This window comes from Flavobacterium sp., from assembly GCF_043780635.1.
In the GTDB taxonomy this organism is placed as follows: Bacteria; Bacteroidota; Bacteroidia; order Flavobacteriales; family Flavobacteriaceae; genus Flavobacterium.
Map to the genome: position 1 here is coordinate 1 of NZ_JAYWCK010000044.1, position 57671 is coordinate 57671.

The following is a 57671-nucleotide window of genomic DNA, read 5'->3' on the forward strand; positions in this document are numbered from 1 at the left end:
AAAAGTGCTTGTAACAGGATTTTAAAATCCTGTTACAAGTACTTTTTTATTGTCTGAAAACAACGCTAATCAAAATAAGCAATGTTTTTCAGTGCCCTCATAAAGTTTGCGGGGCTTTTTTCGTTTAATATTACATTCTTATTCAATTTTTAAAAAAACCAAGTCGCCACAAAAATAGCTGTAATTACACAAATTAAATCAACCAAAAGCATTGTTCCAAGTGCGTAACGTGTGTTTTTTATATTAACTGAACCAAAGTAAACTGCAATCACATAAAAAGTACTTTCGGCACTGCATTGAAAAATACTACTTAATCTTCCCGTTAAGGAATCGGCACCAAAAGTATTCATTGAATCTATCAAAAACCCTCGCGAACCTGCAGAACTAAAAGGTCTTAGCAATGCTACAGGTAAAGCATCGGTGATTTCTTTACTTACTCCCATATTAGAAAAAGCAAAAGCAATCCAGTTACTGATAATTTCAAATAAACCACTGTTCCTGAACAAAGAAATAGCCACTAACATTCCCAAAACATAAGGGAAAATGGTGACGCCGGTTTTAACTCCATTATTAGCTCCTGTCACAAAAGTTTCATAAACTGTAGTATTGGCTTCTGTAAATTTCTTCTCTTTAACAAAGGAAAAGATCAAAGTAAAAATAATAATTCCTACCAATATTAACGCTGAAAGATTTGATGTGAAATAGTTTTTACCAATTAAATCCAAATGGTTTACATACATTAACAAACCAACAATTGCTGCAATTAACACCATTAATGTCGCTACCAAAGAAGCGCTTTTGAAATTAATTTTTTGTTTAATTCCAACGATAAGAAAAGCAGCAATTGTACCAATAAAAGAGGTGATAATACAAGGTAACATAACATCGGCTGGATTGCTGGCATTGGCTGCAGCACGGTAACCAATTATAGAAGTTGCTATTAAAGTTAGTCCCGAAGCATGTAAACACAGAAACATAATTTGTGCATCACTTGCTCGATCTTTATCGGGATTCAGTTCCTGCAAACTCTCCATCGCCTTTAACCCAAATGGTGTAGCAGCTGAATCCAATCCCAAGAAATTTGCAGAAAAGTTTAAGGTCATATAGGAAATCGACGGGTGATTTTTGGGAATACTTGGGAACACTTTCACAAACACCGGACTCAATACTTTAGCAAGTTTTTCAGATGCTCCAGAAATGATTAAAAGTTCCATCAAGCCACAGAAAAAAGCCAAATAAGCTATAAGAGGCAAAATCAAATCAACTAATGTGCTTTTGCAAGTTGGCAATAAACCATCTGATTTTTGAACGCCACTAAAAATTTTTACTGTTTTATTTTTATAAACATAAGTAGTATCAGCGTTTAACGTATCTCTATTAATAACAAAGGTTTTTTCATCTGATTTATTAATGCTGTCTTTTATAAAAACAGGAATCTGATCCATATACTTTTCAGAAATCAAAATAGGATCGTCTTTTTTCCCGTTTAAAACACTGTCTATCGTATAGCTATTACCAGAAAACAAGCTGAAAATCACAAATGCAATTGAAGATATAAAAATCACCAACCAAAATCTACTCAATACCATAATATCTAATTTTTGTAAATGTAATAATTAATTCATTAATCATAATTAAGTCTTTAATTTTGAATAACCTTCCCGATTAAATATTATCAAGTAATATTAAAATCTACATAAAGTCTTTTATCTTTAAAAAAAGACTTACCTTTGTTTAACTTTTATTAATTTTTATTAAACAATATTATTAGATTAGTTACGGAAATTCAAACACTATTATTTTTTTCCAACAAGAAATGAAAAAACAAAAACCAGACAATATTGTTTTCTCTCAAGAAAAAGGGTATAACGCAAACCTATTACCCTACGCAACGACTGTTGGTGCACCTGTAATAAAAACCGATGATGTTGTTGCTTGGAAAACAAGAGGAATCCACCAAGTAAACAAAGAATTTGAAGGAAAATTTAATGAACTCAAAGATCAATATAAAAAATTAATGGAAGAGTATGAATGGAACGATTTGGTGTATAATGCCAAGTTTTCATTCGAACCAGTTGTAGGCGAAATCTATCATTTGTATAATTCAAATGATGGAATTCAATTCTTATCCTTAATTGGCCCCAATGAATGGAGCAAAGAGCACATTGCATCATTCAAGCTCAATAGTGATAAAAAATGGATCAAACTAGATTTGTCTTCTGTGGTTTTTTCTGCTTACTGATGCTTTTCGTTTAAAAACATCTTGCCTCTACTCGATACGATGCTACTAATCCGTAATTTGACATTACAGGAATAATTCCTGAATACAAAAACAATTTTGAACCAACGCTTACGAAGGAAAACAATTTCAAATTAGGCGTTGAATTCAAAGAAAAAACAGAAATCAAAAACACAAAACTTGACAGACCGAGATCTACACCATCAGATTTAGTTCTAACCTCAATGGCTTCAAATTGAATAAGAAAACAGTAAATATTGTATGGTTCAAACGTGATTTACGACTTGTAGATCATGAGCCTCTATTTATGGCTCATCAAGATAATCTACCCATACTATTAGTATACTTTTTTGAACCTTCGGTTATGTCTTATGATGATTCAGATGTTCGCCATTGGCGTTTTATTTATGAATCTTTGAATTATTTGCAATCTAAATTGTCAACTATTTCTGCTGAAATCTATGTTTTTCATAATGAAGTAGAAACTGTATTTGAGAAATTGGTTCAAAATTATGATATCCACGCGGTTTATTCGCACCAAGAAATTGGCAATAAAATCACCTACAATAGAGATATTGAAATGCAACAATTCTTTGCTAAACGCAACATTAAATGGAAAGAATCACAGATGCATGGTGTTATTAGAAAATTAAAATCACGAAAAAACTGGGACAAATGTTGGGAGAACATAATGCGTGATAACCCAAAAATAATTGATATTGAAAATTTTACCATTGAAAATTTAGATCCACTCTTCTACAAAAATTTAAAAGGCAAACCATTTTCAAAAGAAATAACAATTCACAACAAAAATTTCCAACAAGGGGGCGAAAATTTGGCTTGGCGATACCTCGATAGTTTTGTTAAAGAACGCTATGTAAACTATAGCAAACACATTTCGAAACCAGCTTTGAGTCGCAAAGGCTGTAGTCGTTTGTCCCCGTATTTAACCTACGGTAACATTAGTATGCGAATGATTTATCAATACGCAAATCAGCATTATGAAGAGTCTAAAAACAAAAGAGCTATTCTTAATTTTGTTTCTCGTTTACATTGGCATTGCCATTTTATTCAAAAATTTGAAGACGAATGTCGAATGGAATTTGAAAATGTAAATCGTGCTTATGACTCTTTAATAAAGCCAAAAAACGAAGTCTATATCAAAGCGTGGCAAGAAGGCAAAACAGGAGTTCCTATTGTGGATGCGTGCATGCGATGCGTAGTTGCGACAGGTTATTTGAACTTTAGAATGCGGGCAATGATTGTTTCCTTTTTCACTTTCAATTTATGGCAAGATTGGCGAGAATTGCATTTTCTAGCTCGGCAGTTTTTAGATTACGAACCCGGAATTCATTATCCGCAATTGCAAATGCAATCAGGAACAACAGGAATTAATACAATACGTATTTACAGCCCAATAAAAAACTCTGAAGAGCACGACTCTGAGGGTGTCTTTATCAAGCAATGGCTACCAGAATTGGCAGAAATTCCCATTTCATTACTTCATGAACCCTGGAAAATGAATGTTTTAGAACAACAATTTTATAATTGTGAAATAGGCAAAGACTATCCGTTTCCAATAGTTGATATTGACGAAACCCGAAAATATGCCAGTGATATTGTATGGAGTTTTCGCAAAAAAGACGAAGTGAAGGAGGAGGGAAAACGTATTTTGAAAAAACATGTCACCAACCCGAATTCTAAAAAAAGAACAACGAAAATTAAAAAAGCAACGAAATAAAATGGCAATATTCTTAAAAGCGAATTGGGAAAACATTATTATGGCAAACTATGAAATTGATCCTAAAATTCTTATTCCGTTTATACCACAAGGAGTAGAATTGGATTTGTTCAACGGAAAAGCTTACATAAGTTTGGTTGGATTTATGTTCAAAAAAACCAAATTATTCAACATTCCAATTCCGTATTTAGGCACTTTTGAAGAAATAAATCTGCGTTTTTATGTGATTCGAAAAGAAGGAAACAAGATAAAACGTGGAGTGGTTTTCATAAACGAAACTATTCCATATCCAATTGTTGCTTGGATGGCTAATAAATTGTACAAAGAACATTATACCGTTGTACCCACCAAACACGAAATAAGCAACGATGACAATATTAAAAAAGCAAATTTCGAATGGCTTTTAAATAAAAAATGGAATCGAATTTATGTAGAAGCCTCTACTGAAACTAAAGAAATGAAAAACGACACTCTAGAGCAATTTATCTACGAACACTATTACGGCTTCACCAAAATTGATGCACATAAAACTGAAGAATACAAATTGCAACACCCAAGCTGGAAAACAAATAAAGTATTCAATTATAAAATTGACTGTGATTTTAAAGCTATGTATGGCAACTCTTTTTCGATATTGAATACTACAGAACCCGAAGCTGTTTTCATAGCCGAAGGTTCGTCTGTAAAAATAGAATGGAAAAGAACCCAATTAAAACTATATAAATGAAAGGTGTAAAAAAGCAAAATCTACCTAACAAAATTTGTGTGGTTTGTCTAAAACCATTTGCTTGGCGCAAAAAATGGGAAAAGGTATGGGACGATGTAAAATATTGTAGCAATAAATGTAGAATGAATAAATAAAAATGCAAAAAACTCTCAGATTAATACTTGGCGATCAACTAAACAGCAATCATTCTTGGTTTGAAACTAATGACGATTCGATTACCTATGTCTTGATGGAAATTCGCACCGAAACGGATTATGCGACACATCACATTCAGAAAATTGTAGGATTCTTTGCGGCAATGCAAACTTTTACTTTAGATTTAAAATCGAAAAAGCACAACGTAATTTATATTCATTTAAACGATAAAACCAACTTACAATCCTTTAATAAAAATCTTGAAGCTATAATTGAGGAACACCATTTCACTCATTTTGAATACCAATTTCCTGATGAATATCGTCTAGATGAAACATTAAAAAACTTTTGTAAAACGCTTTCCATTACAAATTCAGTTCTTGATTCAGAACATTTTTATACCACTAGAAATGAGCTTGGGAATTTCTTTGAAGGTAAAAAAACATTTTTGCTAGAAAGTTTTTATCGTGCTATGCGAAAAAAACATAATGTATTGATGGAAGGCGATAAACCGGTAACTGGACAATGGAATTACGACGGCGAAAACCGTAAAAAATTGTCTAAAGATCACAAACCTACTTCCCCATTGGTTTTTAACAATGATGTTTCAGAAATTTATTCAGAAATTCAAAAAACAAACATAAAAACCATTGGAAACATTGATGCCAAAAATTTTGTTTGGCCAATTAATAGATCACAATCGCTGGAGTTATTAGACTTTTTTGTTGCTGAATGTTTGCCGTTATTTGGTAGTTATCAGGATGCAATGACTCCCAATGAATGGTCGTTATACCATTCTCGTGTTTCGTTTTCGATGAATATTAAAATGATTTCTCCTCAAGAAGTGATTGATAAATGTGTTGACGAATGGCAAAAACGTCCAGCCGAAATTGAATACAACCAACTCGAGGGCTTTGTGCGACAAATTATAGGTTGGCGTGAATATATGCGAGGAATTTATTGGCTAAAAATGCCCGAATATGCCTCGATGAATTATTTTAACCATAAAGAAAAATTACCCAATTGGTTTTGGACTGGAAACACCAAAATTAATTGTTTGAAAGACGCCATCAATCAATCGTTGGATTATGCGTATGCGCATCACATTCAGCGATTAATGATTACAGGTAATTTTGCGCTTTTGGCTGTGGAATTCATCCTGACGAAGTCGATGCTTGGTATTTGGGAATTTATATAGATGCAATCGAATGGGTCGAAATTACAAATACACGCGGAATGAGCCAGTTTGCCGATGGCGGAATTGTAGGAACTAAACCTTATGTGAGTTCAGCAAGTTATATTGATAAAATGAGTCATTATTGTGGAAGTTGTTTTTACAAAAAAGCAATAAAAACAGGTGACAAAGCTTGTCCTTTTAATAGTTTGTATTGGAATTTTTATGACAAAAACGAAGATAAATTGGGCAAAAATCCAAGAATAGGTATGATGTATAATGTGTGGCGAAAAATGCAACCCAAAGCCAAAGCAGAATTACTAGAACAAGCTGATTATTATTTAAAAAACATTAATAATTTATAATGAAAACTTCAGTAGTTTGGTTTAAAACCGATTTGCGACTTCACGATAACGAAACACTAGTAAAAGCCATCGCACAAAGTGATCAAATAATTCCTGTGTATTGCTTTGACGATTCCCATTTTGAAACAACTGATTATGGATTTAAGAAGACTGGCAATTTTAGAGCTCAATTTTTATTAGAATCCTTACAAAATTTAGATAGAAGTTTAAGAGAATTAAATTCTGGATTATTAATTTTAAGAGGGAAACCTGAAGTTGAAATTCCGAAAATAGTAGCAGAATATAAAGCTCAAAAAGTGTTTGCCAAACGTGAAGTAGCCTTCGAAGAAAAACAAATGGAGCTTTTACTACAAACAGAGCTTTTTAAATTAAGATGCGAATTCGAAACCTCAAGTACCAGCACTTTATACCACGCCGAAGATTTACCCTTTTCAATCAAGGATATTCCAGATGTATTTAGCAATTTTAGAAAAAAAATTGAGAAAGACGCCACGGTTAGACCTATTTTCGACAAGCCTTTATTTATAAACTCGCCTAAATTTCCAGAAAGTGTTTTGCCAACTTTAGCCGATTTAGGTTTAGAATATAAAGCCATCGACTGTAGGGCTGCAATACAATTTGAAGGAGGTGAAAATGAGGCGATTAAACGATTGAACCATTATTTTTTTGAAACCAAAAGTATTTCAAATTACAAAGAAACTAGAAACGAAATGATTGGCACAGATTATTCGTCAAAATTCTCAGCTTGGTTGGCTTTGGGTTGCATTTCGCCACGGTTTATTTATCAAGAAATTAAAAAATACGAATCCCAGTTTGGGTCAAACGATTCAACTTATTGGTTGGTTTTCGAATTATTATGGCGTGATTTTTTTAGGTTTATGTTCAAAAAACATCAAACTAAGTTTTTCCTGTATTCTGGAATTAAAACCGATAGAGAAAACTCCAAATCATTGAATGAAAACCTACTGTCACAATGGATTAGCGGAACCACAAATTCTGATTTTATAAACGCTAATATGCTAGAACTAAAGTTAACAGGATTTATGAGCAATCGGGGTCGTCAAAATGTAGCAAGTTATTTTTGTAACGAACTCAATATCGATTGGCGATTAGGCGCTGCTTATTTTGAACAACAACTTATAGATTATGATGTGTGCAGTAATTGGGGAAATTGGGCGTATCTTGCCGGTGTTGGCAATGACCCACGAGGTCATCGTTATTTTAATATCGAAAAACAAGCCAACGATTATGATAAGAAACATATATTTAGAGACTTGTGGTTAAAAAGTTAAAAAAAGGCATATCCATAAAACAGCAATTTATAAAAGTTTACAAATAATTATGAAACATGATGCAATCATTATTGGCGCAGGATTATCAGGACTTTCGGCAGCTATTTATTTACACCGCCAAGGTAGAAAAGTGCTCATTTTAGAAGCTAGTGACCGAGCAGGAGGAAGAGTAAAAACAGATTTATATGATGGTTTTCTTTTAGACAGAGGTTTTCAAGTTTTATTGACAGCCTATCCAGAAGCCATAGATTTATTGAATTACAAAGATTTGCAACTCAAAAAAATGCTGCCAGGAGCAACTGTTCTTTATGATGGTGGTACATTCGAAATTGCTGATCCTTTGAGAAGGCCAACAGCATTGCTCAACACCTTATTTGCGCCAGTTGGAACATTAAGGGATAAAATAAATACGCTTTGGCTCAAAAATAAATTGCAAAAAATGACTGTTGATGAAATTTTTGCACAACCCGAACAAAGTACTCACAAACAATTGTTGGATTATGGATTTAGTCAAAAAATGATTCAACGTTTTTATGCGCCTTTTTTATCGGGTATATTCCTGGAAAACCATTTAACAACTTCAAACCGAATGTTCGATTTTGTGATGAAAATGTTTTCAGATGGGGATGTTGCAATACCAGCCCTTGGGATGGAAGAAATACCGAAACAATTAGTAAGTCTATTACCAAAATCCAGCATTCAATACCATAAAAAAGTTTCAACAATAAAGGATAATACTCTAACTCTAGACGATGGAACTGTTTTTGAAGCTAATCAAATTCTTATAGCCACGAATGCAAATGAATTTAGTAAGGAATTTTATCCTACTCTAAAAACCACAGCCCAAAAAGTTACCAATGTGTATTTTGAATCAAAAAAAGCTCCTTCTAACAAAGCAATTGTCATTTTGAATGCTTCTTCAAATAAAAAATGGGTCAACAATTTGAGCGTTATTTCTAATGTTTCAGTCGCTTATGCACCAATAGGAAAAGTGCTAATATCTGCGTCTTATAATGGATTGGCAAATATTGAAGATAGCGAATTGGCTGAAAATATGAAAAAAGAATTGGAACAATGGTATGGAAAACAAGTACACGATTGGAAATTGATTAAAACCTATCGCATCGATTATGCTTTACCTATTCAGGACAGTGTGAGAAATAATATCCCAACTTCTGAAATAAAAATAAGCGATACCTTATTTATTTGTGGAGATCATTTATTAAACGGATCCATCAATGCTGCTTTTAAAACAGGAAGATTAGCCGCCGAAGCAATGAAGTTATAATTTATAGTTTTCCTAAATGTATAATCAATTGCGATGTAAATCCCAATAAAAAATGCTTAAACGTGAATAATCTCCTCGTCAATCAACAAATCTTCACGTCGAAGGCGAAGGAAAATCTGCGCTACTGCAATGGTGTCTTTCTCGCAATAGGTTACGATTCTGTCAATGTCTTTGTCAACATAAAAAACGTGACCAACTTGACTGCCGTCGATATCGCCTTTTGGAGAAGGTATTCCCAGTACTTTACACATTAATTTCAAGGAAGTAAAATGCTTGTAATCGCCAAATTTCCATAATTCCAAAGTATCTAAATGTGGAATTTCCCAGGGTTTCTTGCCAAATAAATTGAGCTTGTTGGGAATGGCTATGTTGTTAATAATCATTCGGCGGGCGATAAACGGAATATCGAATTCCTTAGCATTATGCCCGCACAAAACGTGTTGCGGCTGATTGAAATGATTGTTCAAAAGATTAATAAAATCGTGTAAAATTTTCTTTTCTTCTCCAAAAAAAGAAGTAACTCTAAAATTCCGAATGTCCCCTTTTATGGTAAAATAACCCACAGAAATACAGATAATTTTTCCAAATTCTGCCCAAATTCCCGCCCGCTCATAAAAGTCCTCCGGTGTAAATTCTTCTTTTCGCTGGTATTGGGTTTTGTGTTCCCAAAGTCCTTTCATTTCGTCATCTAACTCATTGAAATTAGCCACTTCTGGAACGGTTTCGATGTCGAGAAACAGAATATTATTGAGGTTGATTTTTTCTATCATAAATTAAATATTGGGACGCTGATAACGCAGATTTTCATTTGTTACGAATTATACGAATCTACACAAAAAAATTCGATATTTTTGCAAATTGAAAGTAATTGTTTACGAATATAAAGAAATTCGGGCTAATTCATGGTATCCTTTTAGAATAAACTTTGTTGCGTCGTCGGATTTTCGTGTTCTAATAACCATTTTTTTCTCCATAATCCACCGGCATAGCCCGTAAGTGAACCGTCGGTTCCGATGACTCTGTGACAAGGAACTACAATCCAAAGCGGGTTTTTCCCATTGGCCGAAGCCACGGCACGAATAGCTTTGACATCACCTAATTTTTTTGATAATTCCAAATAACTCATCGTCTTCCCGAATGGAATTTCGAGTAATCCTTTCCAAACCTTTTGTTGGAATTCAGTTCCGTATGGGTTTATTTTGAAAGTGAAATCGTTTCTTTTCCCTTCGAAATAATTGTTGAGTTGCAAAACTGCTTCTTTTAAAACTGAAGAGATTTTAGTGGAGACTTCACCTTCGTCCGAAACTGAAATTACCGAAATTCCCTTTTCGTCGCCCATGATTTTGGCGATTCCTAAAGGCGTTTTGATGTAGGCAGTTTCCATATTTATCATTTATTTTCCAGCTCTGTTTTTTAGCATTTCTTTGCTTATAGTCAATATTCTTCCTATTTGAATTTCATTTCGATAGGCCACTACTCGAAATGTAATTTCTTCATTTGGAATTTCAAAAGGAACAGTATATTTTGTAGAATATTTTGCTGGAAAAGAGCCGTCGATAGTATAATACAAATCAACATTAGACAATTCACTCGAAAGGGTACAAATCATTTTTTCATCCACCATTTTGGTAGTAACAATTGGATCGTAAATAGCTTTGCAAATAGGTTTTTCCGCAGCATCAAATCTTTTGAAGTGTTGTTCTACTCTGGCTGAAAAATTTTCCCAATTTTTGTTTTTCGATGGACTCCAAACTGATTCACTAATAGCAAAAGCTCTTGGATAAGCCATATAAAAAGCATGCTGAATTGTCGGCACTTTTTCTGTCCAAAGGTTTCCTTGACCTCCCAAAATAAATTTTGGATCAACACCATCAGGTGCAGGCTCAAATTCATATGCTTTTTTTAAAGATAGTTTGCCGTAAACTGGTACCTCAACCGAAGGATCTCCTTGTACATAATCTAAATAGGCAAATGAGTTTGGAGACATTACGACTTCATGTCCCGATTTAGATGCCTTTATACCTCCTTGAGTGCCTCTCCAACTCATTACTGCAGCTCCATCTGCTAGACCACCATCCAAAATCTCGTCCCAGCCTATTACTTTTTTCCCTTTGGAAGTAATAATTTTAACAACTCTTTTTATGAAATAACTTTGCAATTCTTTGGCATCTTTTAAATTTTCTCTCTTCATCAATGCCTGACAATTTTCATCCTTTTCCCAATAACCATGATAACATTCGTCACCTCCAATGTGAATGTATTGTCCCGGAAATAAAGAAGCTATCTCGCCAAAAATAGTGTCAAGAATCGAATAAACTTTCTCGTCTGAAGGGTTTAAAGAATTTTCAATATACATTGTAAAAGTACCATCACCATGCCATTCTGCAAATTTAGAACCTGGGTTAACCATCTTAGTCTCTTTTAGTGTAGACAATTCAGGATAAGCCGCAAGCAAGGCCATAGAATGTCCTGGCACATCAATTTCGGGTATAATCGTAATTTGTCTCTCCTTAGCATATTTAATAACATCTTTGATTTCCTCTTGAGTATAAAACCCTCCATAAGGTGTTTTTTCGCCTTGATTTGGAGCTTCAACTGTGCCAAATATGCCAAATCGTTCTACACGCCAAGCTCCTATTTCAGTAAGTTTTGGTAATGCTTTGATTTCAATCCTCCAACCATTATCATCTGAGAGATGCCAGTGCAGAACATTGAATTTATATTTAGACATCCAATCAATGTATTCTTTCACTTCGTTTGTCGTAAAAAAATGTCTACTCACATCGAGCATTAGACCTCGCCAACCAAAACGTGGATAATCTTTGATTTTACAAGCAGGAATCTTGATGCTTTCTTTAGAAATTTTTTCAAAAGGCAATACTTGATCGAAAGTTTGTAAACCATAAAATAATCCAGAAATAGTATTCGCTTTTAACACGACTCCTTTTTCTTCAACATCTAAAGTGTACCCTTCTTTTCCAAGACTTTCATCTTGAATTTTGTTTAATTCAATAGCAATATGTTTTGAATTACTAATTGGTTTTTCTAAAGAAATAACAAATCTATTTCCATTTAAAGAACTGAAATGCAAATCAACAATTTGACGTAATTCGGGATTGCTATTTACTAGATAAACTATTGTTTTTGAGTTTAAAACAAAAGTCCCTTGTTGTGAAACATAATTTACAGGAGTTGGGATAATAGAATTTTGGGCTTGAAGACAAAAAATCATTAAAAGAAATAGTACACTTGTGATTTTTAATTTCATCTTTTATTAATATTATATCCAAATATAATGATTTAATAAAAACAAAAAACCATTTCGATCGAAATGGTTTATGTTTTAAATATCTCTCAAACCTCAACAAGCTCTATGAATAAAGGTTATTTTAAATTTGAATAAACATAGGCTTCCAAAGCTTTTAATTCTTCCTCTGAAAAGGTGCTGGTTAATGCAAAATTCACTTTCATCACTGCATATTGCGTTGGGTCAACAATTGGTTCGCCTTCACCTTTAAGAAATGTAACCATATCCCCGTTTTTATCTTTGTAGATTTTGGCAATGTCTTGTAAACTTGGTCCAACGAGTTTTACGTCTGGTTTGTGACAAGTAACACAAGCTCCTTTTCCTTCAAAAATTTCCTTTCCTAAATCTTCAGGTTTTTGAACTTCGGTTGTGTTTTCAGGTTTGCCAAAAGATTCATCTGAACCTCCTTTTTTACAAGATATAAAAGATAATGTAATTGCTAAAACTGTTGCTAATAATACTGTTTTCTTCATTTTATTTATTTAAAAGTCTTGCTGCTTCTTTGGCAAAATAAGTCGAAATAATATTGGCTCCGGCTCTTTTGATGCAGTACAATTGTTCAATCATAATTTGGTCATGGTCAAGCCAACCTCTTTCGGCAGCGGCTTTTACCATTGCATATTCGCCAGAAACTTGATAAACTGCCACTGGAACGTGAACGGCATTTTTAACTTCACGAACGATGTCCAAATAAGCCATTCCTGGTTTTACCATCACAATATCGGCACCTTCAGCTACATCGTCCAATGTTTCACGAATGGCTTCAATGCGATTGGCATAATCCATTTGGTATGTTTTTTTATCTTTAGGAACATTGTTTAAATCTACTGGAGCAGAATCTAGGGCTTCGCGAAACGGACCGTAAAATGCCGAAGCATATTTGGCGCTGTAACTCATTATTCCTACATTGTGATGTCCGTTTTCTTCCAAAGCTTTGCGAATGGCTAGAACGCGACCGTCCATCATATCGCTTGGTGCAACAAAATCTGCACCTGCTTCAGCGTGGCTCAAACTCATTAGAGTTAAAGCTTCAATTGTGGCATCGTTTACAATTTGTCCGTTTCTGATAATTCCGTCGTGACCGTAAATTGAATAAGGATCCAAAGCTACGTCCGGCATTACAATCATTTCAGGAACAGTGTCTTTGATGGCACGAATGGTTTGTTGCATTAATCCGTCTTTGTTCCAAGCTTCGACACCTAAATTGTCTTTCAGGTTTTCACTGACTTTAACGTAAATATTGACTGCTTTAATGCCCAAATCCCAAGCTTCTTTGACTTCTTTGATGGTGTTATCCAATGAATGACGATAGATTCCTGGCATAGATGCAATAGGGATTTTCACGTCCTTTCCTTCGGCAACGAACATAGGAAGCATAAAATCGTTTGGACTTAATGAGGTTTCACGAACTAGGGCACGAATGGATTCGTTGGTTCTTAAACGACGATTTCTTTGTAGTGGAAACATAATATTTTGTTTTAAAGTTAAAGGTTAACGTTTCTGTTAAACCCAATCAACTGGTTTTTCTAATACTTTCAATAATCTTTCTTCTTCGGTTCCTTTTTCAGTATGATGGTCATACACCCATTGTACGTGTGGTGGTAAACTCATCAAGATGCTTTCGATTCGGCCGTTGGTTTTTAAACCAAACAACGTGCCTTTGTCGTGTACCAAATTGAATTCGACATAACGACCTCGACGGATTTCCTGCCAAGTTCTATTGGCATCCGAATATAATAAATTTTTTCTTTTTTCAACAATTGGAACATAAGCTTCCAGAAAACTATTACCGACTTCAGTTACAAAGTTGAACCAATTTTCTATTGACATATCTTCGGTTGCTTTACAATAATCGAAAAATAATCCGCCAATTCCTCGCCCTTCATTTCGATGTGCATTCCAAAAATACCCATCGCATTGTTTTTTATATTTTGGATAAAACTCAAGATTGTGTTTATCGCAAGCGGTTTTACAGGTTAGATGAAAATGTTTTGCATCTTCCTCAAACAAATAATAAGGCGTTAAATCTTGTCCGCCTCCAAACCATTGCTGAATCACGTTTCCATTATCGTCATACATTTCGAAATAGCGCCAGTTAGCATGAACCGTTGGCACCATTGGACTTTTTGGATGCAAAACTAAACTCAATCCACAAGCAAAAAAATCAGCTTCACCCACGTTGAACAATTTTTGCATACTGTCCGGTAATTTTCCATGAACGGCAGAAATATTAACTCCCCCTTTTTCGAAAACTGCTCCGTTTTCTATCACACGTGTTCGTCCGCCACCTCCTTCTGGTCGCTCCCAAATATCCTCACGGAATTTAGTTGTGCCATCAGCATCTTCTAATCCTTTGCAGATTTGGTCTTGAAGGTTTTGTATATATTGGTAAAATTTATTTTTCATTTTGGTAATCTGATTTCAATAATCCGAAATATACAATATCTTCTAAAACTCCTTCGTGGTTTTTGAATTCTTCTCGCAAAATTCCTTCTTGAATAAAATTATGTTTTAATGCAATTTGTTGGCTAGCTTTATTGACTTTTGAAGTGCAAATAAATATTTTATTCATTTTTAATTCCTCAAAACCAAAATCAATGGTTTGAGAAACTGCTTTTGAAATAATGCCTTGTCCTTCAAACGCAGCATCAATAAAATAAGCTAATTCACATTTTAAAATATCTAATTTTATGTTCTTAACACAAACATAGCCAATCAAATTATTCGTTTCATTATTTTTTATATAGTAATAATAATTTTCTTTGTTTTCCTGTTTCTGAATGTTATTATTTATAAAATTTATTGTTTTTTCAATATCCAAACAATTAGAAACTGTAACGGGAAACGTTTTCTCAATATGACTTTTATTTTTAGAAATAAGCTCGAAAAATTCTTCGGGAAGGATTTTATCAATAGTTTCTAATCTCCAATTATTAAATCTCATAAGCTTGTGTATGCATTGAAATAAATCATTCTAATTATAAATTTGCTTTTGCAGCAGCTAACTTATTAAATATTTCAAACGAAAAAGTCTTACTTTCTTGTTGAACATAACCATATATTGCAATGGCTTTTTTAGAAAAATTAAAATGACTTTCTTTCGAAAGAGTAATCAAAAAATCAGCAAATATTTCGAAATGTTTCCATTCAAAATGAAGACGTTCCAAATGGGAAATCAATTGCTTTTCATCGAGATCACGCAGCGTTTCGACATTCATCCCCAAATCTTTTAACTCATTTTCGAGTTGGAAAATATCTTCTAAATTCCAGAATTTCAGCACAAAAGTCAGTGAATGCAATACCTTTAGAATATTATCTATTCGAATGCTTTCCTGGTCGCGTAATCCTTTATTCAGCATTTAAATCCTTATTTCTGCTTGTATTCCTTCACAGCATCAATAAATGCTTTAGCGTGATCCACAGGAATATTTGGTAAAATTCCGTGACCTAAATTGGCTATATATTTGTCTTTTCCGAATTCGTCAATCATTTCGTGAACCATTTTTTTGATGACAGGAATTGGAGAAAGCAATCTTGACGGATCAAAATTTCCTTGCAAAGTGATGTTTCCACCTGACAAATAACGTGCATTTCTTGGCGTACAAGTCCAATCTACTCCCAATGCTGAAGCTCTACTTTTTCCCATTTCGCCAAGCGCGAACCAACATCCTTTTCCGAAAACAATTACTTGTGTTTCGTCTGCCAATGCTTCTACGATTTGGTTAATGTATTTCCATGAGAATTCCTGATAATCCATTGGCGAAAGCATTCCTCCCCAAGAATCAAAAATTTGGATGGCATCGCAACCTGCTTTTACTTTTTCTTTTAAATATAAAATTGTGGTATCGGTGATTTTTTGCAATAAAGTGTGTGCTGCAACTGGGTTTGAGAAACAAAATCCTTTGGCAGTATCAAAACTTTTCGATCCTTTTCCTTCCACTGCATAACAAAAAATTGTCCAAGGCGAACCGGCAAAACCAATTAATGGCACCTCATCGTTCAACATTTCTTTAGTCAATTTCACGGCATCCATTACGTAACCCAACGTTTCTTGAATATTAGGAACATAAACTTGGTTTACTTGTTCCATCGTGCGAATTGGATTTGGGATAATGGGTCCCAAATTGTCTTTTAATTCCACGTGGATTCCCATCGCTCTTGGCACTACCAAAATATCCGAAAACAAAATTGCCACATCCGGTCCAATACTACGAATAGGCATCACGGTGATCTCGGCAGCTAATTCTGGAGTTTCACAACGGGTAAAAAAATCATATTTATCACGCATTGCACGGAATTCAGGCAAAAATCTTCCGGCTTGACGCATCATCCAAACTGGTGGACGTTCTACTGTTTCTCCTCTTAATGCTTTTAAAAATAGGTCGTTCTTTATCATAATTTCTAGCTAGAAAGGCGCTAATTCGCCAAGTTTATTTATATTCTTCGATTACATCCTCAATCACATTTTCAACCGAAGGCAGATCTGCGACTATTATATTTCTTGTTATTGTTTCTAATGAGCTTGCCGTGGTTTCACCAATACAAAAGCAAATTTCGTTTTTTATTTTGTTATCCTTCAAATAACTTTCAACGGCTGACGGACTAAAAAACAGAATTCCATCAATTGCGATTTTTATTTTTTGTGGCGTTAAAGTAGTTTCATACACTTGAATTTCATTGAAATTGACTTTGGCAGCTTTCAACGCTTTTGGCAAAGTTTCTTTCCGCAAATTGCCGCTAAAAAAAGTAAAACTTTCATTGGAATAAATCAAGGTGATGATTTCTGCTAAATCAGAAGCATAATCAACGTAAACATCAACATTAAAACCATTTTCTTCCAATAATGCTTTTGTTTTTATACCCACACAAAACACGTTTTTAGCTTTTAATTCTTCGCTTTTTGGGTGAAGTAATACGCTTTGAGCCGCATTTTGACTAGTAAAAATCAAATTATCATTGATTCCTTTTAAGTCAAAATCCGAGTTTTCTGTTTTGATGAAATTGGCATCGATTACTGAAAAACCGCCATCCAACAAGGCTTGCTTTTGAGAACTCAAAAGTATTTTTGTGGATAGAATGCTGATTTGTTTATTCATTTTTTTGTTTCTTTCATAGCTTTTAACAGTGCTACTTTCCATCCTTTTATGTAATTATCCTTTTCATAATCAGGGTTTTTATCAGTCAAATTTATAAAATAACTTACTAATCCATCCCAAGTATCAAGTTGCCCTTTATCCTGTAATTTCCAACCAATTTCTTCAATTGTCCAATTTGACTTGGCAGAATTACGAATCATAGAAGTTGTAATCCAGTTACTATCATTGTCCTCTCCTCCTCTTGCAACTGGAATCAAATGGTCAATTGTCGGAAATAGATCCCAATAAATCATATGTGTCTCTGACATTTTCCAATTTCGGTGATATTTAAAAACATCCGAAAATTCTAATGTCAATATCTTAATCAATCCTGGAAATATTAGTTTGTCGCCAGAATATCTATCAATAAATCCATCTCTTAAAAAAACTTTACACATTTGATGTTTTGTATATTGTCTTTTCTGAGACAAATTATTAATGAAAGGATAATTTTCATTAGCAAAATCTACACAATCTTGCCTTTTATCATCCAATAATAATCCACATATATTTTTAATTAATACAGCTTTATCCATCTTTGAATCCTGAAAAAGGTTGTTATAAAAATTACTTCTTCAAACTTTCCTTAATCGTTTTCATCAATTTATCTCCACCTTTTTCCAAAATTTCATTGGCACAATTCTTTCCAAAATCAGTCCAATTGTTTAATGAAATGGTTCTCTCGATTTCCAGTTTTTCTTTCCCATCAATGGAGAATAGATTCCCAACAAAATGAATTTCGTTGTTATTTATTTTTGCCAAAGCACCAATTGGTGCAGTACAACCACCTTCAAGCGTTTTTAGAAATTGTCTTTCGATTTGGGTGCAAATTTCGGTTTCATTGTGATTTAATTTGGCAACAGCCTCTTTGCAAAAATCATCATTTTGCATCGCAACAATTACCATTGCGCCTTGTGCAGGAGCAGGAATCATCCAATCTAAATCGATAAAATCCGTTGGTTTTAAGTTGATGCGTTCGAGTCCGGCTGCAGCAAAAACAGCTCCGTTCCAATCGCTATCGTTCAATTTTTGCATTCGAGTATTCACGTTTCCGCGTAAATCGACAACTGTGTGATTTGGGTATTTATGCAACCATTGTGCTTGACGACGCAAACTTCCGGTGGCGATTGTTCCGTTTCCTTGAAGAAAATCAAGATTTCCTTTATGAACTAAAATATCCAAAGTATTAGCTCTTTCGAGAACCGCAGCTTGAATAATCCCAATTGGCAAAGCCGTTGGCACATCTTTCATCGAATGCACAGCAATGTCAACTTGGCCATTTATCATAGCGATGTCGAGGGTTTTTGTAAAAATTCCTGTGATTCCGAGTTCGTAAAGAGGTTTATCGAGAATGATGTCTCCTTGAGATTTTACGGCAATAATTTCGGTTGTATAACCTAAATCGTTTAATTTTTTTTGAACTGTGTGGGCTTGCCAAAGTGCTAATTCGCTGTCGCGCGTTCCAATTCTTATTGTTTTGTTTGAATCCATTAAACCTTTTCTTTTTTATAAACCATAAAGATATTAAGGTTCGTTTAGATTTTTACTATGATAGGGTAATTTTGTACTTTTCTTCGACGATGGAGATTTCTTTTTTTGGAGTTGAAAAACCAATTTGAAATACTTTTTCAATAAACTCGATACTTTCGTCAACCGAAGTATTTTCGTCTTTTAAGTGACTCGCAAAATGATTAGTGATTTTTTGAATAATTCTGGAACCAATTAATTCGGCTTGTTCTTCATCAAAATCAGATAATTTTTTACGTTGAAAAGTTAATTCACCGGCTACAATATCACTCAATTTTGCTTTCAATGCTTGAATTGTTGGCGCAAATTTTCGACCATTCATCCAAATATTAAGCTCTAATTTCATATCCTCGATAATGGCTTCGGCAGCAGGAATATGTTGTTTTCTTCTTTCGAGAGTTTCATCCGTCATTTGAGACAAATGATCCATATGAATTAAAGTTACCTCTTTTAAATCTTGGACATTAAGGTGAACATTTTTTGGAATGGACAAATCCAAAATCAACATTGGTTTTTTTAAATTTAGGATAGCTTTGTCAATCGTAGGATTGTGAGCTCCAGTAGCCACAACTAAAACGTCAGCTTTTTGTAATTCTAAATGTAAATCAGAATAATCTTTTACAACAAGATTAAGTTTTCCGGCCAATATTTCGGCGGTACTTTTAGTTCTGTTTATTAAGGTGATTTTTTCGTTTTTGGTATGTTTTACCAAGTTTTCGCAAGTGTTCCTGCCTATTTCACCAGTTCCAAAAAGCAGAATGTTTTTGTTACCAATGTCCTCAACACTTTTCATTATGTATTGAACCGCTGCAAAGGAAACTGAAGTTGCTCCTGAGCTAATTTCGGTTTCGTTTTTTATTCTTTTGCTGGTTTGAATAACCGTATTAACTAATCTATCTAAAAAAGCATTGACTAAACCCAAAGATCTAGACTCTTCAAAATTCGATTTTATTTGACCTATTATTTCGAAATCTCCAAGAATTTGGCTGTCTAAACCAGTTCCTACACGGAACAAATGATTGATGGCTTCTTGATTTTTATAAACAAATCCAACTCTTTGAAATTCTTCAACTGTACCGTTGCTGTTCTCTAAAATCAATTTTATTAGCTGGAAAGGATGTTCTGCATATCCATAAATTTCGGTGCGGTTGCAGGTAGATATTATGACTAAACTCTCTAATCCACTTTCTTTGGCTTGAAGCAACGCATTAGTTTTTGCTTTGGCATCCAAACTAAATTTTCCTCTAACTTCCGCATCAGCTTTCTTGTAACTCAACCCAATGGAGTAGAAAGTTTTATGTTTTGATAAATTTAGATTTTCCATAAATAATCTTTTTCTGATATGCTTGACAAATTTAGAATTAAGGTTTCTATTAAAGTAACGCTGAAAGTACTATTTGTATCGCTGAATGATTTTTTGTTGATAAATATAATTTCTCTTGTAAAAAACACTATTTTTGTAATGAAATTAGGCTTTTATAAAACAAATGTACTAGTTTCTTATAAACAAAAACCTGATATTTATCATATTTACTAATAAAAAATGTCGCAATGAGTTCTCGAGATATTATAACAATTGAAGATGACTTTACCCTACTCCGTTTCGAAAACAACAGTGATGAAGTCTTTTATACCCAGCGTGAAGTTAAAAGTGGGTTAATCCAATTTCACTTTGGATTGAAAGGAAAAGCCAAATTTATTTTCAACCAAGGGAATTATGCCTTGGACTTAAGGGAGGAAAAATCTTTGTTATTATACAATCCGCAAAAAGAACTACCATTAAACTTAGAAATAGAGCCCAATTCTTGGGTGATTTCAGTTATTATTTCCATCCAAAAATTTCATAATTTATTTTCTACTGAAGCCAATTACATTACTTTTTTGAGCGACGACAACAAGGATAAAAAATATTATAAAGAAGGAGATATCAGTCCTTCGATGGCGATTGTTTTAAGTCAATTGTTTAATTATAATTTACATCCATCAATAAAAAACTTGTATTACAAAGGAAAAGGGTACGAATTATTGAGTCTTTATTTCAATAGAACCGAAGATTCAAATGCAGAACAATGTCCGTTTTTGATTGACGAAGAAAATGTATTGAAAATTAAAAAAGCTAAGGAAATCATTCTTTCCAATATGGCTGAACCACCAGGATTGCAGGAACTTGCCGATGAAGTAGGTCTGAATTTGAAAAAACTAAAAATGGGCTTTAAACAAATTTACGGCGATACCGTTTATGGCTTTCTATTTGATTACAAAATGGATTCAGCTAGAAAATTATTGGACAGTGGGTCTTATAATGTAAACGAAGTTGGTTTGAAAATTGGCTACAGCACCGGAAGCCACTTTATCGCTGCTTTCAAGAAGAAATTTGGAACAACTCCGAAGAAATACTTGATGTCCATTAATCCAAACACCTAGTTACTTTTTTAAAAAGTAAACAAAATCAAAAAAATAGTAAAACGTAAAAAATAAAAAGTAAGTTTAAGTTACTTTTATCCGAAAAAAAACAAAATATGAAAGGAGTATTATTAGTAAATCTTGGTTCCCCTGAAAGTCCAACCGCAAAAGATGTAAAACCGTATTTAGACGAATTTTTAATGGACAAATACGTGATTGACGTTCCGTTTTTATTGCGAGCATTGTTAGTTCGTGGAATAATTCTTCAAACAAGACCTAAAAAATCAGCTGCAGCTTATGCCAAAATTTGGTGGGATGAAGGTTCTCCTCTTGTGGTGATTTCTAAAAGAATGCACGAAAAAGTTAAAAAGTTGGCTAAAATTCCCGTTTCATTGGCTATGCGTTATGGAAAACCATCCCTTTTATCTGGATTACAGGAATTACACGACAAAGGCATAGACGAAGTATTGCTTTTTCCGATGTATCCGCAACACGCTATGGCTTCAACTACGACCATTTTAGAATTAGCGGAAGACTTGCGTAAAAAACATTTCCCGGAAATGAAATTTACAATAGTTCCTGCTTTTTATAACAAGCCCGATTATTTAAAAAATCTTGCAGATTCTATTAAATCCCATCTGGAAGGTTTTGATTATGATCATTTATTATTCTCTTATCACGGAATCCCAGAGCGTCATATTCGCAAAACGGATATCACCAACTCTCATTGCAAAATTGATGGTTCTTGTTGCAACACGCCTTCTCCAGCACACGAATTTTGTTACCGCCACCAATGTTATGAAACTACAAAACAAGTAGTGAAACTTTTAGGAATCCCAGAAGGGAAATACAGCCAAACTTTCCAATCTCGTTTGGCAGGAGACAAATGGCTTACGCCTTACACCGATGTTGAAGTAAACAAAATGCCAGAGAAAGGAATTAAAAACCTAGCAGTTGTTACGCCTGCTTTTGTTTCAGATTGTCTAGAAACATTGGAAGAAATTGCAATGGAAGCCAATCACCAATTCAAGGAACACGGAGGGGAAAATTTTATAGCGATTCCTTGCTTGAACGATGATGATGAATGGTGTAAAACGGTAGCAAATTGGATTGAAGAATGGTCAAACCTCAAATAATAAGAAGAAGCTGAAAATAAATAATTTTTACTTTAATGGCGGTTACTGCTGAAGAATTAGGAACACTTGACATAAAAAAACTCTTGATAAATCAGGCAGTTCCTGCTTCTATTGGAATTTTATTTATGTCAGTGAATGTCTTAATAGATACCATTTTTGTTGGTCAGTGGATTGGCTCAATAGCCATTGCCGCGTTAACTGTAGTTTTACCGATTACTTTTCTGATTTCTTCTTTGGGAATGGCTATTGGAGTTGGAGGAGGTTCTGTTCTCTCCAGAGCTTTGGGAGCAAATAATAGAGAAAAAGCATTATCAACTTTTGGCAATCAAATTATGATGACGTTGCTCTTAGCTGTGTTTTTTGTTTTAGTTGGCCTTTTCTTTAGTGATAAAATGCTGCTGCTTTTTGGCGCAAAAGGAGCTATTATGGAGCCTGCAAAAGAATTTTTTATTCCAATCATTATCAGTGTTCCTTTTTTAGCGCTTTGTATGATGGGAAATAACATCATTCGTGCAGAAGGAAAAGCTAAATTTGCGATGGTGGCAATGATTGTTCCTGCATTTTTTAATATAATCTTTGATATTATTTTTATTAAATATATGAATTTAGGAATCTTTGGGGCAGCATTGGCAACAGCCATTTCCTACTTCATGTGTTTTGTATTTGTCTTGTGGTTTTTTATCTTTAGAAGTGAATTAAATCTCAAAATTCGTTATTTCAAATTTAATTTTCCCATTATAAAAGAAATCACTAAACTGAGCATTGTAACTTTCTCGAGACAAGGAGTGGTCAGCATCTTGGCGATCATTATAAATCACAATTTATATGCTCATGGAGGTGAAAATGCAATTGTTGTGTATGGAATTATCAGCAGAATGTTAATGTTTGCTTTGTTTCCAATTCTGGGAATTACACAAGGTTTTTTGCCGATTGCCGGATTTAATTATGGTGCGGGAAATTACGAACGTGTAAATAAAAGTGTCACAATTTCTATTAAATATGCAGCCATTCTGGCAACACTAACATTTATTTTGATTTTTGTTTTTGCAAAACCAATAGTTACCATTTTCACAACAAACCCAAAAGTAATTGCCGACACACCCGAAGCTTTGCGGTGGGTTTTTGCCGCCTCACCAATTATTGCCATACAATTAATTGGCGCTGCCTATTTTCAGGCTGCGGGAAAAGCAAGAAAAGCATTGTTACTAACTTTAAGCAAACAAGGTTTTTTCTTAATCCCTTTAGTGCTTATTTTACCTAATTTTATGGGCGTCTTCGGCGTATGGATTTCGTTTCCAATTGCTGATGTATTGTCGACCATATTAACGGGGATTTTTTTAAAAAGAGAAATGAATTTGCATTTAATAAATACCAACGATGGAATATTATAATTACCTAAAATCCCTTCACCTCATCTTTGTAATCACTTGGTTTGCCGGACTTTTTTATATTGTTCGCTTGTTTGTTTACCAAATAGAAGCCAACGATAAACCTTCGCCTGAAAAGGAAATTCTGCAAAAACAATTCAAAATAATGACCTATCGTTTGTGGTATATCATCACTTGGCCTAGCGCAGTTTTGGCTAGTATTTTTGCGTTTTGGATGTTGTTTTTTACGGATATTGGTAACGCTTGGTTGCAAATGCCTTGGATGCACGTGAAACTTGGCTTTGTTTTTGCGCTGTATCTATACCATTATAAATGCCATAGAATATTCAGGGAATTGCAAAACGACGAAGTAAAATACTCTACAAATTATATGCGTTTGTGGAACGAAGGGGCTACAATTATTTTATTTGCTGTAGTGTTTTTGGTCATTCTGAAAAATGCCGTAAACTGGATTTATGGAGTTATCGGAATTATGCTTTTTTCGATTTTGATTATGCTTGGCTTTAAGTTTTACAAAAGAATTCGAGAAAAAAACAAATCCTAAATATGTTAAACGGCTTCAAGATATCGATGCTTTCATTACAAATTAGGATTTTCCTTTCGATGATTGTATTGATTATTGTAGCGTCGATATTATTAGCCACAATTTCGATTTTTCAATTCAAAAACGAAGCTAAACAGTACCATCAGGAAAGACTGGATCGCAAGGAAGACGCCATAAAAGAGAATATCAATTATGTGCTTTCAAACACTACTTATCCGCTTACGCCAAATAATCTTTCGTTGATTTTTAAGGATAAAATTCACGAATTATCTGATATTCACAATCTTGAAATAAATATTTACAGCTTGGACGGAAAGCTTTTAAAATCATCGAAATCAAATTTTTCTATTGATCCAGTTGCTCCACCAATTCCAAAATACATCATAAAACTCGTCCAATCTTCTATCGAAAAACGATATGTTGACATCAAAAATATAGACGGAGAAAAAAACCGCTCTTCTTATAGTTTGATAAAAGACGACAAATTTAAGCCATTGGGAATTTTGAATTTACCTTATGTCGAAGATGACAGTTATTATCAAACCGAATTGCAAAATTTCTTGATTCGATTAGCACAAGTTTATTCTTTTATGCTTTTGGTCGCATTTGCTGTTGCTTATTTTCTTTCGTCTTATATTACAAAATCATTGAAGACCATTTCTGATAAATTGAGCGAAACAAGTTTGAACCAAAAAAATGAGAAAATTGTTCTCGAAGCCAGCAGTAAAGAAATCAATCTTTTGATAAAAGCTTACAATGCAATGGTCGATGAATTGGAAGAAAGTGCGCTTAAATTAGCCCAAAGCGAACGGGAAGAAGCCTGGCAGGAAATGGCAAAACAAGTGGCACACGAAATCAAAAATCCGCTTACGCCAATGCGATTGACAGTGCAAAGTTTTCAGAGAAAGTTTGACCCAAACGACCCCAACCTCAAACAGAAAATCAACGATTATTCCGAAACTTTGATACAACAAATTGACACTATGAGTTCAGTAGCTTCAGCATTTTCTAACTTTGCGTCAATGCCAGCACAACAAAATGAAACACTTAATGTGGTTGATGTTGTAGAATTGACAATGGATATTTTTAATGAAGAATACATAGTTTTTAAAGCGGAAGAAGAAGAGATTATTTCGAAAATTGACCGGACGCAACTCATCCGAATCATTACCAATTTGGTCAAAAATGCCATTCAGTCCATTCCGGAAAATCAAGATAATAAAGCAATATCTGTTACTATAAAAAAAGAAAACAACAATGTATTAATCACTGTTGCGGACAACGGAATTGGAATAGCAGAAGAAGATTTCAATCGGATTTTTGAACCAAAATTCACCACAAAAACAAGTGGAATGGGATTGGGTCTTGGCATCATCAAAAACATTATCGAAAATTATAAAGGAACAATTACGTTCGAATCACAAAAAGGAAAAGGAACAACATTTATTGTTTCTCTTCCAATAATAAATACATAAAAACTGAATTATGGCACTAGAAAACATCATCTTGGAACACGAAAAAGGCATTGCAACTATTTTCATCAATCGTCCGGAAAAGTTAAATGCCTTAAACAGAGCAACAATTCAAGAGTTGCACGAAACCTTAAAATTAGTCGATGAAAATCACGATGTTCGAGTAATTATCATAACCGGAAGTGGAGAAAAAGCTTTTGTGGCGGGTGCCGATATTTCTGAATTTGCGCATTTCACATCCATTGAAGGTTCACAATTAGCGGCTCAAGGACAGAAAACATTATTCGACTTTATAGAAAATATGAAAACTCCTGTAATTGCTGCCATTAATGGATTTGCTCTTGGTGGTGGACTAGAATTGGCGATGGCTTGTCATTTCAGGATTGCTTCCGAGAATGCCAAAATGGGTTTGCCAGAAACTTCACTTGGTGTTATTCCGGGTTACGGAGGAACGCAACGCTTGCCTCAAATTATTGGCAAAGGTCGTGCAATGGAAATGATTATGACTGCCGGAATGATTGATGCTGAAACAGCAAAAATATACGGATTAGTCAATCACGTGGTGCCACAAACTGATTTGTTTTCGACTTATATGACAATTGCCACAAGAATTATGAAAAATTCTCCAGTTGCAATTACCAAAGCCATTGAAGCTATAAACGCCAACTATATCTCGGGTGTAAATGGATTTGATGTCGAAATTAACGCTTTTGGCTATTGTTTCGCCACCGAAGATTTCAAGGAAGGAACAACCGCGTTTTTGGAGAAAAGGAAAGCGGAGTTTAAAGGGAAATAATAATTAAATAATCAATAAATAAAGATAACCTTATGCCCTTCCAGCCTGTATTTGCCCAATTCTGGGAAAAAGTAAAAGAAAGCATCGAAAATAAAACTTATGCCAAATTAACTTTGGCAAAAACCATTGGCGACACAGAATTGAAAAATATTTATGTGCGTCCCGTGTTGAATGATGACGTTTTCAGCCTTTCGATTACAGCACGCTATAAAACTGAAGAAGTAGAAAGTTTCCATTCGCTGGAAGAAGCTTTTTTTGTTTTAGCACCGTATATGAATAATCCGTTTCTAACTGCGTTATTGTTTACTACAGAGAATGATATTACTTTTAAACTCAATAAAAAGCGTATAGGAAGCATTATTGAGCAAGCTCCAACTTTTAAAAATGCTTCGGATGTGATTTTAGAAATGAAGGAAAAAGGAATTTGATTGCTAATTTTTGATTAACGATTGCTGATTTTTGATTTTAAAACCAGTACCCAAGAAACATCTGAAATCTAAAATCTTAAATCCTACTTCTCCCCGTCCCATTCCGCATAAAATTGCGAAAGGAAGGTCATCATAAATTGATGTCTATCTTTAGCCATTTGCTTACCAGTTTCAGTATTCATTTTGTCCTTTAAAAGCAATAGTTTTTCGTAGAAATGATTCAATGTTGGTGCTTCACTATTTTTGTATTCTTCTTTGCTCATTCTAAGATTTGGAGCAATTTTCGGATTAAATATGGGCCTGTTTTTGAAACCTCCATAATTGAAAGCTCTTGCTATTCCAATGGCACCAATAGCATCCAAACGATCTGCGTCTTGAACGATATCCAATTCGACAGATGAGAATGTCTTTTCTGAGTTTCCGCCTTTAAAAGAGATGTTTTCTATTATGTTTATGACATGCTGGATTGTGCCTTCGTCAAGATTTTCGCTTTCGAGAAATTCGCGCGCTATTTTGGGTCCAATTGATTCGTCTCCATTATGAAATTTACTATCGGCAATATCGTGAAGCAATGCTCCAAGTTTCACAACAGTAATGTCACAAACTTCGTGGTCAGAGATTGATACTGCGTTTTTAAACACTCTTTCTATATGAAACCAGTCGTGTCCGCCTTCGGCATTTTCCAGTTTTTCCTTTACAAAAAGTATCGTTTTATTGACTATATTTTCGTTACTCATAGCGATTAAGAATTAAAAAATGTTGAATCTTAAAGTTATTCCTCTTCAAAATTCAACATTTAAAATTTGGCAGAATTAAATTCTTGCAGGTTCAACCCATTTAAAAATAAATGATTCTTGAGGTATAACTAATCTCTCTGAAATTCTTGCCATTCTTGCAGGCAATTTCATTAAATAATCCCTTGCTTTTTCTGCTTCATCGGTTAAGCCTGAAATTTTATCGATCTGCCATTTTTCGATTAATTTTTGCATAATGTCAACATAGTCGCTCGCGGTATAAACCCCAATTCGCTGTGCTGAATCTGAAAAATGTTCGAAAGCAGAACTGATTTTTTGTCCTGATTCTCTTAAGAAATGCGCTGGCATCACAATTTTAGCTTTCATCATATATTGAAAAGCAAGCATCATTTCACTTGGGTCAATTTTGAAAATCTGATTGACAAATTCGCTATAAGCTAGGTGATGACGCATCTCGTCGCCCGCAATCATTTTGCACATTTTGGCTAATTTAGTGTCACCATAACTCTTTGCTAATTGCGAAACTCTATTATGAGAAACATAAGTCGCTAATTCCTGAAAACTAGTATACACAAAGTTTTTATAGGGATCTCTTCCGGTTCCAATGTCAAAACCATCGTTTATTAAATGTTGAGTAGTCATTTCTATCTCGCGCATATTTACTCGTCCTGATAAATAAAGATATTTATTGAGTAAATCACCGTGACGATTTTCTTCTCCCGTCCACTGACGAACCCATTTAGCCCAACCGTTTCTTTCCAGGTTATCAACACCTTCCACTTCCATCAACCAGTTTTCGTAGGTTGGTAAAGCTTCTTCGGTTATCATATCTCCAACCATCGCAACCCAAAAGTCATAAGGTAAATCTTTTGAAATTTCCCTTAATTCTTTTACATCTTCAAGAAAATTATCGCTTTCTGAATTGGGCAAAAAATCAGATGGTTGCCAAATTTTTTCAACCGGAATTAGATATTGGTCAACATAACTGCTGACGTTTTTTTCTAGAAGTTGCATTACTTCTAATCGAATATTTTTTATTGACATATTTAATTTATTTCGGATATTGGAGTATTGGATTTGCCCCAAACATACACAATTTATTATTAATTTAAACTTTTATTCCTTGAACAATAGCACTTTCTGTTTTTTCCATTATTTCTTCAAAGGCATAATTCTCGACTGCTAAAGCCTTATGAATAGTAAAAGTAATGTGATTACCTAAACCATACGGGAAACCGCCAAATTTAAAAAACTTCCAGGAATTATTGATACTTATTGGTACAACATAAGCTGAAGGCGCATATTTACACAATATTTTCAAGCCGCTTTGTGCAAATTCCTTCGGTTTTCCTGTTTTACTTCTTGTTCCTTCCGGAAAAATTACCGCCGATCGCTTATACTTTTCTATATATTTAGCCAATTCTTTAATTATTGGAATGGCTGTTTTAGGTTCTTTCCTGTCTATAAGTACAGAGCCACCGTGTCGTAAATTATAGGAAACACTTGGAATGCCTTTCCCTAATTCAACTTTGCTTACAAATTTCGGATGAAATTTTCTCAAAAACCAAATCATTCCAATAATATCATACATTCCTTGATGGTTTGCTACAAAAATGATTGGAACTCCAATTGGAATGCTTTCCCTGCCTTCTATTTTAAAATTATTAAACAAAACGTGTCCAATTCTTAACAAGATGAAGTTCATATAATCAACACTTTTTTTATGGGCTTGGTAACCAAAGACGTTGAAGCAAACCCACTGGATGGGATGAAAAACAATTATTGTTAAAAGGAATAACAGAATTGCAATAAAGGATATGGGGTAAGATATAATTTTTTGCATTATGTAATTTTTGTTTGCAAAAATAGGAAATATATTTTTGTTAGTTGGTGTTTGCAAAAATGCTAATGTATTATTAACACTGCTTTTTCAATTAAAAAATGGTGATTTTATAGAAAATGAGGGATCATTAGGTTCGATAAATTAAACTTTTATTCCTTCTACAATAGCCTTTTCTGTTTTTTCTATTAACTCATCAAAAGAAAAATCACTTACTTTCAATGGTTTATGCACTGTAAAAATAAGATGATGTCCCACACTTAACGGAAAATAACCGTATTGATACACTTTCCAAGAATTGTTAATACTTATAGGAACCACGTAGGCTGATGGCGCATATTTACATAATATTTTTAACCCACTTTGTGCAAACTCGTTTGGTATTCCTGTTTTACTTCTTGTTCCTTCAGGAAAAATAACCGCTGAACGTTTTTCTTTTTCGATATATTCTGCAAGAGATTTAATTTTTGGAATAGCTTGCTTAGGATTACTTCTATCGATAAGCACATATTTGCTGTGACGTAAATTATATGAAATAGCCGGTATTCCTTTTCCCAATTCTTTTTTAGTAACAAAAGCAACATAAAAACGTCTCAAATACCAAATGATTCCAGCTGTATCCAATAGACTTTGATGATTTGACACGAATATAATAGGGACATTTTTGGGAATCAATTCTCTGTTTTCGAAAGTATATCTGATTCCTAAAATATGCGTGCATTTTAAACTAAAGTAAGCCACATAATCAAAGGAAACTTTTAATCCTTGGTCGCCAAAAAGCTTAAAAGCAACCCACTGAATAGGATGAATAGTGCACAAAACCACTAAATAAGCAAAATAGTATAGTAGTGTTATGGGATATAATAAAATTTTTTTCATTTTTTTAAAATTACACACAAAAGTAATAAATAAATATAGCGATCGATTTTAATCCTAAACAATAATGCCATTTAGGGTTTAATTGTACCTTTGCCTTTCAAAAAATTACGGACATCTTCATATAATGAACTTCACTTATCCAAAAAACGAAAAGCTAAAAAGTAAAATCACGATAGATTTGCTTTTTTCCAAAGGCAAATCTGTCTCCAAATATCCTTTGAGACTGGTTTACGTGGAAAGTGATTATGGCATTCCCGAAGATTCAGAACAAAAACTAAAAATAGGCGTTTCAGTTTCCAAGAAATACTTCAAACACGCCGTGGATCGAAATTATTTCAAAAGAGTCCTTCGTGAAACGTATCGATTGAACAAACATTTACTCGTTGATAATCTGGACAAAAAGTATGCGTTTATGTTTTTTTATCAAACCAAAGACCGCTTGACTTATGAAGAAATCAATACCAAGACCATACAATTGTTTGAAAAGTTTGTTCACCAAATAAAAAACGAAGAATAGTATAGGTTTTTTTCATACGAATTTTCATTATTTTTACGTTTCATTATTCTAAACCAAATCCTTATGAAAACCGTTCTCTTATTTTTGATGTTTCTTTTGTCATCGTCTAGTTGCAAAAAAGCTGAAGCTGAAGATATGTCAATATCAGCTATGAAACTTCCTTCGAAAGAAAAGGCTTCGGCAAATGACAATTATGCCGCTCTCGATGCTCCTCAAAAAACTGAAGACAAAAATATTGAACAAAAAATCATTAAAACGGGTAATCTTCGGTTTGAAACCAATGATTTAGAAGCCACATACAGTCAAATTCAATCGGCTGTTAAAAGTCATAATGCTATTATTCAAAATGATACCGAAGGAAAAAATTATGAATCAGTTTTTAAAAACATTACTGTTCGTGTTCCTAGTAAAAACTTCGATTTGTTTTTAAAAGACATTTCAAAAGGTGTCGCTTATTTTGACAACAAAGAAATTTCATCACAAGATGTAACCGAAGAATACATTGATATTGATGCCCGATTAAAAGCAAAAAAAGTATTAGAAGTTCGCTATCTTGAACTTTTGAAAAAAGCAAACAAGGTTACGGAAATGTTGGAAATCGAAAAACAACTTTCTGCCATTCGTGAAGAAATTGAAGCCAAAGAAGGACAATTGCGTTATATGCAAAGCCAGATTTCAATGAGTACGATAACTATTGAATTTTATAAAACTGTTGCCAATGAAGGTGGCGCGACAATTTCATATGGTTCAAAAATTTGGAATGCAATAAAATCTGGATTTAATGGAATTTCAAGTTTCTTCATTGGATTATTAACTATATGGCCTTTTCTGATTATTTTAGCAACAGGATTTTATTTTATTAGAAAAAGATTTAAGAAAAAAACCAAATAGATATGACTTCTCCATTCAAAAAAAAATTCATACTTCCAGCCATAGCTACGGCATTTTTGTTTGTAGGCGTTAGTTTCAAAGACGATTTTTTTGAAATTGCCAAACAAGTAGAAATATTCACAACGCTTTTTAAAGAGCTGAATAAAAACTATGTCGACGAAACAAACCCGGGTGATTTAATGGACAAAGCCATTAAGGGAATGCTGGCCAGCCTTGATCCTTACACGGTATATTTCAATGAGCAAGATGTTGTTAAATTTAAAATTAATAACACTGGCGAATATACAGGTATTGGTGCGCTGATTACTCGAAAAGAGAACAAATTAATCATTAGGGAACCCTATAAAAACTTCCCTGCAGACAAAGCTGGACTTAAAGCCGGCGACGAAATTATTCAAATAGGGGATATACTTTTGTCTGACTTCAAGGATGATGCTTCACAGCTTTTTAGAGGAGCAAAAAACACTAAAGTTGAGGTCAAATACATTCGCCAAGGTAAAACAAACACTACACAAATTGTTCTTGATGAAGTCGCTATAAAATCGGTACCGTTTTTTGGAAAAATTGACGAAAAAACCGGTTATATTGTTTTGTCTCATTTTAACCAAAAAGCCTCGCTAGAAACCAAGGATGCATTGGAGAAATTAAAAAGAGATGGGGCAGAAAGAATTATCCTGGATTTAAGGGGAAATCCCGGAGGGCTTTTGAATGAAGCAGTTAATATTTGCAATTTATTTGTTCCAAAAAACGAAATAATAGTAACCACAAAATCAAAAATTGAGAAGCACAATAATACTTATAAAACCTCGAAAGAACCTTTAGATACTGAAATTCCATTAGTAATTCTTGTCAACGGAAAAAGTGCTTCGGCATCAGAAATTGTTTCAGGAGCTTTACAAGACTTAGATCGTGCGGTAATAATCGGTAGCCGAAGTTTTGGAAAGGGATTGGTACAAAGACCTGTAGATTTGACCTATGGAACCCAATTAAAAGTCACCATTTCTCGTTATTATACTCCTTCAGGAAGATGTATTCAAGCTTTGGATTATGCCCATAAAGACAAAAATGGAGTCGCCATAAAAACTGAAGCCAAGAATTATAACGCCTTCAAAACCCGAAAAGGAAGAACTGTTTATGATGGTGGAGGAATTCAGCCTGACATCGAATTAGAGGAAACGAAAACGAGTCCAATTACGGAAGCCTTGCAAAAAAACGACGGGATTTTTAATTATGTTACCAATTATTATTACAAAAATCCAAATTTAGGAAATCAAATTCCAACGTTCTCCGATGCAGATTTTCAAGATTTCAAACAATTTTTGAAAGCCGAAAAATACACTTTCGACACCGAAACGGAACTCGCTTTAAAAAACACTTTAGCTGTGGCCAAAAAAGAAAAAGTTGACGAAAGCATTAGCTCAGAATATCAACAATTACTATCCAAGCTTCAAAAAAGTGAAGACAACTCTTTGGATAAAAACCAAAAAGAAATTAAAAATTTAATTGTAGACGAAATCATTAAACGCTATCAATATCAAGAAGGATTGTATCAATATTATCTTAAAAATAACTCCGAAATCAAGAAAGCAGTTAGTCTCTTGAACAATAGTTCCGAATATAAAACTATTTTGAAAATGTGATGAAAAGAGGCTTCCTAATTCTACTTTTTTTATCAATTGGCTATCTATCGGCCCAAGAAAAGGCTGTCCAATCCGTATATTTTGAATTTGATAAATTCGCATTAAATAAAACCCAAATAAATTCAATTATTGATATTGTAAACTCAACTGAATTATCACAATATAATGCCATCCAACTCTATGGATATTGCGACGATAGAGGTAGCGAAGAGTATAACAACAAATTGTCCGAAAAAAGAGTGGCTACTGTTCAGAAAATTTTAATTTCCAATAACGTTCCTCTGTATAAAATTTTCATTTGCGAAGGCCGCGGAAGGGTAGTTTTGGACAAAGACACTGTGAAAAATTTGGAGAAAACGCGTTATAAAAACAGGCGAGTCGATTTAGTTTTTATCAAAAATACCGTGTATAATTTCTTTCCCGAAAACCCAAAAGTAGGTGATCTCATTATTCTAGACAAGATTCTGTTTGAGATGGGTTCGAGTGTTCTTTCGTTAAAAGCAAAAAAAGAATTGGATAGAACTGTTGTTATATTAGCAAAACACAAGTCGTTACGATTTGAAATTAAAGGTCACGTTTGTTGCACTTCAAGCAAATATTCTGATGGAATTGACCAAGAAACCCAAAATAGGGACCTTTCTGTAAATAGAGCCAAAAATGTGTTTAGCTATCTTCGATCCAAAGGAATAAGTCCGTATCGAATGGCTTATAAAGGCTATGGGAACCGTTTTCCGCTTGGCAAAGGAGATGACTTTGACAGAAGAGTAGAATTTCTTGTCACTAAATTATAATTACTCCTTTTTCATCTCAATATGCGGGATATCGTCTTCTAAATACATCTCGCTGGTTTGAACAAATCCGTGGCTTTCGTAGAATTTTTTTAAATACAATTGTGCTCCAATTGTGATTTTGCATTCGCCAAAATGAGATTTAATTCCTGCAATCGCTTCTCGCATTAAGTCATGACCCCATTTTCTGTCACGATAGTTTGCATCGACAGTCACTCTTCCAATTGAGGAATTATCAAAAGAAATACCCGCTTTGAAAATTCGTGAATAGGCCACAATCTTACCTTCGAATTCACCAAAAAGATGCAGCGCTAATTTATCTTTTCCGTCAAGATCAAGATAAACGCAGTTTTGTTCGACCACAAATATCTGACTTCTTAATCTCAGAATATCATAAAGTTCATTTACAGAAAGATTTTCGAAAGACTTTATTTTCCATTGTATTCCCATCTAACTAATTTTATTTTAAAACAATAATTGATTTTATAATTGACTCTAATTCGTGCATTAAATCTCGTTCTTCCTTTGAAGGCGAATAACAGAATCCTTCTAAAACCAAGATTCTATCGTGTTGCTTATCAACAATGGCATAATTGATGAAAGGTCCTGACATAAAATCATTTTTTAACTCCCAAGTTCCCTTGGTTTCGTAGGTTTCTTTTCCGTTTAATTTTACCTTGAAAAGATAAGGAGCATAGCCTTCTTCGGTAATCATATGGGTGTCGAGTTCTGTTCCGCGAATATACAAATCTCCAATAGAATCACGCATTTTTACAATATTTGCAACGCTATTTGGGTCTTTTTTAATAGAACTTATTGGAACCTGATAAATCAAAAGACTCGAATTTCCACTGACAATTTCTTTTTTAAGCCAAATAAAACTAGTGTCTTGAAGTACGTACAAATATCCGGATGGGACTTTTAAAGAAATATGAAATTTGTTTGCAATTGTTTGGGGATTGAGTAGTGACTGGCCGTTAATTCTTTGGCTTTCGACAATTTCCGTTTCTTTAATGGTTTGAATTATTTTGGGCGCATTTTTTTCAATAATTTTCAAAATCCCTGAACTTGTTTTCCCTGAAATATGAAACACGTTTTGGGGCGATGCATATTGGTTTTTCTTGATTACAAATTGATTTTTTTCTTCTTTTTTTACGACAATAATCGTCCGGCTGTCCGTCATAAATCCTTCCATCAATTTGACGGGATATTGGTTTATGGTAAAAAGAGGTTCTTCCTGCGGCAAACCTATTACGGGTGATGCAAACTTGTTTCGAATACTGTCGCCAATCTCGCCATTCCATAACTGATCGTCAATAATAACCGAAATAGTATTGATTTTTCCTGTCGCTTTCCGAGGTAAATTATCATTTTTCTTGGCACACGAAATAAAGAAGAAAGGAATAAGAAGAAATAGAAAATGGGCTTTATTCATTAAAATTCAATTTTAAAATAAAACCCAAATTTATAGAAGATTATTGTATTATCCGTTTATTTTTAGCTTCATTCCTGGTTTAAGGTCTTCAGCGCGTAAATCATTCCATTTTTTAATGTCCGAAATGGTTACGCCAGGATATTTCTTGGAAATGCTGTATAAAGAATCGCCTTTTTTTACTAAATAGTCGATGCCTTTGTTTTTTGAAACGGAAGCCAAATTTTCTTTTTTCTTGAATGATTCAGGAGTTTCTGCTTTAACAATTTCTAATTCGCTTTTAGCAACAATTAAACTACGTCCCAAAGCAATAGTATTGTCTTGCAAATTATTCCATTGTTTCAAATCGTCTAAAGAGCTTCCGAATTTTTTGGAAATACTGCCAAGATTGTCTCCTTTTTTAACGATATATTCTACGTTTTCCAACTTTGGAGCCATTGCTAACTCTTCTTTAGAATTCACTACATTATCAGAAACTTGCAATGACATTCCTAATTGGATTGAAGCATTAGAAAGATGATTCCATTCTTTTATTTCAGCCACAGAAACATTGTGGTTTTTAGCAATATTGCTTAAATTATCTCCTTTTTGAACCACATAATAAGCAGCAACATTAGATGATAAAGTATCTGTTTTTATGGATTTCTTTGTTTTATCTTCCTTACTGGTTTTAGCTTCTGAAGCCGCAATTTGTTGCTTATCCGTTTTAATTTCTATAGGAAGATTGTCGGTTTTTTGTTCTTTTTTAACAGTTTGAACAACGCTTTCGTTGGTAATGATTTTCAAGCTTTTGCCACGAGCAACAGAATTACTTTTTAATCTATTCCATTTTTTAATATCAGCAACGGTAACACTATATTTATCGGCGATTTCTCCCAAATTGTCTCCACGTTTTACAGTATAATATTTCGTTTTTGGAAGTGTAATTCGTTGTTGTGTGTAATTCAAAGTGTCTGTTGCGGCAATTGCTTTATTAACTTGAAATGGTCTTTCTCGTAAGTCTGATTCACGTTGTGCATACGCATAAATCTTGTCTTCGTTTGAAACAAAAACAGCTATTTTCTCCTGTGGTAATCTTAAAAAATGAGCTTGGTCTTGATAAAACGGAATTACGTTCAGTTTATAAGAAGGGTTCAAAAGTTGCAATTGTGCAACTGGAACATCTAACAAATCTGAGATTTGCTTGAACGACATCTGCTTTTTAATCATTACAGTGTCAGTGGCAAAATGCTTCACAATTGCTCTGTCTGGCTTGATTCCGTGTTCATTGTGATATTCATAAATGTACATCGTTGCCAAGAAAGCGGGAACGTATCCTTGAGTTTCTTTTGGTAAATTTTTTCTAATGTTCCAATAATTTTGTTGTCCACCAGAACGACGAATGGCTTTAGCAACATTTCCTGGTCCTGAATTATAAGATGCCAAAACCAAATCCCAATCGCCAAAAATTGCATACATATTAGTCATATATTGTGCCGCAGCATCGCTTGATTTAACAGGATCGCTTCGTTCGTCTACATAGGAATCAATCTTCAGATTGTATTGTTTGCCTGTTTGATACATAAATTGCCAAAGTCCGGTTGCTCCCATTCTAGAAACTGCTTTTGGGTTCAAGGCTGATTCTACTACTGCTAAATATTTTATCTCTAACGGCACGTTTTGTTTGGCCAAAGCCTCTTCAAACATTGGAAAATAATATTCTGAAATGGCCATTAACCTTCCAAACGATTTCTTTCTATTCTTTAAAAATGACTTGATGATATTTTCCAGACCGGGATTGTATTCAATGTTGAAAGGTGATTTTGCGTCCATTGCCGTTAGTCTTTCCTTCAGTAATTCAGTGGGCAACTCAAAATCAACTTTTTCGTCAATGTTAATGTTTTTTATATCATCAGAAATATCATTGTATATATCTAAATTGGCTAATTCCTTCAGCCATAAACTGTCTACGCAAGACGCCAAATCGTCTTTTACGAAAGTTTTTTTGATGGAATCTAAATAGAAATTTTTTATTTCAGTTTTTGCAAACCCATTGTTTTCAACAAATTTTTGCGAAAACATAGAAATCGAAACTAGTAGAAAAAACGACAGGGAAATGTTTTTTATATTCATATTTCTTTAATCAACTTACTATAATTCAAACGATTAAAAACAAATCGTTTTTGCAAACATAATACGTTATAACTAAAAATTTCAGTAAATATTGTTAAAAATGCAATATTTAGTCCAAAATAGCAGCTATTCCGGGTAAAATCCTACCCTCAAGCATCTCAAGCATAGCTCCTCCACCAGTTGAAACATAACTCACTTTGTCTTCAAAACCAAACTGTTTAACAGCTGCAACAGAATCGCCTCCGCCTACAAGCGAGAATGCTCCGTTTTCAGTTGCTTCAGCAATAAAATTGCCTAATTCTATGGTACCATTGGCAAAATTCGGCATTTCGAAAACGCCTAAAGGTCCGTTCCAAAGTATCGTTTTTGATTCTAAAATTACTTTTTTGAAGTTCTCCAATGATTTTGGTCCGGCATCCAATCCTTGCCATCCGTCAGGAATTTCACGAACATCAACAATTTTAGTATTGGCATCATTCGAAAAAGCATCTGCAGCAACAACATCCACAGGAATATGAATTTGAACTCCTTTTTCTTTGGCCAATCTCAAGATTTCCAATGCCAATTCTTGTTTATCGTCTTCACAAATGGACTCTCCAACTTTTCCGCCCAATGCTTTCACGAAAGTAAAAGTCATCCCGCCACCAATAATCATATGGTCAACTTTGTCCAGAATGTTTTCGATAACCGTTATTTTAGAAGACACTTTCGATCCTCCAAGAACTGCAGTAACTGGTTTCTGGGAATCTTTTAAAACTTTGTTCAAACTTTCGATTTCTTTTGCCAATAATAATCCAAAACATTTATCCTTTGGAAAAAACTGTGCAATTATGGTAGTTGATGCGTGTGCTCTGTGAGCTGTTCCAAAAGCATCGTTTACATATATATCTCCAAGAGAAGCTAATTTTTTTGCAAAATCAACATCTCCAGCTTCTTCTTCAGCATAAAAACGTAAGTTTTCCAATAATAAAATTTGTCCCGGTTGTAAATTATTTACCGCTTTCTCAGCTTCAGTTCCAATACAATCTGGCGAAAAATAAACCGTTTGTCCTAGAATTTCTGAAGTCTTTTTTACAATATGTCCTAATGAATATTTTCTTTCCAATCCTTTTGGTCTTCCTAGATGTGACATCAAAATCACGCTTCCTCCATCGGCAAGAATTTTATCAATTGTAGGTTTTGCCGCTTCGATTCGAGTGGCATCAGTTACATTAAAATTTTCGTCTAATGGCACATTGAAATCAACACGGATTATGGCTTTTTTGTTTTTGAAATCGAAATCGTTTATAGTTTTCATTGGTTGTGTTTTTAAATTTTTTGAAAGAAAAACAAATATAGAACTTTTAAGGAACTTAAAAATAAGAATAGTTTAAAAATTATAGCAATCTGATAACGAAAACGTTGTAATTTTATGTAATCATTGATTTTTTTAATTTTAGGTTAAAAAAATTATGTTTGTTTTAGTCTTTGTTTCTTAATCTGTATCGTGATTTTTATTACTTTGGATTTAGATCGCCCAAGAAGGGGATTAATTAAACTAGACACTCAAATAACTTTAATGCAAAAATTAAATCTAAAATAATCCTTTTTTAAAGGTTCCAAAACAATAAACCTTTGCAGTTTTTGAAGCTTTTTATTCTATATTTGCCCTATGCAGTTTTCAGAAATTTTAGGGCAGGATTACATCAAAAACCACTTGACACGAAGCGCCGATTTAGGTAGAATTCCTCACGCACAATTATTTGTTGGACCTGAGGGAAGTGGCACTTTATCAATGGCGATTGCTTATGCTCAATACATTTTATGTGGCAATCAAAACGGAGAAAATTCAGGTATCAATGAAGCTTGCAATCTCAAATTCCAAAAGATTTCACATCCTGATTTACATTTTGTTTATCCAACGGTAAGCACCGAAGATGTGAAAAAAAATCCAAAAAGTCTTGATTTCATTGCAGATTGGAGACAATTTATTAGCCAAAATCCTTATGGAGGTTTGTTCGATTGGTATTCCGTTTTAGGCGTCCAAAACAAACAAGGCGAAATTCGGGTTGATGACGCACAAGAAGTTCTAAAAGCATTAGCTTTAAAATCATATGAAGGCGGTTATAAAATTATGATTGTTTGGATGGCCGATAAAATGAATATTTCTGCTTCCAATAAATTACTGAAACTGCTCGAGGAACCGCCAGAAAAAACAGTTTTTATTCTGATTTCCGAAAACGAGGAAGACATCATTCAAACAATTCGCTCTCGTTGTCAAGTCCTGCATTTAAATGGATTGAGCGAACACGTCATTACTGGAGCTCTTGTTTCTCGCGAACAAATAGAACCAAAACTGGCTACAAAAATCGCCCATCAAGCACAAGGAAATTACAATAAGGCCTTGCATTTGCTAAAAGATGACAGCGAAGAATTTCCATTCGAACAATGGTTTGTGGTTTGGGTTCGTGCGGCTTTCAAAGCCAAAGGAAATCCAGCTGTAATTGCAGATTTAATTCATTGGAGCGAACAAATTGCTGCTTTGGGAAGAGAAACCCAAAAGAAGTTTCTGCAATATTGCATTGATATTTTCCGTCAAGCATTGATGCATAATTACGAAACGCCAAGTCTGGTTTATTTTGAGCCAGCCGTTGAAAATTTTACGATAGCCAAATTTGCGCCTTTTGTAAACGGCAACAACATTCACGAAATATTCCAGGAATTGTCCGATGCAATTTACCACATTGAGCGCAACGGAAATGCCAAAATAATCCTCACTGATTTATCCATAAAACTCACCCGTTTAATACATAAAAAATAAGAATATGAACAACGCAGCCTCCATTTTGCTTTTGGCTTTTTTGGCCATCACATTCATACAATCCAGTTATGATAAATTATTTTATTGGAAAGACAACCTCGATTGGCTAAAAGAGCATTTTGCCAAAACCCAATTGAAAAACCTGGTTCGTTTAGCCTTGCTGAATATCTTGGTTTTAGAATTAATTTCTGGGATTTTGTGCGTAGTAGGTGGCATCGAATTGTTCGTAAGCAACGGAAGAACCTTTGGTTTATACGGTGCTGTTTTTTCAAGTATCACTTTATTGATGTTGCTTTTTGGGCAACGACTAGCCAAAGATTATGACGGCGCTAGAACCATTGTTATCTACTTTATCCCGGCAGTTATGGCGGTTTTATTGTTGAGTTAAAGATATTTAAAGTTTACCATATAAGGCATTTAAGATCATTTAAGGCTAGATGACTTAGTTCTTAATTTGTTATTTACTCAAAATAAACGTGTAATTTTGCTCAACAATAAATAAAAACTATTTATTACAACAAACTCAAATGACCTTATATTCCTTATATGGTTAAAAAACATAAAAATGAATTCAAAACATCCTTCTGAATCTTTGACCGTATTAACTGATTTGGTTTTACCTAGCGAAACAAATCCCTTAAACAACCTTTTTGGTGGCGAATTATTGGCCCGAATGGATCGTGCCGCTAGTATTGCTGCAGGAAGACATTCGCGTAGAATTGCCGTTACCGTTTCTGTAAACCACGTGGCTTTCAACAAAGCAATTCCGTTGGGAAGTGTTGTTATTATTGAGGCTAAAGTGTCAAGAGCCTTCAAAACTTCAATGGAAATTTACCTTGATGTTTGGATTGAAGAAAAAAAATCTGGAGAAAGAACAAAGTCCAATGAAGCCATTTATACTTTCGTGGCTGTCGATGACGCCGGAAAACCTGTTGAAGTGCCACAAATAATTCCCGAAACTAAACTTGAAGAACACCGTTATAATGACGCCTTGAGAAGAAAAGAGCTTAGCTTGGTCTTGGCTGGAAAATTAAATCCTCACGATGCTACGGAATTGAAGGCGTTGTTTGTGTGAAATTAACATTAAAACACCAACAATGAATCCGAAAAATTTTATAATTGTCCTAATTTCAATTTTATTGTTTCAAAGCTGTTTAGACTTAAGAACGTGTTCACAAGATCTTTCAGGAAAATATATTTGTAAAAATAATCCAACGGCAGTTAATTATTTAGAAATTAAAGGTGATGGAACATTTTTACATTATTATCAAAACGGTAATGTTGTTTTAACCGACAAAGGAACTTGGCTGAAAAGCGACGACGGATATTGTGAAATTGAATTAAGTGAATGGAAAAATTTTAATGAATTAGGAGAGAAATTTAAAACTTTTGGAAATGGGATTTTATGGATTAATGATAAATATTTAGACATTTCTCCTGACGGAAATTCATCATCAAGTTTTGAAAAATTGCAAAAGTAAAATTTTCATCCTACTCTTAAACTATTAATCCAATTTCCGTAAAAATTCCTCTTGCTTCTTCCAAAAAAAGAAGTATTTTTACAAAAAGATAAGCACAAAAATAAATGAAAGAAAAGATGAGTTCAGAGAAAGAAGCCAAATTAAAAGCACTACAACTTACACTTGACAAACTAGATAAAACCTACGGAAAAGGCACCGTAATGAAAATGGGCGACAAAGCCGTCGAAGAAGTGGAAACTATTTCGTCAGGATCTTTGGGAATCGATTTAGCCTTGGGAGTTGGCGGTTATCCAAGAGGAAGAGTGATTGAAATATACGGTCCTGAATCTTCGGGAAAAACAACCTTGACTTTGCACGCCATTGCCGAAGCTCAAAAAGCTGGTGGAATTGCTGCTTTTATAGATGCAGAACACGCTTTCGATAGAAATTATGCCGAAAAACTGGGCATTGACATCGAAAACTTAATCATATCTCAACCTGACAACGGGGAACAAGCTTTGGAAATTGCCGAGAATTTAATTCGTTCAGGAGCGATTGACATTGTCGTGATTGACTCGGTTGCTGCTTTGACTCCAAAAAGTGAAATCGAAGGCGAAATGGGTGATTCTAAAATGGGATTACACGCTCGTTTGATGTCTCAAGCTTTGAGAAAATTGACTGGAACCATCAGCAAAACGCATTGTACGGTTTTCTTCATCAACCAGTTGAGAGAAAAAATTGGCGTAATGTTCGGAAATCCTGAAACTACGACGGGGGGAAATGCCTTGAAGTTTTATGCTTCGGTACGTTTGGATATTCGTCGTTCGACTCAAATCAAAGATGGCGATAACGTACTTGGAAACAGAACCAAAGTGAAAGTCGTGAAAAACAAAGTGGCTCCGCCATTTAAAGTAGCTGAATTTGATATTATGTATGGCGAAGGAATTTCTAAAACAGGAGAAATCTTGGATTTAGCCGTTGAATTTGAAATCATCAAAAAAGCGGGTTCTTGGTTCAGTTATGGCGAAACTAAATTAGGACAAGGTCGTGATGCGGTGAAAGCGTTAATCAAAGACAATCCGGAATTAGCCGATGAATTAGAAGCCAAAATCAAGGCTTTGATAAAAGAAAAAAATGCTTAAAATTAGAAAAGAGTCTCCAATGTGAGGCTCTTTTTTTTGGTTTACTTTTAAATTCAACTTTCTGAAGAACACCAAAAGAGGTGAAATTATTTAATAAAAAAGCGTGTTTTATAAGAATTTATTGCTAATTTAGAACTCTAATTTTAAAACCTACTAATTTATGAAAAACCCCAAACCCCAAACCCCAAACCCCAAAATTTAAACTTTAAGTGTTGTTTAGTTGCTTTGGCTTTAATCCTTTTCTCTTGTAGTCCTGAAGATAATACTGCGGGAATAAATCAAACCGATGCCATTACAAATCAACTAACAAAAGATTTGAAACTAGATCAATTTAAAAATCAAACTTTTGCTAATAATTTGGTTGTAAATTGGGAAAGCATAAAGAAAATAGAGAAAGATGGTGTTGAAATTTATGAAATAGAGGTTGAAGAAAAAAATCCGACCATAATCAAATCCAATTTATTTCAAAGCAAATTAAAATACGCATTGATTAGTATTAAGAAAGAAAATCAGATTTACTCCTATTTAATTGAAATCTATTCTGGTTTAAATCATCCTTTATATGCTAATTCTATTCAAAAAATAGACGCCTTTACTGGCACTCTTAACGTTTATGAATTGTACGGAAAGCAAATAGACCAACTAGTGGTGATTAACGGGAAAAGTATAAATCCATATGCAAATAATGCTTTAATGCCTCTTAATGATATCATTAATCGATTTCATTTAGGAAATAAGAAAACAGCCAGCGTACCCGTCTGTTATCTTTCAGAGCATGTCTATGTTACTTATTCAATCTATACAGATCATTATTACAATATAACCGTTGGTACTATTACTGAAAAAAAGTACGCTTATACCACAATTGCAACATACACCGTAGATGAACCTATGAGCGTGCCTTGTGGTGAATCTGAAAGTTCTTATGAAACCTACAAATACGTAACTATTAGAAATGAAATTATTGATAATGTATTAGACCCTTGTGATAGATTAAAGACACAAAACAGTAATCCTGATTTTAAAGCAAAAATAGATTTACTTAAAAAGAATACAGGTTTATTAAAAGAAACTGGGGTGGTACAAAAAGCAGACGGAACATTTCTAGATTTTGTTAGTAGCAGTAATCCAAATTATATGACTCCTCCTGCAGGAACTAATTTTAAGGGTGGTATTCATGTCCACATAAACCCTTATCCATCAGGAAAGTTTCATCCAGATGGTTCGCCCATAATGTCTAAGCCTATCCCAATATTTTCTCCTCAGGACATTAAGCAGTTCTTAGAAACTTTACTTAATACAAAAACCAATACTATTCTTGTAGCAGATGTTTATTCCACAATGGTTTCTAGTTCAGGAACATATACTTTAAAATTTACAGGAAATATTGCCGATATAAACACGAATTTTAATTGGGGAACTGATTTAGATGATAAATTCAAATTAGCAACAAAAAAGGATGGAAATGAGCTAGGTTTTTTACTGTTTTTAAAAGACAATATAGGCATCAAAGGAATTACCTTATATAAAGTGAACGATGACGGAACATCAGAAAAAAAATCATTAGACGCAATCAATTTATTACAAACAACTCCATGTCAATAACACAAAAAACGAAAAAAATGAAAAAAATACTAATTTTAGGATTTATTATCCTATCGAATTTATCTTGTAAAGCACAAACTATACTGCCACTGGAAGAAGTAGCAAAATACTTAGATTCTGGAAATGGAATCCCTAAAAATATTACTTATATAAAAGACGTAAATAATATATTAGACAAATATGTAGGAACGTGGAAAGGAACTTATAATAGTAGAAATTATGAATTTAGAATAACAAAATATACAAGTAATTATAAAAACTTATTGGAAGACAAACTCCTAATGCGTTATGTTATTTCAGATAGTAACGGAACAATTATTGAAGATACCAGAGCGTTACCAGACACTAGTTCTTATGTTATTAAAGGGGATTATTGGGAAAAGGCTTCTTATTTTTTGTATTATATAGGAAAAGAAAGTTTGTGTGGTCAAAAAGGCAGTATTATTATTGATATTCAACCAAACAGTAATAATAACAAAATGAGATTGTTTTTTATGGAGCAACAAGAGATTATTTCTTTAAAAGATTGCCCCAATGGTAATGCAGCCCAAATTATGCCAGTAAATGATTTGATTTTGACCAAACAATAGAAAAAGCACTTAAATAGAAATTTTATGTCAAGGTCGTGATGCTGTAAAATCGTTAATCAAAGACAATCCGGAACTAGCCGATGAAGTAGAAGCCAAAATCAAGGCTTTAATAAAAGAAAAAAATGCTTAAAATTAGAAAAGAGTCTCCAATGTGAGGCTCTTTTCTTTTACTGTCATTGCGAGGAACGAAGCAATCTCATTTCGAAAGCAATTACTTTTTGGATTCAAATAATTGCAATTGTTTATGAATTACTTTCCAAGCTTGGTCTTTAAGACTATTCTTGTCAGCCATTGTTTTTCCTTCTGTTTCAATAAATGGAAGAATTTTTACGCGTAAAAGTCCTGGGCTTCCACTAAAAATGGTATAGGAATACCGCTTTTTATTATCTCCAAAAGCAATGGGAACAATCGGTAATTGATGGTCAATAGCTAAGCGGAAAGCGCCGTCTTTAAAGTGGTCCAAAACTATAGATTCGTCATCAGGAACTCCGCCTTCGGGAAAAATACAAATGCTGAGTCCTTGATCTATTCTTTTTTGTGCTCGTTCAAAAACACCGTGTTTACTTCTGGAATTTGTTCTGTCGACTAAAATACAGGTTCGTTTGTAGAAAAACCCAAACAAAGGAATTTTTACCAATTCTTTTTTACCCACAAAAACGAAAGGTTTCTTTACCGAGACTAGCATCAGCATAATATCGACCATTGAAGTGTGATTGGCAACAAACATATAACTTTTATGAGATTCGAGCTCTTGATCTTTTTCGATTTTATAATAAAATCCCATTCCGAAAAGAATGACTTTCGCCCAAATTCTAGCCATTTTAAAAAAATAAGGATAGCAACTTTCGGTCAAAATGGAAGCTACCAAAAAAGGAAACATAATTAGAATAGGTATGGTCATTAATACATATAACCAGACACGCCAAACGGACCAAAAAATAATTTTTATTCCTCTCATAGCGTCAAATTTACTTTTTTAACCGCAAAGTTGGTATGTTATTTTATCCAAATTCTTAAATAATGTCATTTCGACGAAGGAGAAATCGCATTAGTTGCTCTCGTTATGTGATTTCTCCTTCGTCGAAATGACAAAAATAATATCTCAAAAGAAAGTAATACTGTGCTAATTCTTTATAAAAGCATTAAATTTGAAAACTTATTTAAGTATAAATTACAATGGCAAAAATACTCACCGGCGTTCAAAGTACAGGAACACCACATTTAGGGAACTTACTTGGCGCAATCATTCCGGCAATTGAATTATCGAATGATCCTAAAAATGAATCGTTTCTTTTCATTGCCGATTTGCATTCGATAACCCAAATAAAAGACGGAAAAACATTAAGAGAAAATACATATAGCACCGCAGCAGCTTGGCTTGCCTGTGGTTTGAATGTGGATAAAGTAGTTTTTTACCGTCAATCCGATGTGCCACAAACGGCTGAATTGTCTTGGTATTTGAGTTGTTTTTTCCCTTTCCAAAGATTGACATTAGCACATTCTTTCAAAGACAAAGCTGATAGATTAGAAGACGTAAATGCTGGATTATTTTCGTATCCAATGCTTATGGCTGCCGATATTTTGTTATACGATGCACAGTTTGTTCCCGTGGGAAAGGACCAATTGCAACACGTAGAAATTACACGTGATGTGGCTTCACGTTTTAACCACCAAATGGGAGAAACTTTTGTAATTCCTGAAGCCAAAATTCAAGAAAACAGCATGTTGATTCCTGGAACCAACGGTGGAAAAATGAGTAAATCAGCCAATAATATTATCAATATTTTCTTGGATGATAAAGCCTTACGCAAACAAGTAATGAGCATCGAAACTGATAGCACACCACTTGAAGCTCCTAAAAATCCAGAAACCTGTAATGCTTTTGCTATTTATTCTTTATTGGCTACACGAGAACAAATAGAAGGAATGAGAGCCAATTATTTGGGTGGAAATTACGGTTACGGTCACGCCAAACAGGCTTTGTTTGAATTGATTGTCGATAAATTCAAAACCGAAAGAGAGAAATACAATTACTTTATGAATAACCTCGCCGAAGTAGATGCTTTATTAAAAACTGGTGCCGAAAAGGCTACAGTTGTTGCTAAAGGCGTTTTAGGAAGAGTGAGGGTAAAATTAGGTTTTGAGTAAATAATTTCCCGCTTGTCCTTCAAAAAAATCAACCGCAGATTTGCAGATTAGTTTTTTATTAATCTGCAAATCTGCGGTTAATTTTTTTAATTTATCGATTCACCATTCGCAACACCATCCGCATCAGGATTTACGAAAACGAGCTTCCCTTCGGCGTTATTTGTCATCAAAATCATTCCTTGACTTTCAACGCCACGTAGGTTTCTTGGAGCCAAATTCACTAAAACAGTCACGCGTTTCCCTACAATTTCTTCAGGAGAAAAACTCTCGGCAATTCCCGAAACAATAGTGCGAATGTCAATACCAGTGTCGATTTTTAGGATTAAAAGCTTGTTGGCTTTTGGCATTTTCTCTGCTTCGAGAATGGTTCCGACACGCAAATCCATTTTGGCAAAATCATCATATTGAATGGTTTCTTTTTGTGGTTCAACCACTTTGTTTTCGGCTAAATTAGCGGTCTTTGTTGCTTCCAATTTGTCTATTTGTTTTTGGATTTCTTCGTCTTCAATTTTGGCGAAAAGCAATTCGGCTTCCCCAATTTGGTGTCCTGCAGGAATCAAATCGGAATTTGTTGCAACATTATTCCAACTTAATTTTAAATCTGTTTTCAAAATGCCGGATAATTTGCAAGCGGTAAAAGGTAAGAACGGTTCACACAAAACACGCAAAGCAGTAGCAATTTGCAAAGCCACATACATTTGGGTTTGTACACGACCCAGATCAGTTTTTACCATTTTCCAAGGCTCTTCGTCTGCCAAATATTTATTTCCCAATCGGGCAACATTCATCAATTCGCCCAAAGCTTCACGGAATCGATACCGTTCCAAAGAACTCGAAATCACGGCTGGGTATGCTTTCAATTCGGTCAAAGTAGCTTCATCAACTCCCGAAAATGTGTTCGGACTTGGAACGATTCCTTCGTAATATTTATTGGTTAACACCACCACACGATTAATGAAATTTCCAAAAATCGCAACCAATTCGTTGTTGTTTCTCGCCTGAAAATCTTTCCAGGTAAAATCATTATCCTTGGTTTCAGGTGCATTCGATGTCAGCGCATAACGCAAAACATCTTGCTGATTCGGAAATTCTTCCAAATATTCGTGCAACCAAACCGCCCAGTTTTTAGACGTCGATAATTTATTTCCTTCCAAGTTCAGGAACTCGTTTGCAGGAACATTATCTGGCAAAATATAGCTTCCTTCTGCTTTCAACATCGCCGGAAAAATGATGCAGTGAAAAACAATATTGTCTTTCCCAATGAAGTGAACCAGTTTCGTGTCCTGATCTTTCCAGTAAGGTTTCCAATCTTTTCCTTCTCTCGCAGCCCATTCTTTTGTCGAAGATATATAACCAATCGGGGCGTCAAACCACACATATAATTTTTTCCCTTCGGCACCTTCAACAGGAACATCAATTCCCCAATCGAGATCACGAGTTACCGCACGAGGTTCTAGTCCGCCGTCAATCCAGGATTTTACTTGTCCGTAAACATTGGGTTTCCAGTCGTTTTTATGTCCAACTAGAATCCACTCTTTCAAGAAATCTTCATAACGATCCAAAGGCAAAAACCAGTGTTTCGTCGATTTCATAATTGGAGTTTCTCCCGTAATTGTTGATTTTGGATTAATCAAATCCGTTGCATTTAGTGTCGAACCACAATTTTCACATTGATCACCATAGGCTTCTTCGTTACCACAACGTGGACAAGTTCCCACAACAAAACGGTCTGCTAAAAATTGGTCTGCTTTGGCATCATACAACTGCTCGGTCACTTCCTCTATAAAATCACCTTTATCATATAGCGTTCTAAAAAATTCCGAAGCTGTATCGTGATGAATTTTAGCCGAAGTTCTCGAATAATTATCAAATGAAATTCCAAAATCCGAGAATGATTTTCGGATAATTCCATCATATTTATCGATTACTTCCTGAGGTGTAACCCCTTCTTTTTTGGCTTTCATCGAAATCGCCACGCCGTGTTCATCGCTTCCGCAAACAAACAAAACGTCTTTCCCCAGTAATCTTAAATATCTGGAATAAATATCCGAAGGCACGTAAACACCCGCCAAATGCCCAATGTGAATGGGTCCGTTTGTATAAGGCAATGCCGCCGTAATGGTATATCTTTTTGGATTCTGTAACATAATTCAGTTTAATTTGTTGCAAAAATAAGGAATTATTTATTGTCTTCCTGAGCGCAGTCGAAGGATTAGGAGCTATTTCCCGCTATCCGTTGCAATCTTATTGTTTTTAAAGGAAAAATAATAAGGATTTCCACTGCTATCGGGGCTAGGGCATTGGGGTTTTCGATACCGTTTTTGTTTTATGAAATTTATCATTACGTCATAATAATGTAAACTATATCAATAATTATGTAACATTCTTCGAGACCTATACAGCTAATTTTGCAGTATTAATTTTAAACAAATTAGATATGAAAACTAAAAGCATATTTCTTATGATGCTACTAAGTATCGGATTATTTGTAATGTCTTGTAATCCTAATAACGAAAACGATGGAAATACAATAGCTCCTATAGTAGGGAAATGGGGTATTGTTAAAGTTGGTACCAATATTAATGGTGTAGAAACATTGGCTGATCCACCACAAAATGTAAGTGGTTGTGACCATGATTATATTAATCTAAAGATTGATAATACATTAACTTCAGGAGATTATGATTCTACTGTTAGTCCATGTGCACTAACAACTGTGTCAGGAACCTATTCCAAAGGGAATAGTAGATTAATTACTGTTATAAATGGTGTAACTACAACTTATGATATTGTTAATCTAACAATTAATGAATTAAAGTTAAAAAATGGTAACGCTATCTCAGTTTACATCAGATAATTAATTTATTCTGGTGCTAGATTCTGCATCTTTCGGGATGGAGTCAAAACAGAAATAACTTTTAAAGTTGGTTCCGTTTTTTGTATTGTTATTTAACGGTTTTTTGCAGCCAAATTTTCAAAAAACAACCCTATGGAATTCGGTAGAATATTTTTTTCAGAAACGGTAATGAATAGTGAATATCTTCAATACGTGATTCACTCCAATATTTTGATAAGCAACTTGATGCGAAAGTAAGGATTGAAAGATAATTTGATTCACGAAGATGCTTTGATGTACTGTTATTTTTTATATCTTTAACAGTCAGTAACTTACTAACTAAATCAAAATCATTGTGAAACATATTTACTTTTGTTTATCGTTAACGATTTTCTCAATTACAGGTGTTTTTTCACAAGATGTATCCCCAAATGGTGGCTTCCCAAATAATACAGATAAACGTTCAATTTGGTATGCAGACCTCTATGCAGGAGGCGCTTTTGGCTATGTCGATGGTTTTGCAGCAGGTGGAAGTATTAGTTTTCAGCAATCAAATGTATTATTCACTTTAGGTTATGTTTCTGATAACGAACAAAGCGGTTTAGAGTATGTCGATAACTCAGGGTCAATACCTTTAAATTATTACAAACACTATCGTATAGAAAATATACCCTTAATGATAGGTTTTTACCATCCATTTAATGGTGCTTCATTGAGCGCAAGTGCCGGGTTGTCAGTGCTTTATTATTCAGAATATATTGATGTAAACACATTCAGTATTTTTGGTTCTAATGCTACCGAATTATATTCTAAAACCACACTAGGTTTTCCGTATGAGTTTAATTTAAAACTTTATAGAAAAAAAGAAAGTGATTTGGCTATTGGTTTAAAATTGTTTGGAAATTTAGGCAAATACAACTACACTGGATTAGCATTAGTTGTAAGTGTAGGGAATTATAAATAGAATTCTCTATTGAAAAATAATTGCAAAACAAAGGTTGTTATATCAAAATATAACTGACTTGATTCTAAAAAACCAAACTTATTTTTTTACAAACTGCAATTGTTTAGTTCCCTCTTTTGTATATATTGTCATAAAATAAACCCCTTCCGAAAAAGCACTAACATCCCAAGAAGTAGCCGAAGTTGTTTCTTTTACTTTTTGACCTAAAGCGTTATAGATAATAGATTTTTGAAGAGAAATTCCCTTTGGAAAAGCCAGAAATATTCTATTATTTGTAGGGTTTGGGTATAACTTTATGCCATCTAATTTGAAATTTTCAGTGGCCAATGTAATGTTGGAATTTTTAGAAATTAAATCTTTTTTTGGATCAAAAACAACACTTGTAACCACAAAAGGAACATATTTAACAAAAGTTTCTCCATTGGAAGCATTGTTTAAAACTAAATCCATTTGTTCTCCACCAGCACCAAAAACCCGAACAGGAACTGGCATTTCAAAAAAAGGTACCGATGCATCGGATTGGGTTTGATTCACACTTAAAGAAACCGTTCCATTAAAATTATTTTGAACAGCAATCGAATAAGTTGGAAAGCCTTGGTTGTATACCCAATCGTTGAAAAACTCGGTTAAACTGCTGCCATAAACTGCTTCAAGATGCGACTGCAAATTGGACGTAACAGCATATTTATACGCCAAATTAGAATCGGTTAAATAATTTTTTAAGCCTTGAAAAAACATTGTGTCACCTAATTTGAATCGAAGCATATTTAAGACCATCGCTCCTTTATAATAGGTTAATCGTTGACTAAAAATTCGACTTACATTCAATGCTTCAGCATCTGTTAAATATATAGCGCCGTTTGCAACCGAAGTAATCGAGTTTATCATATTGTTTTTATCGGTAATAAAAGCCGCTTGTCCGTCAAAATTTTCGATAACCATCGAGGCTAAATAGGTGGCGAAGCCTTCGTTGAGCCAAACATCTTTCCAAGTGCCACAAGTAATTTTGTCACCAAACCATTGATGCGCCATTTCGTGAGCAATTAATTGTCTGCCAAAGCTAACCATAAACGAAACGGTGGTGTGTTCCATTCCACCACCCCAACCAAATTGGGCGTGACCATATTTTTCGTTGTGAAACGGATAGGTTTCGAATAAATTTTCATAAAGATTCAAAATTAACGGAGTTTGTGCCAATTGATTTTGAAGAGTTGGAGTTAAATTTTCCGGATAAATATAATTGACAATTGGATATTGATTCGGAATAGTTCCACCCGTTTGATTGTAAACGGAATAATCAGTTACTGCCATACAAATCAAGTAAGCAGGAATTGGATAGTTGTGATGAAAATGTGTCGTTTTATCCGATCCATTAATAACTGGCGCTTCGGGTTCGACACCGTTAGAGACGCTAGTATATTGATTTGGAGCGGTAATATAAACATCAATACTATCTACTTTATCGTTCAAATCTTGTTTGCAAGGCCACCAATTCAATGCTCCGAAAGGTTCTGACAATGTCCAAATAATTGGAGAAGTTCCGTGTGTGCTTTGCATAAAGGATCCAAATCCTGAAGAGGAAGGTGCCCCAGAATAGGTGATTTCTACTGTTTCCGAAGTTCCTGTTGTTTGTGTTGCAGGCAAAGTTATTTGTAATTCAGTTGCGCTTTGGGTAAAAGTTAGATTGTCAATTCCTCTTTTTACAGAACTTACGGTCAATGTATTTGATAAATCGAAAGTTAGACTCGCCATATCTGACAAAGCAGTGTAAGTTGTGGTTATTTTCCCCGATATAAAATAGACTGCCGGATTAATAGTAAATTCTAATTTATGATACGTAATATCATAATTTGCAGTGTTTGGATTGGTTTTTACCGACATAAGTTTTGAAGCCAAGTTAGCTTCAGAAGCTCTCATTTTTTCAAATAAAACAAGATTGTCTTGTGAAAAAATGAAAGAGGTAATCAATAGAAAACCGAAGAGAAATATTTTTTTCATAGGCTAAAATATTTATGGTAAAAATAAGTAATCTATCTGAAATGCAATCTTTAATAGCAGAAAAAGCGCAAACACAATTTAACATTGTGCTATAAATCGTTCTTAACTTTTTGATTCCCCCTTTTTATAAAAACATTTCCTTAAATTTGCTTCCTTATATTGAAAAACAAACAAAGAGTTAAAAAATTAAGTTATGTTACAAATCGCATTTATTAGAGAGAATCAGGAAAAAGTAATCAAGGCTTTGGCAAAAAGAAATATGGATGCCACCAGTGTTGTTGAAGAAATCGTGCAACTGGATGAAAAACGTCGCGCCACACAAGTGGAATTGGACGGAATTTTATCAGAATCTAATAAATTGTCCAAAGACATTGGCGAATTGATGAAAGGTGGCGAAAAATCAAAAGCCGCAATCCTAAAAGAAAAAACGGTTTTGTTGAAAGAAAAAAGCAAAGCATTAGCCGAAACCGCTGATCTACTTGCCGCAGAACTTTCTGAAAAATTATATACTTTACCTAATCTTCCCGCTGATATTGTTCCAGAAGGAAAAACTCCCGAGGAAAATCTAAACGTTTTTCAAGAAGGTGATATTCCAGTTTTGCACGAAGGAGCGCAACCACATTGGGAATTGGTAAAAAAATACGACATCATCGATTTTGAATTAGGAAATAAAATTACTGGCGCAGGATTTCCGGTTTACAAAGGAAAAGGAGCCAGATTACAACGTGCTTTGATTTCTTATTTCTTGGACAAAAACGCGGCTGCAGGTTACAAAGAATACCAAGTTCCGCATATGGTCAACGAAGCTTCGGCTTATGGAACGGGACAATTGCCGGACAAAGAAGGGCAAATGTACCACGATGCCACCGATAATTTATATTTAATTCCAACGGCAGAAGTTCCGGTAACGAATTTGTTTCGTGACGTGATTTTGAACGAAAACGAATTGCCGGTTTTGGCAACAGCTTATACACCTTGTTTTCGTCGTGAAGCGGGTTCTTATGGCGCTCACGTTCGTGGTTTGAACCGTTTGCATCAATTTGACAAAGTCGAAATCGTGCGAGTGGAGCATCCTGATAAATCTTACGAAGCCTTAGATGGAATGGTCGAACACGTAAAAAGTATTCTCCAAGAATTGAAATTACCGTATAGAATATTGCGTCTTTGTGGTGGTGACATGGGTTTCACATCAGCTTTGACGTATGATTTTGAAGTGTATTCTACGGCGCAAGAGCGTTGGTTAGAAATCAGTTCGGTTTCTAATTTCGAGACTTTTCAAGCGAATCGTTTGAAATTGCGTTTCAAAGACAAAGACGGAAAAAACCAATTGGCACACACCTTAAACGGAAGTTCATTGGCTTTGCCAAGAGTTTTGGCAGGAATTTTAGAAAATTACCAAACGGCAGAAGGAATTGTAATTCCTGAGGTTTTAAGAAGCTATTGCGGGTTTAATATTATTGATTAGTAATCAGTATTCTATTTTGGAAATCCGTTTGGGAATTCGAATTTAATATCTAAATTAAGAATAAAAAATGAAACAAATTTTAATGGTTTTCGCTCTTGGGTTTTTACTTTTTTCCTGCAATAATGACGGAGAAATAATGAATAACCAAAATAATCTTCCTTTAGTTACTAAAATGAGTTATCCCATTTTTAATTCAGAAAATCCGACTCAGCTAATTTATTTTGCATATGATAACAGTAATCGACTGACCAAAAAAACCGGTGGGTTTTTGCAATTAGCTACAACAACAGGGTATTCAGGTTTTTTCACAAATGAGATTTATACCACTTTAGTGTATGAAAATAACAAAGTTACTGTCGAAGATTTCACTACTTCAGTTGTATTTACAGTTCCCAAAAATACTAGATATTTTACTTTGAATAGCGCAATACAAATTGAGCAAAAAGTAATTCCAAATACTTACAATATCTATTGGTCTAAAAATCAAGTTTTCGATTATTCAAACGAAAAACTTCAGGAAATAAAAACAACTTTTCCAAATATGCCTTATGATTCAACAGATCCAAATGATTATTTATTGACTTATTCAGAAAAATTTTATTATGACTCCTCTGGTAATCTATCCAAAACGGAATATTTTGAGCAACATAATGGAATAAATAAAGGGGAAAAAATTGTTAGAATATTTGAAAATTATGACAAAGGATTAAATCCTTGGAAAAGGTTTCATTTGTTAGATGAGTATTTTTATCGTTCAATCTCAAAAAATAATTATCGAAAATATACAGAAGTACATTACAATAATGAAATAATAACTTCATCAAATGAGGTAAACTGGACATTTTCGTATGACTCAAATGGTAATATTTTGACAAATTAATATCTAAAAAGTATTACGGAGAATAAGGCTTTCATATATTTTTAGCAAAAAAACCAATATCGTATACTTTTGAAATGAAATACTTTTTTCTACATATCGCTCTGTTTTTTTCATTGGTTTGTTTCTCGCAAAACGAGCAACTGGCGCAGTATTATTTCGACAAAGGCGATTTCGAAAAAGCAAAAATCAGTTTCGAAGAATTATTAAAAAATCAGCCGTCAAACTCTCAATATTTTCAGCGAACTATTGATTGCTACCAACAATTACAACAATTTGACATTGCCGAAAAAGCCATTCGAGAACGTTTGGACGAATACAAACAAGGCAATCTTCTGGTCGAATTGGGTTATAATTTTCAGCTGCAAAAAAACGAGGCTTCCGCCAAAAAGTATTACGACGAGGCCATCGAACGAATCAAGAAAAATCCAAATGAAGTTTACGGAATTTCAAATTCTTTCGAGAGAAAAGTTTTGTTGCAATATGCCTTAAAATCCTATCAAACGGCAACGGCATTGCAACCCAATTTTAATTTCAATTATCAAATAGCACAGCTATACGGACAATTGGGCAACACCGAAATGATGATTTCCACTTTCCTTGATGAAGCTTTTGAAAATCCCCAAAATTCGATTCAAATCCAAAATCAATTGGCTCGTTTTATGTTTGAAGAAGGCGATGAAAACTTCAATGAAATTTTGCGAAAAGCATTAATTATTAGAGCTCAGAAAAACCAAGATGTTTTTTGGAACCATTATTTGAGTTGGTATTATGTTCAACAAAAAGAGTTCGGTAAGGCTTTCATTCAAGAAAAAGCAATCTTCAAACGCAATCCGGAATCACTTTCCAGCATCGTGAATTTGGGACAACTTGCCATCGAAGAAGACAATCCCGAAGCAGCCAAAGAAATTCTGGGCTTTGTTCTGGAAAACAGCAAAGATTTAGAACTGCTTATCCAAGCCAATTCCTATTTACTGGATATGAAAATCGGAAAGGCGCAGGAAAAAGATTTTGCAACTATCAATACAGAATTACGCAGTTTGTTGACTGAATATGAAATAAGTCCATTTACGCTATCTTTGCAACTGATTCAGGCGCATTTTGTGGCTTTTAATTTGCGAAAACCTGAGGAAGGAAAAGTAATAATCAAGAAAGCACTTGAGTTACAATTGAACGATTATGAAGCGGCTCAGGCCAAAATGGAGTTGGCAGATATTTTGCTTTATGAAGAAAAATTCAATCAGGCATTAATTTATTATTCCCAAATTGAAGAGAATTTAAAGAACGATGCCGTGGCGCACGAGGCGAGTTTGAAAGCCGCCAAAACCAGTTATTTTCAAGGGGATTTTGTGTGGGCTTTGAAACAGTTCAAGGAATTGAAATCGACAAGTACGCAATTGATCGCCAATGATGCTTTGGAATATTTCCTTTTAATAAACGACAATACCGTCGCCGATTCGACTCAAACCGCATTGAAACAGTTTGCCAAAGGTGATTATTCGTTATATCAAAACAGGAATCCCGAAGCGATTGCGCAGTTTCAGTCAATTTTGAAAAGCTTCAAAGGACAAGACATCGAAGCGGTAACTTTGTTGCGTTTGGGTAAAATTTATGAAAAACAAGGCGAATATAATTTGGCTTTAGCCCAATATCAAAATATCATAGCACAACACAGCGACGGAATTTATATTGATGAAGCCCTTTATTTTTCGGCAGAAATTTATAACAATAAGTTACAACAACCTGATAAAGCAAAACCGCTTTACGAGAAAATAATTTTTAATCATCAAGACAGTATTTACTTTGTTGATGCTCGAAAGGAATACCGACAATTG

General features: G+C 34.2%; 55 protein-coding genes and 2 pseudogenes (1 of these 57 running past the window's edge). 32 read left to right on the forward strand and 25 right to left on the reverse strand.

Going from position 1 to position 57671, the window contains the following annotated elements; all coding sequences use genetic code 11:
• Nucleotides 1–149: 149 nt before the first annotated feature.
• Nucleotides 150–1589: a nucleoside recognition domain-containing protein gene (locus ACH2BV_RS04200; protein WP_395049471.1), complete on the reverse strand. Its 1440-nt coding sequence runs from the start codon at nucleotides 1587–1589 to the stop codon at nucleotides 150–152.
• A gap of 227 nt (nucleotides 1590–1816) precedes the next feature.
• On the opposite strand from ACH2BV_RS04200, the gene ACH2BV_RS04205 reads away from it, so the two are divergent.
• The 7 genes and pseudogenes from ACH2BV_RS04205 to ACH2BV_RS04235 all read left to right on the forward strand — a co-directional run bounded on the left by ACH2BV_RS04205 (nucleotide 1817) and on the right by ACH2BV_RS04235 (nucleotide 8961).
• Nucleotides 1817–2242 carry a DUF2452 domain-containing protein gene (locus ACH2BV_RS04205; RefSeq protein WP_395049472.1) on the forward strand — a complete coding sequence of 142 codons (426 nt, stop codon included), beginning with the start codon at nucleotides 1817–1819 and terminating at the stop codon, nucleotides 2240–2242.
• A gap of 232 nt (nucleotides 2243–2474) precedes the next feature.
• Entirely contained in the window at nucleotides 2475–3980 is a 1506-nt protein-coding gene (locus tag ACH2BV_RS04210) for a deoxyribodipyrimidine photo-lyase/cryptochrome family protein (RefSeq protein WP_395049473.1), read from the forward strand.
• Between the two features lies 1 nt (nucleotide 3981).
• Complete coding sequence (locus tag ACH2BV_RS04215) at nucleotides 3982–4707, forward strand: YqjF family protein (RefSeq protein WP_395049474.1); 726 nt, start codon at nucleotides 3982–3984, stop codon at nucleotides 4705–4707.
• On the forward strand, nucleotides 4704–4841 hold the full coding sequence (locus ACH2BV_RS04220) for a DUF2256 domain-containing protein (RefSeq protein ID WP_395049475.1): 138 nt from the start codon (nucleotides 4704–4706) through the stop codon (nucleotides 4839–4841). The genes ACH2BV_RS04215 and ACH2BV_RS04220 overlap by 4 nt, the downstream gene beginning before the upstream one ends.
• 2 nt (nucleotides 4842–4843) lie before the next feature.
• Nucleotides 4844–6381, forward strand: a pseudogene (locus ACH2BV_RS04225) (cryptochrome/photolyase family protein).
• The gene (locus tag ACH2BV_RS04230; protein WP_395049476.1) at nucleotides 6381–7673 is read left to right on the forward strand and encodes a DASH family cryptochrome; all 1293 of its coding nucleotides are present in this window, start codon (nucleotides 6381–6383) and stop codon (nucleotides 7671–7673) included. The pseudogene ACH2BV_RS04225 and the gene ACH2BV_RS04230 overlap by 1 nt, the downstream one beginning before the upstream one ends.
• Nucleotides 7674–7698: 25 nt before the next feature.
• Nucleotides 7699–8961 (forward strand): NAD(P)/FAD-dependent oxidoreductase, encoded by a 1263-nt coding sequence (locus ACH2BV_RS04235; RefSeq protein ID WP_395049530.1) that lies wholly within the window; start codon nucleotides 7699–7701, stop codon nucleotides 8959–8961.
• Between the two features lie 56 nt (nucleotides 8962–9017).
• Here the strand turns inward: ACH2BV_RS04235 and ACH2BV_RS04240 are convergent, their stop codons facing one another.
• The 13 genes from ACH2BV_RS04240 to hemA form a co-directional block, all read right to left on the reverse strand.
• Nucleotides 9018–9731, reverse strand: coding sequence for a 3'-5' exonuclease (locus ACH2BV_RS04240; RefSeq protein ID WP_395049477.1), 714 nt, complete (start codon nucleotides 9729–9731; stop codon nucleotides 9018–9020).
• 143 nt (nucleotides 9732–9874) lie between these two features.
• Nucleotides 9875–10345, reverse strand: coding sequence for a methylated-DNA--[protein]-cysteine S-methyltransferase (locus tag ACH2BV_RS04245; protein ID WP_395049478.1), 471 nt, complete (start codon nucleotides 10343–10345; stop codon nucleotides 9875–9877).
• Nucleotides 10346–10354: 9 nt separating this feature from the next.
• Entirely contained in the window at nucleotides 10355–12229 is a 1875-nt protein-coding gene (locus ACH2BV_RS04250) for a beta-N-acetylhexosaminidase (protein ID WP_395049479.1), read from the reverse strand.
• A 116-nt stretch (nucleotides 12230–12345) separates the two neighbouring features.
• On the reverse strand, nucleotides 12346–12741 hold the full coding sequence (locus ACH2BV_RS04255) for a c-type cytochrome (RefSeq protein ID WP_395049480.1): 396 nt from the start codon (nucleotides 12739–12741) through the stop codon (nucleotides 12346–12348).
• Between the two features lies 1 nt (nucleotide 12742).
• Nucleotides 12743–13735 carry a porphobilinogen synthase gene (hemB, locus tag ACH2BV_RS04260; protein WP_395049481.1) on the reverse strand — a complete coding sequence of 331 codons (993 nt, stop codon included), beginning with the start codon at nucleotides 13733–13735 and terminating at the stop codon, nucleotides 12743–12745.
• A 36-nt stretch (nucleotides 13736–13771) separates the two neighbouring features.
• Nucleotides 13772–14674 carry an oxygen-dependent coproporphyrinogen oxidase gene (gene hemF / locus ACH2BV_RS04265; protein ID WP_395049482.1) on the reverse strand — a complete coding sequence of 301 codons (903 nt, stop codon included), beginning with the start codon at nucleotides 14672–14674 and terminating at the stop codon, nucleotides 13772–13774.
• Nucleotides 14664–15212, reverse strand: coding sequence for a GNAT family N-acetyltransferase (locus tag ACH2BV_RS04270; RefSeq protein ID WP_395049483.1), 549 nt, complete (start codon nucleotides 15210–15212; stop codon nucleotides 14664–14666). Before ACH2BV_RS04270 ends, hemF begins: the two co-directional genes overlap by 11 nt.
• A gap of 34 nt (nucleotides 15213–15246) precedes the next feature.
• Entirely contained in the window at nucleotides 15247–15627 is a 381-nt protein-coding gene (locus ACH2BV_RS04275; protein ID WP_395049484.1) for a hypothetical protein, read from the reverse strand.
• Between the two features lie 8 nt (nucleotides 15628–15635).
• A complete protein-coding gene (gene hemE / locus ACH2BV_RS04280) occupies nucleotides 15636–16664 on the reverse strand; it encodes a uroporphyrinogen decarboxylase (RefSeq protein ID WP_395049485.1) in 1029 nt (342 codons plus the stop codon).
• A gap of 34 nt (nucleotides 16665–16698) precedes the next feature.
• Entirely contained in the window at nucleotides 16699–17364 is a 666-nt protein-coding gene (locus ACH2BV_RS04285; protein WP_395049486.1) for a uroporphyrinogen-III synthase, read from the reverse strand.
• Nucleotides 17361–17939 (reverse strand): HNH endonuclease, encoded by a 579-nt coding sequence (locus tag ACH2BV_RS04290; protein ID WP_395049487.1) that lies wholly within the window; start codon nucleotides 17937–17939, stop codon nucleotides 17361–17363. Before ACH2BV_RS04290 ends, ACH2BV_RS04285 begins: the two co-directional genes overlap by 4 nt.
• A gap of 31 nt (nucleotides 17940–17970) precedes the next feature.
• The gene (gene hemC / locus ACH2BV_RS04295) at nucleotides 17971–18894 is read right to left on the reverse strand and encodes a hydroxymethylbilane synthase (protein ID WP_395049488.1); all 924 of its coding nucleotides are present in this window, start codon (nucleotides 18892–18894) and stop codon (nucleotides 17971–17973) included.
• A gap of 55 nt (nucleotides 18895–18949) precedes the next feature.
• Nucleotides 18950–20254, reverse strand: a complete 1305-nt coding sequence (gene hemA, locus ACH2BV_RS04300) for a glutamyl-tRNA reductase (RefSeq protein WP_395049489.1) — start codon at nucleotides 20252–20254, stop codon at nucleotides 18950–18952.
• 227 nt (nucleotides 20255–20481) lie between these two features.
• Between hemA and ACH2BV_RS04305 the strand changes: the two genes are divergently transcribed.
• The 7 genes from ACH2BV_RS04305 to ACH2BV_RS04335 all read left to right on the forward strand — a co-directional run bounded on the left by ACH2BV_RS04305 (nucleotide 20482) and on the right by ACH2BV_RS04335 (nucleotide 27097).
• Entirely contained in the window at nucleotides 20482–21354 is an 873-nt protein-coding gene (locus ACH2BV_RS04305; protein ID WP_395049490.1) for a helix-turn-helix domain-containing protein, read from the forward strand.
• A 95-nt stretch (nucleotides 21355–21449) separates the two neighbouring features.
• Nucleotides 21450–22469, forward strand: coding sequence for a ferrochelatase (hemH, locus tag ACH2BV_RS04310; protein WP_395049491.1), 1020 nt, complete (start codon nucleotides 21450–21452; stop codon nucleotides 22467–22469).
• A 35-nt stretch (nucleotides 22470–22504) separates the two neighbouring features.
• Complete coding sequence (locus ACH2BV_RS04315) at nucleotides 22505–23860, forward strand: MATE family efflux transporter (RefSeq protein WP_395049492.1); 1356 nt, start codon at nucleotides 22505–22507, stop codon at nucleotides 23858–23860.
• Nucleotides 23847–24401 (forward strand): CopD family protein, encoded by a 555-nt coding sequence (locus ACH2BV_RS04320; RefSeq protein WP_395049493.1) that lies wholly within the window; start codon nucleotides 23847–23849, stop codon nucleotides 24399–24401. Before ACH2BV_RS04315 ends, ACH2BV_RS04320 begins: the two co-directional genes overlap by 14 nt.
• A gap of 2 nt (nucleotides 24402–24403) precedes the next feature.
• Nucleotides 24404–25876 carry a sensor histidine kinase gene (locus tag ACH2BV_RS04325; protein WP_395049494.1) on the forward strand — a complete coding sequence of 491 codons (1473 nt, stop codon included), beginning with the start codon at nucleotides 24404–24406 and terminating at the stop codon, nucleotides 25874–25876.
• A gap of 10 nt (nucleotides 25877–25886) precedes the next feature.
• Nucleotides 25887–26669, forward strand: a complete 783-nt coding sequence (locus ACH2BV_RS04330; protein WP_395049495.1) for an enoyl-CoA hydratase/isomerase family protein — start codon at nucleotides 25887–25889, stop codon at nucleotides 26667–26669.
• A gap of 32 nt (nucleotides 26670–26701) precedes the next feature.
• The gene (locus ACH2BV_RS04335) at nucleotides 26702–27097 is read left to right on the forward strand and encodes a hypothetical protein (protein ID WP_395049496.1); all 396 of its coding nucleotides are present in this window, start codon (nucleotides 26702–26704) and stop codon (nucleotides 27095–27097) included.
• An 83-nt stretch (nucleotides 27098–27180) separates the two neighbouring features.
• Here the strand turns inward: ACH2BV_RS04335 and ACH2BV_RS04340 are convergent, their stop codons facing one another.
• The 4 genes from ACH2BV_RS04340 to ACH2BV_RS04355 form a co-directional block, all read right to left on the reverse strand.
• Nucleotides 27181–27834: an HD domain-containing protein gene (locus ACH2BV_RS04340; protein WP_395049497.1), complete on the reverse strand. Its 654-nt coding sequence runs from the start codon at nucleotides 27832–27834 to the stop codon at nucleotides 27181–27183.
• A 75-nt stretch (nucleotides 27835–27909) separates the two neighbouring features.
• Nucleotides 27910–28896, reverse strand: coding sequence for an acyl-ACP desaturase (locus tag ACH2BV_RS04345; RefSeq protein WP_395049498.1), 987 nt, complete (start codon nucleotides 28894–28896; stop codon nucleotides 27910–27912).
• Nucleotides 28897–28960: 64 nt separating this feature from the next.
• A complete protein-coding gene (locus tag ACH2BV_RS04350) occupies nucleotides 28961–29695 on the reverse strand; it encodes a lysophospholipid acyltransferase family protein (protein WP_395049499.1) in 735 nt (244 codons plus the stop codon).
• 141 nt (nucleotides 29696–29836) lie between these two features.
• Nucleotides 29837–30571, reverse strand: coding sequence for a lysophospholipid acyltransferase family protein (locus tag ACH2BV_RS04355; RefSeq protein ID WP_395049500.1), 735 nt, complete (start codon nucleotides 30569–30571; stop codon nucleotides 29837–29839).
• A 124-nt stretch (nucleotides 30572–30695) separates the two neighbouring features.
• Between ACH2BV_RS04355 and rnpA the strand changes: the two genes are divergently transcribed.
• The 4 genes from rnpA to ACH2BV_RS04375 all read left to right on the forward strand — a co-directional run bounded on the left by rnpA (nucleotide 30696) and on the right by ACH2BV_RS04375 (nucleotide 34410).
• Complete coding sequence (gene rnpA, locus ACH2BV_RS04360; protein WP_395049501.1) at nucleotides 30696–31088, forward strand: ribonuclease P protein component; 393 nt, start codon at nucleotides 30696–30698, stop codon at nucleotides 31086–31088.
• Nucleotides 31089–31151: 63 nt separating this feature from the next.
• The gene (locus ACH2BV_RS04365; protein ID WP_395049502.1) at nucleotides 31152–31979 is read left to right on the forward strand and encodes a DUF4349 domain-containing protein; all 828 of its coding nucleotides are present in this window, start codon (nucleotides 31152–31154) and stop codon (nucleotides 31977–31979) included.
• A gap of 2 nt (nucleotides 31980–31981) precedes the next feature.
• Nucleotides 31982–33619 carry a S41 family peptidase gene (locus ACH2BV_RS04370; protein ID WP_395049503.1) on the forward strand — a complete coding sequence of 546 codons (1638 nt, stop codon included), beginning with the start codon at nucleotides 31982–31984 and terminating at the stop codon, nucleotides 33617–33619.
• Nucleotides 33619–34410 (forward strand): OmpA family protein, encoded by a 792-nt coding sequence (locus tag ACH2BV_RS04375; protein WP_395049504.1) that lies wholly within the window; start codon nucleotides 33619–33621, stop codon nucleotides 34408–34410. Before ACH2BV_RS04370 ends, ACH2BV_RS04375 begins: the two co-directional genes overlap by 1 nt.
• Here ACH2BV_RS04375 and ACH2BV_RS04380 read toward each other — a convergent pair whose 3' ends face one another.
• The 4 genes from ACH2BV_RS04380 to ACH2BV_RS04395 form a co-directional block, all read right to left on the reverse strand.
• Entirely contained in the window at nucleotides 34411–34857 is a 447-nt protein-coding gene (locus tag ACH2BV_RS04380; protein WP_395049505.1) for a GNAT family N-acetyltransferase, read from the reverse strand.
• Nucleotides 34858–34867: 10 nt separating this feature from the next.
• Nucleotides 34868–35842 (reverse strand): DUF4837 family protein, encoded by a 975-nt coding sequence (locus ACH2BV_RS04385; protein WP_395049506.1) that lies wholly within the window; start codon nucleotides 35840–35842, stop codon nucleotides 34868–34870.
• Nucleotides 35843–35890: 48 nt separating this feature from the next.
• Nucleotides 35891–37951: a LysM peptidoglycan-binding domain-containing protein gene (locus ACH2BV_RS04390; RefSeq protein ID WP_395049507.1), complete on the reverse strand. Its 2061-nt coding sequence runs from the start codon at nucleotides 37949–37951 to the stop codon at nucleotides 35891–35893.
• Nucleotides 37952–38060: 109 nt separating this feature from the next.
• Nucleotides 38061–39248, reverse strand: a complete 1188-nt coding sequence (locus ACH2BV_RS04395) for a phosphoglycerate kinase (RefSeq protein ID WP_395049508.1) — start codon at nucleotides 39246–39248, stop codon at nucleotides 38061–38063.
• A 354-nt stretch (nucleotides 39249–39602) separates the two neighbouring features.
• On the opposite strand from ACH2BV_RS04395, the gene ACH2BV_RS04400 reads away from it, so the two are divergent.
• The 8 genes and pseudogenes from ACH2BV_RS04400 to ACH2BV_RS04435 all read left to right on the forward strand — a co-directional run.
• Entirely contained in the window at nucleotides 39603–40751 is a 1149-nt protein-coding gene (locus ACH2BV_RS04400; RefSeq protein WP_395049509.1) for an ATP-binding protein, read from the forward strand.
• Nucleotides 40752–40755: 4 nt separating this feature from the next.
• Entirely contained in the window at nucleotides 40756–41139 is a 384-nt protein-coding gene (locus ACH2BV_RS04405) for a DoxX family protein (RefSeq protein ID WP_395049510.1), read from the forward strand.
• Between the two features lie 177 nt (nucleotides 41140–41316).
• Entirely contained in the window at nucleotides 41317–41826 is a 510-nt protein-coding gene (locus ACH2BV_RS04410) for an acyl-CoA thioesterase (protein WP_395049511.1), read from the forward strand.
• Between the two features lie 22 nt (nucleotides 41827–41848).
• A complete protein-coding gene (locus ACH2BV_RS04415) occupies nucleotides 41849–42232 on the forward strand; it encodes a hypothetical protein (RefSeq protein ID WP_395049512.1) in 384 nt (127 codons plus the stop codon).
• Between the two features lie 116 nt (nucleotides 42233–42348).
• Nucleotides 42349–43353, forward strand: a complete 1005-nt coding sequence (gene recA, locus ACH2BV_RS04420) for a recombinase RecA (protein ID WP_395049513.1) — start codon at nucleotides 42349–42351, stop codon at nucleotides 43351–43353.
• A gap of 225 nt (nucleotides 43354–43578) precedes the next feature.
• A complete protein-coding gene (locus ACH2BV_RS04425) occupies nucleotides 43579–44958 on the forward strand; it encodes a hypothetical protein (protein WP_395049514.1) in 1380 nt (459 codons plus the stop codon).
• A gap of 17 nt (nucleotides 44959–44975) precedes the next feature.
• Nucleotides 44976–45548, forward strand: a complete 573-nt coding sequence (locus ACH2BV_RS04430; RefSeq protein ID WP_395049515.1) for a DUF6705 family protein — start codon at nucleotides 44976–44978, stop codon at nucleotides 45546–45548.
• A gap of 22 nt (nucleotides 45549–45570) precedes the next feature.
• Nucleotides 45571–45678: pseudogene (locus tag ACH2BV_RS04435) on the forward strand (DNA recombination/repair protein RecA); the annotation flags it as partial.
• An 81-nt stretch (nucleotides 45679–45759) separates the two neighbouring features.
• Here ACH2BV_RS04435 and ACH2BV_RS04440 read toward each other — a convergent pair.
• Nucleotides 45760–46506, reverse strand: coding sequence for a lysophospholipid acyltransferase family protein (locus tag ACH2BV_RS04440; protein WP_395049516.1), 747 nt, complete (start codon nucleotides 46504–46506; stop codon nucleotides 45760–45762).
• Nucleotides 46507–46724: 218 nt separating this feature from the next.
• On the opposite strand from ACH2BV_RS04440, the gene trpS reads away from it, so the two are divergent.
• Entirely contained in the window at nucleotides 46725–47696 is a 972-nt protein-coding gene (gene trpS, locus ACH2BV_RS04445) for a tryptophan--tRNA ligase (RefSeq protein WP_395049517.1), read from the forward strand.
• An 86-nt stretch (nucleotides 47697–47782) separates the two neighbouring features.
• Here trpS and metG read toward each other — a convergent pair whose 3' ends face one another.
• Nucleotides 47783–49843, reverse strand: a complete 2061-nt coding sequence (metG, locus tag ACH2BV_RS04450) for a methionine--tRNA ligase (protein WP_395049518.1) — start codon at nucleotides 49841–49843, stop codon at nucleotides 47783–47785.
• A gap of 290 nt (nucleotides 49844–50133) precedes the next feature.
• Here metG and ACH2BV_RS04455 point away from each other — a divergent pair, with 290 nt between their 5' ends.
• Both ACH2BV_RS04455 and ACH2BV_RS04460 read left to right on the forward strand, forming a co-directional pair.
• Nucleotides 50134–50553 carry a lipocalin family protein gene (locus ACH2BV_RS04455; RefSeq protein ID WP_395049519.1) on the forward strand — a complete coding sequence of 140 codons (420 nt, stop codon included), beginning with the start codon at nucleotides 50134–50136 and terminating at the stop codon, nucleotides 50551–50553.
• Nucleotides 50554–50887: 334 nt separating this feature from the next.
• Nucleotides 50888–51496 (forward strand): hypothetical protein, encoded by a 609-nt coding sequence (locus tag ACH2BV_RS04460; protein ID WP_395049520.1) that lies wholly within the window; start codon nucleotides 50888–50890, stop codon nucleotides 51494–51496.
• A gap of 78 nt (nucleotides 51497–51574) precedes the next feature.
• On the opposite strand, the gene ACH2BV_RS04465 is transcribed toward ACH2BV_RS04460, so the two are convergent.
• The gene (locus ACH2BV_RS04465) at nucleotides 51575–53494 is read right to left on the reverse strand and encodes a M1 family aminopeptidase (RefSeq protein WP_395049521.1); all 1920 of its coding nucleotides are present in this window, start codon (nucleotides 53492–53494) and stop codon (nucleotides 51575–51577) included.
• A 193-nt stretch (nucleotides 53495–53687) separates the two neighbouring features.
• On the opposite strand from ACH2BV_RS04465, the gene serS reads away from it, so the two are divergent.
• From serS to ACH2BV_RS04480, 3 genes are all read left to right on the forward strand, one after another.
• Nucleotides 53688–54959, forward strand: a complete 1272-nt coding sequence (gene serS, locus ACH2BV_RS04470; protein ID WP_395049522.1) for a serine--tRNA ligase — start codon at nucleotides 53688–53690, stop codon at nucleotides 54957–54959.
• A 67-nt stretch (nucleotides 54960–55026) separates the two neighbouring features.
• Nucleotides 55027–55839 (forward strand): hypothetical protein, encoded by an 813-nt coding sequence (locus ACH2BV_RS04475; protein ID WP_395049523.1) that lies wholly within the window; start codon nucleotides 55027–55029, stop codon nucleotides 55837–55839.
• 74 nt (nucleotides 55840–55913) lie between these two features.
• Nucleotides 55914–57671 carry the 5' portion of a tetratricopeptide repeat protein gene (locus ACH2BV_RS04480; protein ID WP_395049524.1) on the forward strand. Its footprint extends 21 nt past the window's final position, so only the first 1758 of its 1779 coding nucleotides appear in the window; its start codon is at nucleotides 55914–55916; its stop codon lies beyond the right edge, outside the window.

Bases quoted from the DNA above. Each gene is read 5' to 3' on its own strand.
- ACH2BV_RS04200 (WP_395049471.1), bottom strand. From the start codon at position 1,589: ATGGTATTGAGTAGATTTTGGTTGGTGATTTTTATATCTTCAATTGCA.
- ACH2BV_RS04205 (WP_395049472.1), top strand. From the start codon at position 1,817: ATGAAAAAACAAAAACCAGACAATATTGTTTTCTCTCAAGAAAAAGGG.
- ACH2BV_RS04215 (WP_395049474.1), top strand. From the start codon at position 3,982: ATGGCAATATTCTTAAAAGCGAATTGGGAAAACATTATTATGGCAAAC.
- ACH2BV_RS04220 (WP_395049475.1), top strand. From the start codon at position 4,704: ATGAAAGGTGTAAAAAAGCAAAATCTACCTAACAAAATTTGTGTGGTT.
- ACH2BV_RS04230 (WP_395049476.1), top strand. From the start codon at position 6,381: ATGAAAACTTCAGTAGTTTGGTTTAAAACCGATTTGCGACTTCACGAT.
- ACH2BV_RS04240 (WP_395049477.1), bottom strand. From the start codon at position 9,731: ATGATAGAAAAAATCAACCTCAATAATATTCTGTTTCTCGACATCGAA.
- ACH2BV_RS04245 (WP_395049478.1), bottom strand. From the start codon at position 10,345: ATGGAAACTGCCTACATCAAAACGCCTTTAGGAATCGCCAAAATCATG.
- ACH2BV_RS04250 (WP_395049479.1), bottom strand. From the start codon at position 12,229: ATGAAATTAAAAATCACAAGTGTACTATTTCTTTTAATGATTTTTTGT.
- ACH2BV_RS04255 (WP_395049480.1), bottom strand. From the start codon at position 12,741: ATGAAGAAAACAGTATTATTAGCAACAGTTTTAGCAATTACATTATCT.
- hemB (WP_395049481.1), bottom strand. From the start codon at position 13,735: ATGTTTCCACTACAAAGAAATCGTCGTTTAAGAACCAACGAATCCATT.
- hemF (WP_395049482.1), bottom strand. From the start codon at position 14,674: ATGAAAAATAAATTTTACCAATATATACAAAACCTTCAAGACCAAATC.
- ACH2BV_RS04270 (WP_395049483.1), bottom strand. From the start codon at position 15,212: ATGAGATTTAATAATTGGAGATTAGAAACTATTGATAAAATCCTTCCC.
- ACH2BV_RS04275 (WP_395049484.1), bottom strand. From the start codon at position 15,627: ATGCTGAATAAAGGATTACGCGACCAGGAAAGCATTCGAATAGATAAT.
- hemE (WP_395049485.1), bottom strand. From the start codon at position 16,664: ATGATAAAGAACGACCTATTTTTAAAAGCATTAAGAGGAGAAACAGTA.
- ACH2BV_RS04285 (WP_395049486.1), bottom strand. From the start codon at position 17,364: ATGAATAAACAAATCAGCATTCTATCCACAAAAATACTTTTGAGTTCT.
- ACH2BV_RS04290 (WP_395049487.1), bottom strand. From the start codon at position 17,939: ATGGATAAAGCTGTATTAATTAAAAATATATGTGGATTATTATTGGAT.
- hemC (WP_395049488.1), bottom strand. From the start codon at position 18,894: ATGGATTCAAACAAAACAATAAGAATTGGAACGCGCGACAGCGAATTA.
- hemA (WP_395049489.1), bottom strand. From the start codon at position 20,254: ATGGAAAATCTAAATTTATCAAAACATAAAACTTTCTACTCCATTGGG.
- ACH2BV_RS04305 (WP_395049490.1), top strand. From the start codon at position 20,482: ATGAGTTCTCGAGATATTATAACAATTGAAGATGACTTTACCCTACTC.
- hemH (WP_395049491.1), top strand. From the start codon at position 21,450: ATGAAAGGAGTATTATTAGTAAATCTTGGTTCCCCTGAAAGTCCAACC.
- ACH2BV_RS04315 (WP_395049492.1), top strand. From the start codon at position 22,505: ATGGCGGTTACTGCTGAAGAATTAGGAACACTTGACATAAAAAAACTC.
- ACH2BV_RS04320 (WP_395049493.1), top strand. From the start codon at position 23,847: ATGGAATATTATAATTACCTAAAATCCCTTCACCTCATCTTTGTAATC.
- ACH2BV_RS04325 (WP_395049494.1), top strand. From the start codon at position 24,404: ATGTTAAACGGCTTCAAGATATCGATGCTTTCATTACAAATTAGGATT.
- ACH2BV_RS04330 (WP_395049495.1), top strand. From the start codon at position 25,887: ATGGCACTAGAAAACATCATCTTGGAACACGAAAAAGGCATTGCAACT.
- ACH2BV_RS04335 (WP_395049496.1), top strand. From the start codon at position 26,702: ATGCCCTTCCAGCCTGTATTTGCCCAATTCTGGGAAAAAGTAAAAGAA.
- ACH2BV_RS04340 (WP_395049497.1), bottom strand. From the start codon at position 27,834: ATGAGTAACGAAAATATAGTCAATAAAACGATACTTTTTGTAAAGGAA.
- ACH2BV_RS04345 (WP_395049498.1), bottom strand. From the start codon at position 28,896: ATGTCAATAAAAAATATTCGATTAGAAGTAATGCAACTTCTAGAAAAA.
- ACH2BV_RS04350 (WP_395049499.1), bottom strand. From the start codon at position 29,695: ATGCAAAAAATTATATCTTACCCCATATCCTTTATTGCAATTCTGTTA.
- ACH2BV_RS04355 (WP_395049500.1), bottom strand. From the start codon at position 30,571: ATGAAAAAAATTTTATTATATCCCATAACACTACTATACTATTTTGCT.
- rnpA (WP_395049501.1), top strand. From the start codon at position 30,696: ATGAACTTCACTTATCCAAAAAACGAAAAGCTAAAAAGTAAAATCACG.
- ACH2BV_RS04365 (WP_395049502.1), top strand. From the start codon at position 31,152: ATGAAAACCGTTCTCTTATTTTTGATGTTTCTTTTGTCATCGTCTAGT.
- ACH2BV_RS04370 (WP_395049503.1), top strand. From the start codon at position 31,982: ATGACTTCTCCATTCAAAAAAAAATTCATACTTCCAGCCATAGCTACG.
- ACH2BV_RS04375 (WP_395049504.1), top strand. From the start codon at position 33,619: ATGAAAAGAGGCTTCCTAATTCTACTTTTTTTATCAATTGGCTATCTA.
- ACH2BV_RS04380 (WP_395049505.1), bottom strand. From the start codon at position 34,857: ATGGGAATACAATGGAAAATAAAGTCTTTCGAAAATCTTTCTGTAAAT.
- ACH2BV_RS04385 (WP_395049506.1), bottom strand. From the start codon at position 35,842: ATGAATAAAGCCCATTTTCTATTTCTTCTTATTCCTTTCTTCTTTATT.
- ACH2BV_RS04390 (WP_395049507.1), bottom strand. From the start codon at position 37,951: ATGAATATAAAAAACATTTCCCTGTCGTTTTTTCTACTAGTTTCGATT.
- ACH2BV_RS04395 (WP_395049508.1), bottom strand. From the start codon at position 39,248: ATGAAAACTATAAACGATTTCGATTTCAAAAACAAAAAAGCCATAATC.
- ACH2BV_RS04400 (WP_395049509.1), top strand. From the start codon at position 39,603: ATGCAGTTTTCAGAAATTTTAGGGCAGGATTACATCAAAAACCACTTG.
- ACH2BV_RS04405 (WP_395049510.1), top strand. From the start codon at position 40,756: ATGAACAACGCAGCCTCCATTTTGCTTTTGGCTTTTTTGGCCATCACA.
- ACH2BV_RS04410 (WP_395049511.1), top strand. From the start codon at position 41,317: ATGAATTCAAAACATCCTTCTGAATCTTTGACCGTATTAACTGATTTG.
- ACH2BV_RS04415 (WP_395049512.1), top strand. From the start codon at position 41,849: ATGAATCCGAAAAATTTTATAATTGTCCTAATTTCAATTTTATTGTTT.
- recA (WP_395049513.1), top strand. From the start codon at position 42,349: ATGAGTTCAGAGAAAGAAGCCAAATTAAAAGCACTACAACTTACACTT.
- ACH2BV_RS04430 (WP_395049515.1), top strand. From the start codon at position 44,976: ATGAAAAAAATACTAATTTTAGGATTTATTATCCTATCGAATTTATCT.
- ACH2BV_RS04440 (WP_395049516.1), bottom strand. From the start codon at position 46,506: ATGAGAGGAATAAAAATTATTTTTTGGTCCGTTTGGCGTGTCTGGTTA.
- trpS (WP_395049517.1), top strand. From the start codon at position 46,725: ATGGCAAAAATACTCACCGGCGTTCAAAGTACAGGAACACCACATTTA.
- metG (WP_395049518.1), bottom strand. From the start codon at position 49,843: ATGTTACAGAATCCAAAAAGATATACCATTACGGCGGCATTGCCTTAT.
- ACH2BV_RS04455 (WP_395049519.1), top strand. From the start codon at position 50,134: ATGAAAACTAAAAGCATATTTCTTATGATGCTACTAAGTATCGGATTA.
- ACH2BV_RS04465 (WP_395049521.1), bottom strand. From the start codon at position 53,494: ATGAAAAAAATATTTCTCTTCGGTTTTCTATTGATTACCTCTTTCATT.
- serS (WP_395049522.1), top strand. From the start codon at position 53,688: ATGTTACAAATCGCATTTATTAGAGAGAATCAGGAAAAAGTAATCAAG.
- ACH2BV_RS04475 (WP_395049523.1), top strand. From the start codon at position 55,027: ATGAAACAAATTTTAATGGTTTTCGCTCTTGGGTTTTTACTTTTTTCC.